Below are 54883 nucleotides of genomic sequence, written 5' to 3' on the forward strand. Positions count from 1 at the left end.
CGGCCGCCTGCAGCCGCTGCTCCAGCGCCTGCAGCCGCGCCTCGTAGGCGCTGCGCAGGGCCAGGATCTCGTCGCGCAGCGCCTGCAGCTCGGCGCCGGAAGAGGAAGACGAAGAGGCCGCCGGGGCGGCGGTCTGGGCGGCCGCGGGCACGGCCAGGGCGGCCAGGAGCGCCGCCGGCAGGAGGGATCGGTTCAAGGGAAGGGTCCTTCACGCAATGACGGGAGGCCGCGCCCGGCGGCGCCTGGGAAACAGGGACGCCGGGTGCGGTAGCAACGACGATGGTCAGTGCGTGAGAGCGGGCGGGGCGCGGCTGTCGTAGGGCCGCGCCGGGGCAGCGGTCCAGGGGCGCAGGCCCGGCAGCGCCGGCACGGGCTGCGCGACCTCGGCCAGGGCCAGGGTGGGCACTGGCGGCGGCGGCGCGGCGCCGGTGACGTCGGCGGCCGTGGCGCACAGCGCGCAGTGCGCGGCATGCAGCGCGTGCTTGTGCGGGGCGCCGCCCTCCTCGCCGCCCAGGTGCGACGCCGCGTGTCCCGCGGCCACCGCCTGCGCCAGCGGCAGCAGCAGCACGAGCAGCAGCCACGCCAGGGCGCGCTGCGGCAGGTGCAGGTGGAGACGGGCGGCGGGTCGCATCGGGCCGCGATCTTAGACGGCGCGCCTCTGGCAAAGACGAGGGGCGCGCTGCCGGCGCCGCGGCGCGGGCCGCGTCAGGGCCGGGCTGGTTGCGTGCGCTTCCAGTTCTCGACGGCCTTGAGCATGGCGCCGACGTGGCCGTCGGGATTGAGGCTGGAGTACACCGCCAGCACCTTGCCCTGCGGGCTGATGGCGTAGGAGACGCGGTCGGCCATGTCGCGCTTGACCCACATCGTGGCGTCGTAGGCCTTCATGACGCGCGCGCCGGCGTCGGCGGCCACGGCGAAGCGGTTGCGGCAGGCCTCGACGGAGAACTTCTGCAGCGTGGCGATGTCGTCGTTGGACATGCCGATGACGGTGGCGCCCAGCGCCTCGAACACCGGCGTGGCCTCGGCGAAGGCGTGGGCCTCGACGGTGCAGCCGCTGGTGAAGGCGCGGGGATAGAAATAGAGCACCACCGGTCCCTTCTTCAGGGATTCGGCCAGGCTGAACGTGAAAGTCTTGCCGGCCAGGGCGGCCTCGGCCGTGAAATCGGGGGCGCTGGCGCCCACGGGCAGCGCGGCGTGCGCACCCGGCAGGGCCAGGACGGCCGGCAGCGCCAGCACGGCGGCCGCGGCGCGGCGACGGGAAACATTCATCGGCATCTCCGGGACTTCCTGTGCGGGCACTGTAGCGCCGGCGGCTGCACCACAATCCGGCCCCTCACCGCAACCCTGACAGACCGTCAAGAGAAGGAACGCCCACGTGGACTATCCGCAGTACGACCCCTCGCTCCCCGACCGGCCGCTGAGCGACGCCGAGCTGGCCAAGCTCGACGAGACGCTGCTGGCGCTGCCGTCGGAGGCCGCCATGAACGTGGAAGCGCTCGACGGCTACCTCACCGCGCTGCTGCTGTCGCCCTCGTCCGTGACGGCGCGGCCCACCGCGCAGTGGCTGCCGGTGGTCTGGGGCGGCGACGGCGAGGAACACCAGCCGTTTCCCAGCAACCGCAAGCGCAAGGACACCGCCGTGCTGGTGCTGCGCCACCTGCACAACATCGCCACGCGGCTGCGCGAGTCGCCCGACGACTGGGAGCCGGTGGTGAGCGTGGCCGAGTCCAAGGACGAGGAGCTCGTCGATGCCGAGGACTGGTGCATCGGCTTCCTGCAGGGCGCGGCGCAGGACCCCGAAGGCTACGAGCCGCTCTTCGACGATCCCGAGCTCGGCGACGTGCTCGCGCCCATCGTGCTGCTGGGCGGCGACGAGGCCGGGCTGGAAGAGTCCGAGCGCGAGCACCTGCAGGACCCGCATGCGCGCGACGAGCTCAGCCGCGCCGCGATCGAGGCGGTGCTGGTGCTGTGGGAGAGGAAGCAGGCCGGCAGCGGCGGCGGCGTCAACGGCGGCGAGCCGGCCGCGGGCTGATCCGGTTGCCCGCGCGCGCGTCAGCCGGCCGGGTCGGCGGCGCGCATGAACACCAGCAGCAGGTTGTTGGCCGGCAGGGCCAGCTGCTCCTGGAAGCGCAGCCCGGCCTCGCGCGCCGCGTCGGAGACGTCGGCCAGGCGGCGCAGGCCCCAGGCCGGGTTGCGCGCGCGCAGGTCGGCGTCGAAGGCCAGGTTGCTCGCGGCGGTGGGCACCCCGTCCTGCACGAAGGGGCCGTAGAGCAGCAGCGGCGCGCCCGGGCGCAGGTGCCGTCCGGCCCCGCGCAGCAGCGCCAGGCCATCCTGCCAGGGTGCGATGTGCAGCAGGTTGGCGCAGTAGAGCGCGTCCAGTGCCGGCGGCACGCCCGCCCAGGTTTCGGCCGCAACGTCCAGGTGCAGCGGCGCGAGCACGTTGGGTTGGTTGGCGCACCAGGCGGCGATGGAAGGCAGCACGCGCGCGTCGGCGTCGCTGGGCAGCCAGCGCCAGTGCGGCAGTGCGGCGCTCATCCAGGCCGCGTGCTGGCCGCTGCCGCTGGCGACTTCCAGCAGCGTGCCGCCTTCGGACGGCAGCAGGCGCTGCAGCTCGCGCAGGATGGGTTCGCGGTTGCGCTCGGCGGCGGCACTGTGCAGGCGGGCATCGTTCATGGCGGACATGCTAGGCGCCGCGCGCGAAGGCCGGCCCGCGGCGACGGGCTTTCATGCGCCGGGACGGGTGGGCACTGCCGTTGCCCGAGGCGCGCCTGCCATTGCCTGGAGCCTTCCGCCATGTCCTACGTTCCCGCCTCCCAACGAGAGACGTCCTCGCCCGGCGCCGCGGCCCAGGCCCTGCTGGGCCGCGCCGGCGAAGTGCTGGGACAGATAAAGCGTTTCGACGACCAGCGCCCGGGCGTGCCCGGCGAGCACTGGTTCGCCTTCGGCACCGGCGCGGCGCTGCTGCTGCGCGGACGCCGCGCCACCAGCCCGGCATGGCGCGCCGCCGCCACGGTGGGCGGCGCGCTGTTCCTGCTGCGCGCCGTCAGCGGCCGCGACGGGCTGCTGGCCCGGCTCAAGCGCCGCTGAGCCCGGCGCGCCCGGGACACCCGCAAGTGGTGTGAGCGGTGTCCGACACGCCACGCCGGCGGCGTCCGATGGCGGCGCCCCGGCGCGGCGGGCACGCTGTCTGCATGGCCGAGTTACCGGCCCCACAAACGGAGACCACCATGCGCAAGACACCTCAACGCCGCCGCTACGGCCTCATCGCCGCCACGCTGACCACCGTGCTGCTCGCCAGCGGTTGCGCCAGCATGGACAGCTGCTCGAAGAACACCGCCGTGGGCGCCGCCGTCGGCGGCGTGGCCGGCTCGGTGCTGACCGACCAGAGCACGCTGGGCACCGTGGGCGGCGCCGTCGCCGGCGGGCTGCTCGGCCGCGGCCGCGGCTGCTGATCCGCCCCCCTGAACGCTCGCCGGGCGCGGGCGGCGGCCGGGCTCAACCGCCCTGCTTCGCCCGCCAGCCCGCGAAGCGCCGGTGCCACTCGTGCATCAGCGTGCCGGGGCGGTGCTGCTGCGTGGCCGCGAGGCGCTCGATCAGCACTTCCTGCTCGGCCGTGAACTGCGTCGGGAAGATCGGCTTCACGTCCACGATGTAGTGCGCCCGCGCGCCGCCGCGCGCTTTGGGAAAGCCCTGGCCGCGCAGCCGGTAGCGCAGGTGGCGGCGGTCCAGGCGCAGCTGCTGCGTGCCGGTGAGGGTCGGCACGTCGATCCAGCGGTTGGCGACCCACAGGAAGCCGTCCACCGGCATCTCGCAGCGCACCGTGCCGTCGGCCTCCAGCTGGAACAGCGGGTGCTCGCGCAGCGCCACGTGCAGCTTGAGCCGGTCGCCGTGCGTGCCGCCGGCGGCCAGGTCGAGTTCCTCGCCATGGCGCAGGCCCGGCGGCAGGTCCACCGCGATCTCGTAGCGGCAGCGGCCCAGCTCGCCCAGGCTCTTGCAGTGCTCGCATTCGAGCCGCGCCAGGCCGTCGCCATGGCAGGTCTCGCAGGTGTCGAAGCCGGCGATCCAGCCGAACCAGTTGCGCCGCCCGACGCGCCCGGCGCCGTGGCAGGGCTCGCACGGCCGCGGGCTGTGCCGGAAGCCCTTGCCCTCGCACGCCAGGCAGCGCTCGACGTGGCGCCCGCGCAGCACCATGCGCCCGCCCGCGGCCGCCTGCTCCAGCGTCAGTTTCACCTTGCGTTCGATGTGCCAGGGCGGGCGCGGCGGGGGCGGTGGCGGCTTGGGTGCGGCAGCCTTGGGCGGGCGCGCCGGCTTCTCGGGCTTCGGCTCGGCCGGCGGGGGACCGCCGTGCGCCTCCACTTCCACGCCCTGGCGCAGCAGCTCGAAGGCGTGGTTGATGCGCTGCATGCGCACCACGGCCTGCGGGCTGGGATTGCGGTCCGGGTGCCATTGCGACACCAGCCGTCGCCACGCGGCCTTGATCTCGTGGTCGGTCGCGCCGGCGGCCAGCCCCAGCTCGGCATAAGCGTCGTCGGTCCCCATGTTCCCCTCGTGCACCGCGCCGTCATCCTGCGACGGGTCGGTTCTGCGAGGCATGGTAGCCCAGCGCCCGCGGCGCCCCGCCGCGGCGCCAGCCCTCCTGTTGCGGGCCGGCGCCGCAGCGCCGCCACCGCGCCGCTCAGGCCGGCTTCCTGTCCAGCGTGAACAGCTCGTCGAGCTGCTGCGGCGCCACCGGCTTGGTGAGGTGGCGGTCGAAGCCGGCGTCCAGCGCGGCCTGCCGGTCCTGGGGCTGGCCCCAGCCGGTGAGCGCCACCAGCACCATGCCGGCGCCGCCGGGCTGGGCCCGGATGCGCCGCGCCACCTCGTGGCCGCTGAGGCCCGGCAGCCCGATGTCCACGATGGCCAGCGCCGGCACGAACGCCAGCGCCAGCGCCACCGCGCCCGGGCCGTCGTGCGCGGTGCGCACCTCGTGGCCCTGCAGTTCCAGCAGCAGCGCCAGGCTCTCGGCGGCGTCGGGGTTGTCGTCCACCACCATCACGCGCCGCGCCGCCGGCGCGGTGCGCCCGTCCTGGAACGCGTGCGGTTCGGCATCGTCGCGCCGGCGCTGCAGCGCCAGGGGGCCTGCCTGGGAAAGCTCGGTCATGTCGGCCTTTCCGGGGACGGCACGCCGGCACCGCTGCGGCTCCGGGCCGCCAGCGCTGCCACCCGGGCGGGCTGCGCCGTCCTCCGGGCCGGGCAGGCGGCAATCCCCGTGCCGCCAGGGCGCCGCCGCCCCCGGCTGCGCAGGCCGCGGCGCGCGCTCCGGCTCGCCCGCACGCGGGGGAAGGCGGTCCGCTGCGGCCTTCAGGCCGTGGCTTCCTCGTGCACCGCCGCCAGCGCCTCGACCTCGCGCCGGGCCTGCGCCAGCGCCGCCGCGCGCGCCTCGGCGCCCAGGGCCACGCCCTCGGTGCGCACCACCTCGACGTCGGTGATGCCCAGGAAGCCGAACACCGCGCGCAGGTAGGCTTCCTGGTGGTCCAGCGCCTGCTCGAAGGCGGTGCCGGCGTAGCGGCCGCCGCGCGAGGACACGATCACGACCTTGCGCCCGCCGGCCAGGCCCTGCGGGCCTTCGGGCGTGTAGCGGAAGGTGCGCCCAGCCTGCGCGATGCGGTCGATCCAGGCCTTGAGCTGGGTCGGCACCGAGAAGTTGTACATGGGCGCGCCCACCACCACCACGTCGGCGGCCAGGAACTCGGCCAGCAGTGCCTCGGTCAGCGCCAGCTCGCGCGCCACCGCCTCCCCTTCGGGCCGGGCCGCGCCCGGTGCCGGGCGCAGCGCCTGCAGCAACTCGCCGCCCAGGTGCGCCACCGGCTGCGCCGCCAGGTCGCGGTAGGTCACCCCCGCGCCTGCGGCCCGGTATGCCGCGGCCAGCGCCGCCGTGACTTCGCGCGTCACCGACGCGCCACCGAGCGGGCTCGAATCCAGGTGCAGAACGTTCATGGCTTACTCCGTTGAAATCCGTTGAAGCAGCGGCTGCTGCATGGACTCAAGAGTAGGCCCGTCTGCCGGCTTGTCCCAGCAGGAACGCCGCAACGCGGCATGCGGATTTTTTGAATTCAGGCGGCTTGCCGCTGCCGGCGCGGCGCCAGCCGCACCGTGTCGCGGCCGTCGCGCTTGGCGCTGTAGAGCGCGGCGTCGGCATCGGCGAGCCAGTGCGCGGCGCCGTCGTGCCAGTTGCCCGGCGAGGCGATGCCGATGCTCACCGTGACGTGCAGCCCGTCACCGACGGGCGCGGGCAGCAGGGCCAGCTGGCGGCGCAGGCGGTGCGCCAGCTGGTGCGCGGTCTCGGGGCCGGCGTCGTGGACGATCACGCCGAACTCCTCGCCGCCGATGCGCCCGGCCACGTCCACCTCGCGCACCAGACCGCGCAGCAGCTGCGTGAAATGGCGCAGCACCGCGTCGCCGGCCGGGTGGCCGTGGGTGTCGTTGACGCGCTTGAAGTGGTCCAGGTCCAGCACCATCAGCGCCACCGGGCGGCCGCTGCGGCGCCAGCGCGCGAACTCCGCCTCCAGCTGCGCGTGCCAGTGGCTCTTGTTGAGCAGGCCGGTGAGCGCGTCGAACTGCACCAGCTCGCGCAGCTGCGCCTTCTGCTGTGCCAGCCGGCGCGACAGGCGGAAGGTGACGATGCCGATGACCAGCGGATAGCTCACCAGGAACGGGATGCAGGCCGCCACCGTCACCAGCGTGGACTCGGGCTCCAGCCGCCAGCCCAGCAGCGCCCCGCCGGTGATGGTGCCCAGCGCCATGGCCATGAGCCCGCGCGCGAACAGCCGCACGCCGCCCACGGCGATGTTGTTCATGCTCAGCATGGTGGCGATGAGCACGCACGGCAGCAGGTTGAAGGCCATGGCCGAGAGCCAGAAGCCGCCGCCGAAGGCGTCGGCCAGCAGGTTGCGGAACTCGGCGCGGCGCGGCTGCGCGGCGCGGCGGGCCCAGCGGTAGGCCAGGTGCGGCCACAGCAGCGCGTGGAAGGCCAGCACCGGCCACAGCAGCGCCAGCAGCCCGTGCTGCGCCAGCGCCGCGCCCACGGCCAGCCCGCCCAGGCCCAGGCCGAGCAGGCGCGGCACGTAGACGCGCCGCACCAGCCCCAGGCCCGGACGGTGCGCGGACGCGGCGGCAGGCGATGCGGTCGTCACTGCATGAACCCCCGGCACGACATGCGCCGGTCAATGCGGCTGCGTCGCAAGCCACTGCTCCAGCGCCGGCGCGGCCATCGGGCGCGCGAACCAGTAGCCCTGCAGCACGTCGCAGCCCAGCGCGGTGAGCGCCTGCGCATGTGGCTGCGTCTCCACGCCCTCGGCCACGGTGCGCACGCCGAAGGCGCCGGCCAGGCCGACGACGGCGCGCACGATGTGCATGTCGCCCTCGTCGGTGAGCATGCGCCGCACGAAGCCCTGGTCGATCTTGAGCGACTTCACCGGCAGCTGGCGCAGGTAGTGCAGCGAGGAGTAGCCGGTGCCGAAGTCGTCGAGCGCGAAGCACACGCCCACGCGGGCGCAGGCCTCCATGGTCTGCACCACCGCCGACAGGTCGGCCAGCGCTGCCGTCTCCAGCACCTCCAGCTCCAGCCGCCCGGGCGGCACGCCGTGCTCGCGCGCGAGCTGCGCCACGCGCGTGGCCAGCTGCGGGTGCAGCAGCGTCGCGGCCGAGAGGTTGATGCTCAGCGTCATGTCGTGGCCCTGGCGCATCCAGCGGCCCAGCTGCGCCATGCCGTGCTCCAGCACGCGCCAGTCGATCTCGCACTCCAGCTCGGTGCCGTGGATCTGCGGCAGGAACTCGCCCGGCAGCACCAGCCCGCGTTCGGGATGCACCCAGCGCAGCAGCGCCTCCGCGCCCACCGGGCGCAGCGTGCGCGCGTCCACCTTGGGCTGGTAGTGCAGGCTCAGCTCGCCCTGGTGCAGCGCGCGGCGCAGCGCCTGCGCATGCTGCTCGCGCTCGGACACCTGCACGTCGTCGTCGGCGACGAAGCACGCGTGGTTCTTGCCCTGGCGCTTGGCGCGCAGCATGGCCTGGTCGGCGTTGCGCAGCAGCTGGTCGGGCGTGCGCCCGTGCTGCGGGTACAGCGCGATGCCCAGGCTGCCGGTCACGCGCGCCGGGCCCGCGTTGAGCGCGAAGGGCGCGGCCAGCGCCTGCAGCACGCGCTCGGCCACCACCGCCACCTCGGCCTCGGACTGCGCCTGGTCGAGCAGCAGCACGAACTCGTCGCCGCCGGGCCGCGCCACGGTGTCGGCGCCGCGCAGCGTCTGGCGCATGCGCTCGGCGGCCTGCACCAGCAGCTCGTCGCCGCTGGCATGGCCCCAGGCGTCGTTGACTTCCTTGAAGCCGTCGAGGTCCAGCGAGCACACGGCGATGTGCTCGCGCCGGCGCGCGGCCTGCGCGATCAGCGTCTCCAGCCGGTCCGACAGCAGCACGCGGTTGGGCAGCCCGGTGAGCGCGTCGTAGTGCGCCAGCCGCTCCAGCGTTTCCTGCTGGCGCTTGAGCCCGGTGATGTCGCTGAAGATGGCGACGTAGTGGGTGTGGCGCCCCTGCGCGTCGCGCACCGCCGAGATGCGCAGCAGCTCGGCCAGCAGCGCGCCGTCGGCGCGGCGGTTCCAGATCTCGCCGCTCCAGGCACCCTTCTCCACCAGGTCCTTCCACATCGCCTGGTAGAAGGCGCGGTCGTGGCGGCCGCTGGACAGCACCGAGGGATTGCGGCCCAGCACCTGCTCGCGCCGGTAGCCGGTGATCTCCTCGAAGGCGGCGTTGACGTCGATGATGCGGCCCTGCGGGTCGGTGATGGCGATGCCCTCGCGCGCGCCGTCGAAGACGCTGGCGGCCAGGCGCAGCCGCTCCTCGGTGCGCAGCCGCTCGCTCACGTCGGTGAGCGTGCCGGTGCTGCCGTGCACCCGCTGCGCGGCATCGCGCGACGGCCGCGCCCACACCTCCACCCAGCGCAGGCGGCCGTCGCCCGCCAGCAGCCGCACCGTGTGGCGCACTTCCTCGCGGCCGTTGAGCAGCTCGGTGAACAGCTGCGCCGCGCAATCGCGGTCCAGGGGGTGGACATGCGCCTGGAACGGCTCGCCCAGCGAGTCCGCCACCGCGTGGCCGGTGAGCTCGGTCCAGGCCCGGTTGAGGAAGACCCAGCGGCCCTGCGCGTCGGTGCGGAACACGACTTCGCGCAGGTCGTGGACGACGTCCCGCAGCTCGGCGGCCGTGGTTTCGGGGCAGGGAACTGCGGTTGGATTCATGCCTGAGGGCGGCCGCCAAGGCGGCGGACGCAGTAATGCTTATCGGCGATCAAGCCCGGGCATGCAGCACCGGTTGCGTGAACCAGGTCACGCGGCAGGCCGCTACGGGCGGCGCCGGGCACGGCACCCCTCAATGGGGGATGCCGCCCGGCGCGGCGCGCAGTGTCTCACGCTGTAACGGCGCGGCGCCTTGAGCTTGCTCAGCCCGGTGGCCGCAAAAGCGGGCCGCGCGTCCGTTGCCCGCGGCGGGAAACCACTCCCCGGGGCTCAGGCCCCGCCCTCCTCCAGTGCCGATTCCTGGCCGCCGCGGCGCAGCCGCTTGGCGAAGGGCGGCAGCCCGGCCAGAAGCTGGCGGCCGAAGGGCGTGCCGGCCAGGCGCGGGTCGTAGCACACCAGCGTGGCGCGGTCCATCTCGCTGCGAATGCCGCGCCCGGCCCACTGGTTCAGGCGCACGCCGGTGGCCGGCACGGTGAGCTCGACGAAGCTGTTGCGGCCCTTGGCCTCCAGCCACTCGCTGCGCGCCTCCGACACCGGGTCGCTCGGATTGGCGAAGGGCACCTTGGGCATGAACACCCACTCGCACTGCGTGCCGGGCAGGTCCAGCCCTTCGCCGAAGCTCTGCAGCCCGGCCAGCACCGAGCGCTGGCCGCGCGCCACGGCCTCGCGATGCCGGCGCAGCAGCTGCTCGCGCGAGGCGCTGCCCTGCACCAGCAGATCGTTGCGGATCTCCGGCGGCATGGCGTCCACGATCGCGCGCAACTGCACCCACGACGAGCACAGCAGCAGCGCGCCGTGCTGGACTTCGCGCAGGTCCTGCGCGATGAGCCGGCCGCACTCGCGGTTGTGTGCCGCCGGGTCCTTGGGGCTGGACTGCGTGGCCACGACGATGAAGCGGCCCTGGCGCCCGTAGTCGAAAGGGCTGGCCACCTCCAGGGCGCGCGCGCCCTCGACGTACTCGAGCCCGGCGTCGCGCAGGAAGAAGTCGAACTTCCCCAGCGCGCGCAGCGTGGCCGAGGTCACCACCGCGCCGCGCAGCCGGCTCCAGAGGTTGCGCTGCAGCAGCGCGCCGGCGAACAGCGGGCAGGCCTTGGCGTCCAGCCGCACCACGCCCCCTTCGGCGCGGAAGTCGAACCACTTGGCCGGCGGCATCGCGCCCTCGTCGAGCATGAGCTCGGCGGTCTCGGCCAGCTCGGTCAGGCGCCGCGCCTGCGGCCCGATGGCCAGCAGGTGCGGGTTGATCTCCGCCGCGCGCTCGCCCTCGTCGCTGCGCTTGCGCCGCATCCAGTTGGAGAAGTCGGCCAGCTTCGACTCCGCCGTGGCCGCCACCTGCTGCAGCTCTTCCCAGAAGCCGCGCAGCTCCCCGGACAGCCGCCCCTGCGGCAGCCGCACGCGCAGCGGCTCGCTGCTGCCGGCCGCGGCATGGGCCTGGATGCGCTCGCCGTAGGCGTCCAGCAGCGCGCGGGCGAGCTGGCCCAGCTTCTCGCGCAGCACGTCCAGGCCGTCGGGCAGGCTCTCGGCGGGGTAGTCCAGCTCGGAGGCGGCGGCGGACAGCGCCCGCTCCAGCCGCGTGGCCCAGGCGGTGCTGGTGAGCTCGGTCTCGCTGGCGCCGTGCGCCAGCGCGATGGCGGGCAGGTGGTGGCCCTCGTCGAAGACGTAGATGGCGCGCTCGCCCGACGGCAGCGCCGACTTGTCGCTGCGCAGCGAGGCCAGTACCAGGTCATGGTTGGCCACCAGCACGTCGGCGGACGCCGCCACGCGCTTGGCGCCGTAGTAGAGGCAGTCCTGGTACTGCTCGCAGGCCGGGCCGGTGCAGGCATGGCGGTCGGCGGCGATGCGGCCCCAGCCGGCCAGCGCCTCGCCATCGAGGCTGTCGCGCTCGCCGTCCCAGGCGCCGGACTGGAGCTTCCTTTGCAGCTTCTGGAACACGGCGGCGTCGGCCTCGGCCGCGCCCTGCTGCGCGGGCTCGGCCAGCTCGAACTCCGACTGCGCCTGGCCCGAGGCCTGGGCTTCGAGCTTCAGGAGGCAGACGTAGCGGCCGCGGCCCTTGAGCATCGCGTAGCTGAAAGGCTCGCTCGAAGCCTTGGCCAGCTCCGGCAGGTCCTTGTGCATCAGCTGTTCCTGCAGCGCGATCGTGGCCGTCGAGATCAGCAGCTTCACCTTGCGCAGCCGCGCGAGGTGCAGCCCGGCGAGCAGGTACGCGCGGGTCTTGCCCACGCCGGTGCCGGCCTCGATGACGGCGACCTTGGGCGTGGGCGGGTTGGCCGGATCGAAGTCGGCGTCGGCCAGGGTGTCGGCAATGGCATGCAGCATCTGCAATTGCCCCTCGCGCGGCTGGAAGCCGTCGAGCCGCTCGGCCAGGCCGAAATACTGCGCATCCAGCGCGTCGTGCAGCGGCTGCTTGTCCATGTGGTCAGGGGAAAAGAGGGCCCCGCAGGGGGCGGCGCCGTCGCGCCGTATGGATAAAAAGACAGTCTAGTCCGTCAGGCGCTCCGCACGGCAAGCACCTGCATGAGCCCAGAGCCCGGAGCCCGGAGCGCGGGCCCGGCACGGATCAGCGCGGCACAGGCTGCGCGACCAACCTCACGCCCAGCGCGGCGCAGACGCGCAGGATGGTGTCGAAACGCGGCTGGGCATCGGGGCGCAGCGCCTTGTACAGGCTTTCGCGTCCCAGGCCCGAGTCCCTGGCGATCTGCGCCATGCCGCGGGCCTTGGCGATGTGGCCCAGGGCGCGAACGAGCTCAGCGCTGTCGCCATCGGTCAGCACTTGCGTCAGGTACTCGGCCACGGCTTCGTCGCTGTCGAGGTAGTCGGCCATGTCGAACTCGGGAAGGTCGGCGACTTTCATCTTTTCGGACATGGAGCATCACTCCTCAAGGTTGGCAGCCAGCGCCTGAGCCGCGGCAATGTCGGCGGACTGCGCGCTCTTGTCGCCGCCACCCAGCATCACGATCAGCACGTCGCCGCGCCGCACGTAGTACATGCGCCAGCCCGGGCCAAAGAACTCACGCATCTCGAACACGCCCTCGCCTACCGGCTTCACGTCGCCAAGTTGGCCGCGCTGAGCCCGCTCCAGCCGGCGCGCCAGGCGAATGCGCGTCATGCCGTCACGCCACCCCAGGAACCAGTCATCGAACTGCGACGTACGCTTGACCGTGTACATCAACGCATTGTATTCGATCGGATACAACAGGCCGCGCCTGGGAACGCCCATTGCACTGCAGCAAGCCATCACAAGCATTGGCAAAGCGAGGCCCCACATGCGCAGGCTCGGCGGTGTGCCGTTGACACAGTTCCTCAAGGAGCTGTACCAGGAGATCAGCGACGACGACATCTTCAACGGCGCCGCGGCGCTGGGCTTCTACCTGACGCTGGCCATCTTCCCGGCCATGATCTTCGTGATGGCCGTCATCCCGTTCCTGCCCATACCGAACGTGGACCGGGCCATCATGGACCTGCTGCGCCAGGCGCTGCCGGCCAACGCCGCACAGATGTTCGCCGACGTGGTGCAGCAGATCACGGGCCAGCAGCGCGGCGGGCTGCTGTCCTTCGGCTTCCTGGCCACGCTGTGGGCCACCTCCACCGGCATGTACGCGGTGATGCAGGCGCTCAACGTCACCTACGACGTCAAGGAAGGGCGCGGCTTCCTCAAGGCGCGCGTCACCGCCATCGGGCTGAGCGTGCTGTTCGTGGCGCTGATGATTGGCGGCTTCTCGCTGATCGTGCTCGGCGGCGTGATCCAGGACTGGCTGGTGCAGTACGTCACGGCCAACCAGGCCGTGTTGTGGTTCTTTGCCGCGCTGCGCTGGCTCATCATCCTGGGCGGGCTGACGCTGGCCTTCGCGCTCATCTACTACCTGGCGCCGGACGTGAAGCAGAGCTTCCGCTTCATCACCCCGGGCAGCGTGCTGGGCGTGATCACGCTGGTGATCGCCTCGCTGGGCTTCGCCTACTACGCCACCAACTTCGGCAACTACGACGCCACCTACGGCAGCATCGGCGCCGTCATCGTGCTGATGCTGTGGCTCTACATCGTGGGCCTGGTCATCCTGCTGGGCTCGGAGATCAACGCCCTGGTCGAACACCATGCCGACGCTGGCAAGCAAAAGGGCGAGAAGGTCGAGGGTCAGGCCGCGCGCGACCCGGCCACGCGCCGGCGCGTGCAGGCCGTGGCGCCCGAGCACGGCGGGCTGCAGCACAAGCGCGGGGCCTGAGCGGGGGCTCTGGGCGGGGCCTGAAAACCCCCTTCAAATCCTTGAGCCTTCAGCGCCCGCCGGTGCGCAGCGCGCCGCGCAACTGCCGCCGCCGCGAAGCCACGGCCTCGGCGCGGCGGCAGCGCAGGAGTTCCTCGGCAAAGGGCAGCGCCACCAGCAGCACGCCGGCCGCGGCCACGCCCCAGACGTAGGCCGGCGGCAGCGGCACGGCCTTCGCCCGCCAGCCCCAGTCGGGCGTGCCCGCGACACCCAGCAGCGCCGCAGCCTGCCCGTGGTGGATCAGCGCCAGCCCCGCCAGCCCGGCCCAGGGCAGCGACAGCTGCAGCGCATGCACCCACTGCTCGAACCACGGGATGCGCCGCCGCGACTCGGCAAAGCGCAGGTCCCACCAGGTCGTGAGCTCGTGCGCCAGGCACAGCACGAACAGCAGCGCCAGCACCGCGGCCGTCACCTCCAGCAGCAGCGCCGCGGCCAGCGCCGGGCCCATCTCGGCCAGCATCAGCCAGTGCAGCACCGACTCCTGCGTGCCCGCGTCGTGCTCCATGCCTTGCACCCGGTGGCACAGCCAATCGGCAAAGCCCGCCAGCAGCCACAGCGGCAGGAGCCCGTAGAGCAGGAGTTGCTGCAGCAGCACGGCGGTGGTGTCCATGCCGCGACAGCGGCAACGCCCATGCCCCGGCCGCGCCGCCGCGCGCCGCCAGGGAGCGGCCCGGGCCGCATCACGGCGTCTCCTGGGAACGGGGCTTGCACCGCCTTCGATCCCGCCACCGGCATGGCACCCGCATGATCAACACCCCGCTGAAGCGACTTCAACTGGGCTGCGGCCCGCAGCCCGCGCCGGGCTGGATCAACGCCGACTGGACCGCCGCTCCGGGCGTGGACCTGGTCGGCGACCTGCGCCAGGGACTGCCCCTGGACAGCGGCTCCATCGACCACGCCGTGGCCATGCACCTGCTGCAGGACCTATTCTGGCCCGACATTCCCGGCGTGCTGCGCGAGGTGCGCCGCGTGCTGCGCCCGCGCGGCGTGCTGCGCCTGGGCCTGCCCGACATGGAGCGTGCCATCGCCGCCTGGCAGCGCGGCGACGCCGCCTATTTCTACGTGCCCGACAAGCACGCGCGCTCCATCGGCGCCAAGCTGGTGACGCAGCTGATCTGGTACGGCTCGGTGCACACGCCCTTCAACTACGAGTTCGCGCAGGAGCTGCTGCAGGACGCCGGCTTCCACGACATCCGCCGCTGCGCCTTCCACGAGAGCGCCTGCGGCATCCCGGGCATCACCGACCTCGACAACCGCGAGCGCGAGAGCTTCTTCATCGAGGCGCGCGCCTGACGCTTTCCTGCCACGCCTGCCGGCGAACGTTGCGGGCGCGCCGGAACGGAGCCTGCTCCGCCCACCGGCATGACCGTCTGAATGAAGGAGCATTGCATGGGCAACGGGACCAAGGTGGCCGTCATCGGCGCGGGCCGGGTGGGCAGCACCTTCGCCAACACGCTGGCGGCGTCGGGGCTGGCGCACGAGATCGTCGTGATCGACGCCGACGTGGCGCGCGCCGAGGGCGAGGCGATGGACATCGCGCATGCCGTTCCCTTCCACCGGCCCGTGCAGGTGCGCGCCGGCAGCCTGGCCGACGCGGCCGGGGCGGTGGTCAGCGTCATCACTGCCGGCGCCGCGCAGCAGCCCGGCGAGTCGCGCCTGGCGCTGCTGCAGCGCAACGTGCAGGCGCTGCGCGGCATCGTCGCCGGCGTGGTGCAGGCCAATCCGCAAGGGCTGCTGCTGCTGGCCACCAACCCGGTGGACGCCATGACCTTCGCCGCGCTGCGCTTCTCGGGCCTGCCCAGCGGCCGCGTGCTGGGCTCGGGCACGGTGCTGGACTCGGCACGGCTGCGCGCGGAGCTGGCCACGCGCTACGGCGTCGATCCGCGCAACGTCCACGCCTACGTGCTGGGCGAGCATGGCGACAGCGAGCTCGTCGCCTGGTCCACCACGCGGCTGGCCAACATGCGGCTGGAGGACTTCTGCACCCTCACCGGCCAGGGCTGCAGCGCCGACGACCGCGCGGCGGTGGCGGCCAGCGTGCGCGACGCCGCCTACGAGATCATCCGGCGCAAGGGCGCCACCAACTTCGCCATCGCCGCGGCGCTCACGCGCATCGTCGAGGCCATCGTGCGCGACGAGTCCTCGGTGCTGACGGTGTCCACGCTGCTGCAGGGCCCCTACGGCATCCATGACGTCTGCCTGAGCCTGCCGGCGGTGGTCGGGCGCCAGGGCGTGCGCCACGTGCTGCCCGTGCCGCTGGACGAGGACGAGCTGCAGGCGCTGCGGCGCTCGGCCGACGTGATCCGCGGCGCCTTCGACTCGCTGGGCCTGCAGTAGCGCGGCCGCCGCGGCCCTGGCTTTTTCAGCCGTCGCCCAGCTCCGCCGCGATCTCCAGCAGCTGCTGCGGCGTGGGCTGGTCCCAGCCCGGGCCGTGCACGCCCTGCGCATACCAGCGCACCATCTCCGGCAGCACCAGCGGGTGCTGCCAGCCGCTGGTCTGCAGCCGCTTGCGGATGGAGGGGTGCACCTGGCGCGCCTCCATGTCGGCCAGCAGCTGCGCCGACAGCTCGCCCTGCGCCTCGGCCGACAGCGCGGCGATGTCGTCCACCACGCGCTCGCGCCGCCGCCGCAGCCAGACCTCGACCCAGCGCGCCTGGCGCCGCGCCGAGGTTTTCACCAGGCCCTCCCCGGCCCCGGCCTCGAGCTCGACCGGCACGGCGGCCGGCTGCGGCGGGAACGCGGCACGCCCGGCCGCGGGCGCCGACGCCACCGCTTCGGCCGGCGGGGACGTCGGCACCGGCGCCGGCACCGCGGCCGCCTCGCCCGCCAGGATCGCCTTGAGGTAGCGTGCCGGGTCGCGCAGCGGCTCGGGGTAGCTGGAGGCGGCGCGCCGCGCCAGCAGCTCCAGCGCCGACTGCAGCGCCGCCGGACCATGGGTCTGCAGCAGCGCCTCGGTCTTCTCCTCCGCCACGCCCAGCGCCTGCGCGCGCGCCACGAGCTGCAGGTCCACCGGGTGCGCCGCGGCCGCAAGCGGCAGCGCGGCCTGGGGCTTGGGCCGGATCAGGAACTGGATGTCGCCGATGAAGCGCCCTTCCTTGTACTCGGCCAGCTCGACCTCCAGGTCGGTCAGCGCGCACACCTCGGCGATGGCGGGCTTGAGCGTGTCGCGCTTGAAGATGCGGTACTCCAGCTTCGCGGTGCGCTCGCTCTCGGGCTGGCCGCTGAGCACCGGGCGCCACCAGCGCCAGTGCTGGCGCGAGGTGCGGCCTACGTCCTTGTAGCGGGTACAGATCTCGTAGAGCGCGATGCCGGCATGCGAGCGCAGCTGGCTGATGATCTCCAGCTTCAGCCGCGCGAACACGCTGGGCTCCAGCAGCTCCTGCTTCAGGTTCACGGCATAGGACCATTCGATCCAGACCTGCCCGCGCTCCTTGGTCAGCCGCGCGTGCGCCAGCAGGCCGCTGACGTTCCAGGCCGTGCCCTCGCCCGTGGTCGGCGACTGCCACTCGACGGTGGTGGAGACCATGGCGCGCAGGTGCTTCTTGATCAGCGCGTGGTCGTTGGAGTCGAAGTCCACGCCGCGCACGATGCGCTCCAGCGGCGCGCGGAACACGTCCTTGTCCAGCCCTTGCGCCTGCGCCTCGTGCAGCAGCACGTTGTAGCTCTTGCGGCCCAGCGAGGTGATGCGTGCCGACTTCGGGACGATGGCCAGCGTGTTGACGGGCTTGCGCACCGTGACGGCGCGCGGGCTCCCGCCGTCCGCCGCCTTGGCGCGGCGCTTCCGGGCAGGCGGGGGCGGCGGGGACGGGACGTCGTCGCTGGACATGGCGGGCACTGTAGCGCACGCGTGAGAGCTGAAATTCACCTCACGCGGCGGTGCCAACGCCATGGCCGGTACGGCCAGGACACCGCCAGGTGCCGCTCCCGAAAAGCCTCACCTCATCGGCGGCGGCCGGGTCCAGGGTTCGGACGGTTGCCCTTCCCGAATACCCTCACGCGGCGTTCCAGGCCGGCACGCGCAGCCGGCCCGAAAAGGCCCCTGAAAACTCTCACGCCGCGCCGCGGCGGCCGCAGGTTCCAGGCCGGGCAGCGCTCCCGAACACGCTCACGTGACGTGCCAGGGGCCATTACCGCACCGGCTGCGCTGCCCGATGCTGCGGTGCAGCGACATTGCGGGCACGGACACCCGGCAGGGCGGGCTGGCCTCCCGAAAATCCTCACCTGCCTGCCACGGGAGCGCGCTTGCTTGTGCACAGGACGGCGCACGGACGGTCCCCGAATCCGCTCACGTGTCTTCCTGGAAAAGCTCCGCGGCGTCCCGTTTCCCTGCATGCGGCCTCCTGAAAATGCTCCGGCGCGTCCCGCATCCACTCACGTGGAATAGCCCAAGTGACTGTCGTGCAACGGTTTTTCGGGCCCTAAAGGGATTGAAGGTTTTGAAGGTTCTTAACTCTCCAAAACCGCGGAGTTCATGCTGACAAGCTCGAACCCCGTTTGCTGTGGTACCGATGGCACGATTCAACCGCCCCGCTTTGCAACAAATCGTCCGGTTGACACAATCGCGGCCATTCCAGTGGCTGGCGTCAAGCCGGCTCCGATGCACCAGAAGCGAGGGTTCCCCGTTGGACAAGATCGAGTTGAAACCGCCGCGCCCGATCGGGCTGCAGGACATCGCCGACCAGGCCGAGCGCGCGGTCACGATGATGGGCCAGATCCGCAGCGCCATGCTCGCGCCTACCGCGCGCAAGACGGCGCCGGTATTCAATCTGAGCCAACTCGCGGCGCTGTGCGGCATCGAGAAGGGGTCCCTGAGCCACCGCATGACGCGCGGCGACCTGCCCGGCGGCAAGCTCAACGAGTCGGGCTCGCGGCGCGAGTTCAGCCTGGCCGAGGCGCGGGCGTGGATCCGCGAGTACCGCAAGGAGCAGTTGCGCCCGGCCGGCGCGGAAGCCGTGACGCTGTCCATCGGCAACTTCAAGGGCGGCGTCAGCAAGACCACCACCGCCGTCACACTGGCGCAGGGCCTGTCGCTGCTGGGGCACCGGGTGCTGGTCATCGACACCGACCCGCAGGGCTCGCTGACCACGCTCTTCGGCATCCTGCCCGACACCGAGGTGGTCGAGAGCAACACCATCCTGCCGCTGTGCATGGGCAGCGAGACGTCGATCCGCTACGCCATCCAGCCGACCTACTGGGACGGCATCGACCTGGTGGCGGCGGCGCCGGTGCTCTTCGGCGCCGAGTTCGCGCTGCCGGCGCGCCAGACCCAGGAGCCGGGCTTCGAGTTCTGGCGCGTGCTGGACCTGGGTATCGACGACGTGCGCGCCGACTACGACGTGATCGTCATCGACACCCCGCCGGCGCTGTCCTACACCACCATCAACGCCTTCATGGCCAGCAACGGCATCATCATGCCGCTGCCGCCCAACGCGCTGGACTTCGCCTCCGCGGCGCAGTTCTGGAGCCTCTTCTCCGACCTCACCACCGAGCTGCTGGGCCGCCGGGGCCTGAGCAAGGAGTTCGACTTCATCCACGTGCTGCTGGCCCGGGTCGATTCCACCGACGCCGCCAGCACCATCGTGCGGCAGTGGATCGGCCAGACCTATGCCGAGAAGGTGTTGCCGGTCGAGATCCCCAAGACCGCCGTCACCGGCGTCACCGCGGCCGAGTTCGGCACCGTCTACGACGTGGCGCGCTACGACGGCAGCGCGCGCACCTTCAAGCGCGCACGCGATGCCTACGACTCCTTCGTCGGCCATGTCGAGGGCTCGATCCGCTCGGTCTGGGCGCAGCAGCACAGGGCCGGGGCCGGGGGCGGGAGTGCGCCGGCGCCGGGTGCCGCCGCGGGCAAGGGTGTTGAACCGTTCAACACCCGCAAGGCGAGGGCACGCGCATGAGCAAGAAGCTGGCGGCCAAGGCGGGCCTGATCCAGATGCCGCCCGTGCCCGGGGCGGCGGGGCAGGGGACGGGGGCGGGCCCGGCCGCTGCGGTGTCGGAGGACTCCCGCGCCAAGACCGCGCCGGGCTCGATGCTGCAGTTCCTCTCCACGCAGTCCGCCGCCATCAAGGAGGCAGAGGACCTGCGCGAGCGGTTGCGCGACTTCGACGGCGCCGTGCCGGTGCGCAGCCTGGAGGCGTCGTCGATCCGGCCCTCGCGCTGGGCGAACCGGCACGAGGCCAGCTATGCCGACGCTGAGTTCCGCGAGCTCAAGGCGGAGATCGAGTCGGCTGGCGGCAACGTGCAGCCGGTGAAGGTGCGGCCTCTGTCGCCCGCGGAGCTGCGCGCGGCCGGGCCCGGCGTGCGCTACGAGCTGGTGTTCGGGCATCGTCGCCACCGCGCCTGCCTGGAGCTGGGGCTGCCGGTGCGCGCGCTGATCGAGGACGTGAGCGACCAGCAGCTGTTCGAGGCGATGGAGCGCGAGAACCGTGGCCGCAAGAACCTGAGCCCGTGGGAGCAGGGCTGCATGTACCGACGCGCGCTCGACGAGGGCCTGTACCCGTCGCTTCGCAAGCTCGCGGAGAGCGTGCAGGTGGACGTGTCGCTGGTGTCCAAGAGCCTGGCGCTGGCGCGGCTGCCGGCCGCGGTGGTGGAGGCCTTCGCGTCGCCGCTGGAGATCCAGTTCCGCTGGGCACAGCCGCTGTCGGAGCTGTTGCAGAAGGACCCGGACGCGGTGCTGGCGCGCGCGCGCGACCTGAAGGGGCAGGGCGCCGCGCTGCCGGCCCAGGCCGTCTTCAATGCCCTCACCGGCCAGGCCGCACCCGCGGCTGCCGCACCGGCTGCCGCGCACCTGCGCCGCGACGGCCGCAAGCTCGCCACGCTCACGCGCGACGCTCGCGGCCGTGCCTCGCTGCGCTTCGAAGCCGGCGTGCTGGCGCCCGAGCGCGAGGCCGCCCTGCTGGAGCTGGTCGAGGACTTCATCCGGCGCCAGCCGGACTGACGCCGGACACGGCGCGCCGGGAGGCGCTCCCGGTCTGGGGTGTTGAACGGTTCAACACCCCCGGCACCCCGGCGCCGACGTGCCGGGTTCAATGGGCAGCCGGGCCACCGGTGTTGAACGGTTCAACAGCCGGCGACGGCCTGCCGCGCCGTCCTAGCCCCGCGGGCCCGGGCCGCTTGTTCCGGCAGCGCCGGGTGTTGAACCGTTCAACACCCGGCTTCGTTCCCGAAAACACTCACATGGGCCCGGTCCGGTGGCTCGTGCGCGGCGCGGCGGGCTGGTGGGTTCGCAGCGAGGCCATAGCGGACGGCGGCAGGCCGCATGTTGAACCGTACAACAAGGCCAACCGCCGCGGCGGCAAGCGAGTGCCGGGCCGTTGGAAGGGCTGGCAGCGGGCCCTGCCGCAGGTTCAGCCGGTCACGACGCGGCCGTGCCGGGCAGGGCACGGACAGCGCCTTGGTGTCCCGAAAACCCTCACCTGCGCCGCCCCGCCGTTGTGGCCGGCGGCCCGGGGTCGGTTCCGGCGATGGGTGGCGCGCGAACTGACGGCGGCGCGGATGCCGGAGGGGCACGCCGCCACGGTGCGGCGGGGCAGGGCAGGGCAGGGCGGCAGGTCGCCCGCATGCCTGGAGCCTGGGCCATCGGATGCGGCCGCCTGCCCGCATCGGCCGCGAGCCCCCATGCCGGCCGGCCGTGTTGAACCGTTCAACAGGCGGCGCCGGGAGGCGAGGGCGCCGTGCTCCCCAAAACCCTCACCTGTCCAGGGCACGCGTTCAGGACGTGCCGCGGCGCCGCACCTTGGCCAGCTCGCGCACCATCAGTTGCTGCTCGGGGCGCGTGTAGAGCGAGGTGGTCTTGAGGTCGGCATGGCCCATCGCGCCCATCAGCGCCACCGGCAGCACGCCGTCGGCGGCGGCGTTGTTGGCAAAGAAGTGGCGCAACCAGTGCGTCGAGGCCGAGCGGAAGGCCGCCGCATCCAGCGCCGGCCCGGCCTCGTGCGCGCGCTCGGCCGCGCGCTTCAGCAGCCGCTTGAGCGACTGGTACAGCGCCGACGGCTCCAGCGCGCCCCAGCGGTCGGCCTGGCGTGCCGGCTCCAGCACCGGCACGCCCAGCGCGTCCAGGCGCCAGCGCGGCACGGCCGGGCGCAGGGCGCCGATCAGCGGGCGGGCGTCGCCCTCACCGTCGATGGCCCCTCCGGGAACCTGCGCATCCACCGCCCCCGCGCCCGCCGGCGTCAGCAGAGTGCGCAGCGGCGCGCCCGGCTCATGGCCGATGCCCGCGGCCGCCATGTCGGCCTGGTGCCGGTCAATCAGCGCCTTGACGTCGTCGTAGATCGGCACGCTGCGGCGCCGATGTCCCTTGCCCAGCACCTCCAGCATCCACAGCGCCTCGCCTTCGAACACCTCGCGCCGCAGCCCGGACAGGCGCGCGGTGCAGAGTTCGATCAGCCTCAACCCGGTGGTCGCGCCCAGCTCCAGCACCAGGCGCAGCCGGCGCAGGCTGCGCGCGCGTGCCGGCTGCGCGTCCGGCCCCGCGTCCGCCAGGCCGCCCGGCGCGCCGGCGCTGCGGTACTCGTCGTCCCAGCAGCGCATCAGCCAGCGCCATTGCGCCTCGTCGAAGCTGCGCCGCACGTCGATGCCCGGGCGCGGCAGCTTCAGATGCGGCGTCACGCCGGCGGCGGCGTTGGCACCCAGGTAGCCGGCCTTGAGCAGGGCGCCCAGCATCGAGGCGATCACGGTCAGAGCGTGGCGCTGCGACAGTGCGCTCAAGGGGCCGCGGAATGGGCGCCAGTGCTCGCTGGCGCGCGCCTCCGCCCGAGGCTGCAGCCAGTCGCCCGGCGGGCTGGCGATGAAGCGCCGGTAGGCATGCAGATCCTCCTCGTCCACCGAGGACAGCGGCTTGCGCCGCGCGCACAGGCACCAGAGGTAGAAGCGCTCGGCCTCGCGCGCGTAAGAGGCATGCGTGCGCGGCGACATGGCATAGCGCCGCAGCCAGGCCTCGATGGCCTGCAGGTCGGTGTGCGCGCCCAGCACGTTGGGCGTGGCCAGGCGGAAGGTGCCGTTGCGGCCGTCGAGGTCGGGCGGCACCGCCAGCCGTTCCAGCGGCACGATCCCGAAGCGCCGGTCCTGCACCTGCGCCAGTGCCAGCTCGCGCGCCAGCGCCAGCTGCCGCGCCGGGCGCAGCGCCGTGTCCTGCAGCGGATGGCCCAGGCCCGCCGCCGCCGGGCGCAGCCAGTCGAGCAGCCGGCGCGCGCGCACCGCGCCCAGTCCGGGCACGAGCCGGAACCAGCGCGCACCGTGCAGGTTGGCAAAGTCCACCAGGTCGCGCAGCGACAGCAGCCCCGCGCCGCGCAGCGCCGCGGCCAGCGCTGGCGTGAACCACTGCGCCAGGGCGTCGTCGAGAGCGGGTGGCGTGGACAGCGCGGCGGCGAGCCGGTTGAGCGCCGCCAGCCGCGCGGCGCGCGGCGACGCCGCGGCGCCGGCCGCGTCGGCGGGCAGCGGCGCCGGCGTGGCGTCCAGCCCGAATTCGTCCTGCCAAGCCTGCCGCCATGCGTCCGCGTCGCGGTCCTCCGGGTCCAGGCCGTCTTCGGCGCAGCACTGCGCGATCCAGTCGGCCAGCGGCGGCACGGCGGCCGCCGCGTCGCCGGCGGGCCCGGCCACCGGCTCGGCCAGCGCCGTGGCCGCGTCGTCCTCCAGGCCCTGGGCGCGTGCCGCCTGTGCAACCTGCCGCCGCAGCCGCCGCAGCTGCGCCGCGAAATGGCGCTCGTCGTCCGGACCGCCCGCGAAGGCCATGTAGCGCTCCCACGCGCTGCGCAGGCTCACGCCCTCGGCCAGCGCGCGCAGGAAGCTGAAGTGGTGCGGACGCAGCAGCGCGTGCGGCGCCGCCACTTCGGCCGTGCGGCCGGCCGGCCGGCCGCGACGGCGCCTTGTCTCGGCGGCCGTCATGACCAGCGCACCTGACCAACGGCGGCCACGCCCTGGAGTACGGCACTTGCCGCCCGTTTCGCACCCCGGCCGATCCCGACATGGCGCCCGCGCGTGGCCGCCCCACTCCGTACCTGCAATTCTTGTGTCACCCGCATAACGGGAATTATCAGGGTGACATTTAAGCAGCGCATAGTCCGTTGTTCTGTCGCACCGCCATGCCGCCCCGCGCCATGGCGGACAGGTTGGATGCCAAACCATGCCGCGCGGGGCGCCACCGCGGCGGCCTACCATCGGGACCATGTCTCCCTTGCTGCAAGCCGCCCTGGCCGAAGTCGAACCCCTCCTGGCCGCACGCGGCTGGACCCCGCCCGGCGCCGCCGTGCTGCGCGAGGCACAAGCGCTGCTGGACGCCACCGCCATGGCCTGGCCCGCGCCGGCCGTGGCCGTGGAGCCCGACGGCGCCGTGGCGCTGGAATGGGAAGCCGCCGGCCGCGGCTGGCTCAAGCTCAGCGTGCGCGGCCGCGGCGAGCTCGCGCACGAGGCCGTCATCGGCGGCGACGAGTTCGAGCAGGCCGAGCCGTGGACCGCCGCGCCCGACGCCGCGGCGTTGCCGGGCTGGGCGCACGAGCTGCTGCGCCGGCTCTGGCCCTGTGACGCCTAGCGTTCCGGGTGCGGGCGTCCTGCCCTACAGCTCGCTGACGATCTCGTGCGGACTCGGCCGCGGGCGCATCGGCTTGCGCCTGGTCACCGAGCCCAGGCTGACGAAGCACACCGCGTCCTCGTCCGGCGCCAGCCCGAACAGCGCGCGCAGCCGCGGCGAGCCCATGGCCTGGCCGCTGGTGAGCCCGCCACCGAAGCCCATGGCATGCGCCAGCAGCAGCAGGTTCTGCAGCGCGGCGCCCAGCGACACCAGCCGCTCCGCCGCCGGCGTGGGCGGCTCCACCGGCCCCAGCTTCACGACCGCCAGCATCAGCAGCGGCGCGCGGTGCGCCTTCTCGCGCGCGGACTCGCGCTGCTCGGCGGTGGCCTGCGCGTCGCGGTCCAGCAGCGCCGACTCGAACGCCTCGGCCAGCAGCGCGCGCTTGCCTTCGGGCACGATCACCAGCCGCCATGGCCGCAGCTCGTGGTGGTCCGGCGCGGCGGCGGCGGCCTGCAGCAGCCGCTCCAGTTGCGCCGCGTCAGGCCCTGGCGCCGTCAACCGCTTGGGCAGCACGTTCTGGCGTGAGGCGATTAGCCCCGCCGCCAGCGCCACCAGGTCGTCTTCGGCCCCGGCGGCAGGCATGGGGGTGTCGTTCGGTAAATCGGACATGGGCGTCATGGCAGGAACTGCGGCAGGCGGGCGGCGGCCCGGACCGCGGATTGTCCCGGATCGGTTCCGGCCGGGCGCCCGGCCTGCGTCAAGGCACTCGGCGCCCGCACGGCCCGAGCCGGAGCGCCGGCCGCCGTGCCGAGTCTTTTTTTTCGGCGGCTCGGGTTCCGGCCACCCATCCCGTCCTTTCGGCAGTTTTTGCCTGCCCTCCACTGCAGCCTCGGATGCGGCGCTGCAACATGCAGCCAACGAATTAGGGTTAACGATAGGTTACAGCTTCCCGGGTCTGGGCACGGGAGCGGTTGATTCGGGCGGCGGCGTGAGTGCCGCACGGCGGACACTCGGCACGGTGAGGGGACCGGGCGGTTCGGCGCCGCGGCGCCGATGCCGCGTCCAGCCGGGTGCAGCGCAGCCCTTCGGGACCGTGCCGGATCGCACACCGAGGCCGGGTACCGGCGAAGTCCCGGGCCGCTTGCGCCGTTGCCGATGCGCTGCCGCGCCGCCGGGCGGCGTGTTCGGGGCGCGAGAGCGGCCCGCGGCGGGCATTCGCCAGCCTCGGCGCATGCCATGGCGGCCCCGGCCACCGTTGCCGCTGCTGACTTCATTGCCGCGGCGGCGCAAACGGCAACGGGCCGGCAATGCCGGCCCGTGACGGGGGGAGTAATGCGCGGCCGCTCGATGCGGCCGGCATTGATGTCAGCTTCAGCTCGGCAGCTTCGAGGCGCAGTTGCCGAATTTGGCCGGGCAGGCGCTGTCGAGCCCGCCGGTGCCGCCGGTCGGGAAGGCCTCGCCGCGGAACATGTTCAGCACGTTGCCCCAGGGGCGGCGCGGCTGGGAAATGTCGCGATACCAGAAGACGTAATTGCTGTAGAGCCGGTCGCGCGCGTAACGGTAAATCTCGCGCACGTTGGGCGGGTCGATCGGGCCGCCGTGATATTGACGCGCATAGCAGTCCGATTCCACCTTCATGCCGATCGGCACGCGGCCCTTGGCCTGCACGTTCCAGACATAAGCCGACCTTTCCAGCGCCGGGTCATTCACGAACACGTCCGGGCCGCCCATGCCCACACCCTTGTCCAACATGTTGGTGAACAGGGCCGGCACGAGCTTGGCCGGGTAATTAACGAACTGCAGCACCACGGTATTCGGGAAGGCCTGGCGCGCCGCGGTATTGATCTTGGCGAGGTTGGAGAACATTTTCTCCTTCTGCGCGTCGGTCAGCGGCCGCACGGTCTGGCCGAACGCCGTCTCAGTGAAGGTGATGCCCTCGAAATAGTTGTGGCGGTTGTAGCGCTTGCCCAGTTCCTGGATCAGCGCGATGAGGCGGTCACGCACGTCGTCGTCGTAGAGCGCCGCGTTCTCGCCGGAGCCGCCGTAGGCCGTGGTGATCTTGAAGGCGCCGCCGCTGAACCAGGGCTGGCGCAGGTAGTCGGGCACGGCCTTGGCGCCGCCGAAGTTCTTGGTGCCCAGCGTCAGGAAGAAGCGCTCGCCCTTGGCCGCGGCCTTGTTCAGGTAGCGGTCGATGCGCGAGAAGTCGTATTCGCCGCGGCCCTTTTCAAGCTGCGCCCAGTCGGCGCGCACCATGATGCCCTTGACGAACGGGAATTGCCGGGCTTCCTCGATGCCGGCCTCGATCATGAAATCGCCGGCATTGGAGCCGAACTCGATGTAATGGCCCGGGTTCCATTTCATGGTCCGGCCCGCATTGAGGCTGGCCCCGACCAGGCCGGTCGAGTTTTGCTCACGCACGAAAGCCAGCGGGTCCAGCACCGTGCCGTCGTCGAGCAGGTCATCGGCGCCGATGCGGGAATCCCAGCTCGAAATCGGCTCGCCCGCCGTCGCCGTAGCGGTCGCCACGCTCATGGATTTCTCGGTGGCGGTTTCAACGGCGGCCGCGGTGCCGGCAAATGCCGCCGCGGATTCATTCTGGGTAGAAATCTGAGCGGCGGTTTCGGACGAAACGTCCTCACCACCTCCGCAAGCTCCAAGAACGGCGGAGCTTGCAATGGCAATGGCCAAAAGTTTCCTTCGGGTCGCGAGTTTCATTTGATGGTCAACAGCAGGCCCAGGCCTGCACACGCACGGCGTGCAGTCCAGGGTCGTTCACAAGCGGGTCCCGGCGTGGCGCTCTTGCGGGCGTCTCGTCGCTCAGGGTCGGTCAGGATGGCGCAGCACGTTGCTTCGTGGCGCGGACCGAACAATGCCATGGCAGGCAGGCGCCCGCGTTACGGCATCTTTGGAGGCGTAAGTGGATGCAGTTGAGCCCCGGCCGCGATGCGGACGGGGCTCACGTGAGGTTTGTCACACAGGCAACAGTCGTGCCGCCGTCACCTTGAAGCCCGGGATCTTGGCCACGGCGTCGAGCGCGTCGCCGGTGAGCGTGTTGGCCGCGGCCTCCCAGAACGCGAACGGGATGAAGATCTGGCCGCGCTGCACCTGCTCCGTCACGCTTGCACGCGCAACCACTTCGCCGTGGTGGGTCCGCACCCGCACCATCTGCCCATCGAGCACGCCCTGCGCCGCCGCGTCCATCGGGTGCACGCTCACCAGCGCCTCGGGCGCGATGGCGTCGAGCATGCTGGCGTGGCGCGTCATGGCCCCGGTGTGCCAGTGCTCCAGCACGCGCCCGGTGGTCAGCACGAACGGATAGTCACGGTCCGGCTGCTCCGCGCCCGGGCGGAAGGTGGTGGGCACGAGCGTGGCGCAGCCGTCGGCCGTGGGGAAGCTGTCCACGAACACCACGCCCTGGCCCGGCTGGTCCTCGGCCGGCGCGGGCGTGACCACCGCCTCCTCGCGCTGCAGCCGCGCCCAGGGCACGCCCGCCAGCGGCGCCATGACGCGGCGCATCTCCTCGTACACGCGCGCCACCGGCGCCTCGGCCGCGGCATGGCCGTCGCCGTCCTCGGCGCGCCAGTAGTCCCAGGGCGCGCCCAGGCGGCGGCCGAGCTGCTCGATGGCCCACAGGTCCTGCATCGCCTGCCCCGGCGGCGCCACGGCCGGGCGCCCGACCTGGATGAGCCGGTCGGTGTTGGTGTAGGTGCCCCACTTCTCGGGCTGTGCCGAGGCCGGCAGCACCACGTCGGCCAGCAGCGCGGTCTCGGTGGCGAAGATGTCCTGCACCACCAGGTGCTGCAGCCCGGCCAGCGCCTGGCGCGCGAAGTTCAGGTCCGGGTCGCTCATGGCCGGGTTCTCGCCCTCCACGAACAGGCCGCGGATCTGGCCGTCGTGCGCCGCGTGCATGATCTCCACCACCGTCATGCCGGGCCGCGCGTCCAGGGCCGTGCCGCCCCACAGCGCCTCGAACTGCTGGCGCACCGCCGCCTCGCTCACGCGCTGGTAGTTGGGCAGCATCATCGGGATCAGCCCCGCGTCGCTGGCGCCCTGCACGTTGTTCTGCCCGCGCAGCGGGTGCAGCCCGGTGCCGGGCCGGCCGATCTGCCCGGTGATCAGCGCCAGCGCGATCAGCCCGCGCGCGTTGTCGGTGCCGTGCACGTGCTGGCTCACGCCCATGCCCCACAGGATCATGGCGCTGCGCGCGCGGGCGTAGCTGCGCGCCACCTCGCGGATGGTCTCGGCCGGGATGCCGCAGATCTCGGCCATGCGCTCCGGCGTGGACTCGGCCACCGAGGCCTTCAGCTGCTCGTAGCCGTTGACGCGCGCGGCGATGAAGGCCTCGTCCGTCAGCCCTTCCGCGATGATCACGTGCAGCAGCCCGTTGAGCAGCGCCACGTCGGTGTCGGGGCGGAACTGCAGGTGCCACTTCGCGCGGCGCGAGAGCTGCTGCCGGCGCGGGTCGGCAATGATCAGCGTGGTTGTGCCCGCATCCACCGCGTTCTTGATGAAGGTGGCCGCCACCGGGTGGTTCACCGTCGGGTTCGCGCCGATGAGCAGCACCACCTCGGCCTGCGCCACGTCGGCCACCGGGTTGCTCACCGCGCCGGAGCCGATGCCCTCCAGCAGCGCCGCCACCGAGCTGGCATGGCACAGCCGCGTGCAGTGGTCCACGTGCGCGCTCCTGAACACCTGGCGCACCAGCTTCTGGAACAGGTAGGCCTCCTCGTTGCTGCCCTTGGCCGAGCCGAAGCCCGCCAGCGGCGAGTCGAAGCCGGGCTGCGCCGCGTCGCGGATGCGGGCGAAGCCCTGCGCGGCAAGGTCCAGCGCCTCGTCCCAGGTCGCCTCGCGGAACAGCTCGTCCAGGCGCTTCGCGCCGGACTTCACCGCCTCGATGTCGGCCGGGGTCTTGGCCACGCCCTCGCGGCGCACCAGCGGCACCGTCAGGCGGCGCGGGTTGTGGATGTAGTCGAAGCCGAAGCGGCCCTTGACGCAGAGCCGCCCGCGGTTGGCCGGGCCGTCGCGGCCGGTGACGGTGTGGATGCGCTCGCCGCCGGCGCCGTCGGGGCCGACGTTCCAGGTCAGCTGGCAGCCCACGCCGCAGTACGGGCACACCGAATCGACCTGCTTCGTGACCTCGGCCAGGCCCGCGCCGCGCGCGGGCATGAGCGCGCCGGTCGGGCAGGCCTGCACGCACTCGCCGCAGGCCACGCAGCTGGACTGGCCCAGCGGGTCGCCCGCGTCGAAGACGATGCGCTCGGCGGCACCCCGCAGCGCCAGCCCGATCACGTCGTTGCCCTGCTCCTCGCGGCAGGCGCGCACGCAGCGGGTGCACTGGATGCAGGCATCGAGGTTGACGGCGATGGCGGCGTGGCTGAGATCGGGCGCGGCGTAGCTGCGCGGCCGCTCGGGCAGGCGTCCGCGCGGCACGGCCAGCGCGTCGGCCCACTGCGTCAGCTCGGACTCGCGCGTGTACTGGTCGCTGCTGCCGGCGTCGCTGACCAGCAGCTCCAGCACCATGGCGCGCGCCTTGGCGGCGCGCGGGCTGTCGATGCTGACCTTCATGCCCGGCGCCGCGGCGCGGCAGCACGAGGCGGCCAGCGTGCGCTCGCCCTCGACCTCGACCATGCACGCGCGGCAGTTGCCCACCGGGCGCAGGCCGTCGGTGTGGCACAGGTGCGGAATCTCGACGCCCTCGCGCAGCGCGACCTGCCACAGCGTCTCGCCGGGCACGGCCTTGACGTTGCGGCCGTCCAGCGTCAGCTCGATGGGCTCCATGGCCTGCAAGGCCTGAACAGAGGTGGGTGCGTTCACGGCTGCAGCTCCTGCGGGAAGTAGTTGACGACGCAGTCGACGGGGTTCGGCGCGGCCTGGCCCAGGCCGCAGATGGAGGCGTCGCGCATGACCTGCGACAGCTCGGCCAGCAGCGCGGTGTTCCAGCGGTCGGTGGCGATGAGCTCGCTGATCTTGGCCGTGCCGCTGCGGCACGGCGTGCACTGGCCGCAGCTCTCGTCGGCGAAGAAGTGCATCAGGTTGCGCGCGGCGTCCGTGGCGCGGTCGTGCTGCGACAGCACCATGACGGCCGCGGAGCCGATGAAGCAGCCGTGCGGCTGCAGCGTGTCGAAGTCCAGCGGCACGTCGGCCAGCCGCGCCGGCAGGATGCCGCCCGACGCCCCGCCGGGCAGGTAGGCGTAGAGCTCGTGGCCGGGCAGCATGCCGCCGCAGTACTCGTCGATGAGCTCGCGCAGCGTGATGCCCGCCGGCGCCAGGTGCACGCCGGGCTTCATCACGCGCCCCGACACCGAGAAGCTGCGCAGCCCCTTGCGGCCGTTGCGGCCCTGGCTGCTGAACCACTGCGGGCCGCGCTCCAGCAGGTCGCGCACCCAGTACAGCGTCTCGAAGTTGTGCTCCAGCGTGGGCCGGCCGAAGAGGCCGACCTGCGCCACGTAGGGCGGGCGCAGCCGCGGCATGCCGCGCTTGCCCTCGATCGACTCGATCATCGCCGACTCCTCGCCGCAGATGTAGGCGCCGGCGCCGCGGCGCAGCTCGATCAGCGGCAGCCCGCCTTCGGGCGGATGGGCCTGCAGCCGCGCCAGCTCGGTCTCCAGGATCGCGCGGCAGGCGTGGTACTCGTCGCGCAGATAGATGTAGACGGCGCTGATGCCCACGGCCCAGGCCGCGACCAGCATGCCCTCGAGGAAGCGGTGCGGGTCGCGCTCCAGGTAGTGGCGGTCCTTGAAGGTGCCGGGCTCGCCCTCGTCGATGTTCACCGCCATCAGCCGCGGCGCCGGCTCCTGGCTCACCAGGCGCCACTTGCGCCCCGTGGGGAAGCCCGCGCCGCCCAGGCCGCGCAACCCCGCGTCGGACAGCGTGGTGAAGACCTCTTCCACCGTGCGCTCGCCGCGCCGGCAGGCCTCCAGCAGCCGGTAGCCGCCGGCGGCGCGGTAGTCGGGCAGCGTCGCGTAGGGCTCGGGATCGTGGCGCGTGAGGTCCTGCTCGACGGCTTGAACCACCCGCTCCACGGTCGCCTGGCGCACCGGGTGCTGGTGCACCACCGCCACCGGCGCCTGCTCGCAGCGGCCCACGCAGGGCGCGGCCACCACGCGCACGTCGGTGCCCAGCAGCGCGGGCAGCTTCTCCAGCAGCGCTTCGGAGCCGGCCAGGCTGCAGCTCAGGCTCTCGCACACGCGCACCGTCAGGCGCGGCGGCGCGGGATAAGTGCCGTCGGCGTTCTCGCGCACCACGTCGAAGTGGTGATAGAAGCTCGCGACCTCGTAGACCTCGGTCTGCGCCAGCTTCAGGCGCTGCGCCAGCGCCGCCAGGTGGTCGGTACGCAGCTGGCCGAAGCGGTCGTTGATCGCGTGCAGGTGCTCGATCAGCAGGTCGCGCCGCGGTTCCAGGTGCGCGGTGGTGGTGGCCACCTCCGACAGTGCCGTGGCCGTCACGGGCCGCTCACGCTGGGTGCGCTGGCCTTTCCGGCGCGGTTCGTCCGCCAGTACCGGGCGGATCGGGATCACGCTGCTCATGGCTTGGTCTCCTTCGCGGGGCCCCAGGAACGGGCCGCCATATGTTCGAATTGACCGGAACTCCGTCCGGGCATGCAGGCATGATGGCCCGCAGCGCCCAACCAAATATGCAAGGTCTTGCCAGATGTTCCGAATCCGCATCACGCCGCGCTGGGAGCTGGGCCGCCGCGACGGCGCCGCGCCCGAAGCGCCGGCCGACACCACGGCGCTGATCGCGCTGCTGGGCGCCATCGCCGAGACCGGCGCCATTGCCGAGGGCGCGCGCGTGCTGGGGCTGAGCTACCGCAACGCCTGGGGGCAGATCAAGGCGGCCGAAGGGCTGTTCGGCCAGCCGCTGCTGGTGGCGGGGCGCGGGCGCGGCTCCACGCTCACGCCGCTGGCCGAGAAGCTGATCTGGGCCGACAAGCGCATCGCGGCGCGGCTGTCGCCGCTGCTGCAGTCGCTGGCTTCGGAGCTGGAGGGCGAGCTGGACCGCACCCTGCCCGTGCCACCGCGCGCGCTGCGGCTGCATGCCAGCCACGGCTTCGCGGTGGCGGCGCTGCTGGAGCAGCTGCAGGCGGCCGATCAGCCGCTGGAGCTGCGCTACCGCAACAGCTTCGAGTCGGTGGCATCGCTCGCGCACGGCGAGTGCGAGCTGGCGGGCTTTCACGTGCCCATCGGTGAGTTCGAAGCGCCCGCCGCCGAGCGCTACCGCCCGTGGCTGCGCAATGTGAAGCACCGGCTGGTGCACCTGGCGGTGCGGACGCAGGGGCTGTTCGCCGCGCCCGGCAACCCGCGCCGGGTGGCGGGCATCGAGGACCTGAAGCGCCCGGACCTGCGCTTCGTGAACCGCCCCGCCGGCTCCGGCACGCGGCTGCTGACGGAGCTGCTGCTGGCGCGCCACGGCATCGTCCCGGCGCAGGTCAGCGGCTGGGACAACGCCGAGTTCACGCACGCGGCGGTGGCGGCCTTCATCGCCAGCGGCATGGCCGACGTGGGCGTGGGCGTGCAGACCGCCGCGCAGCGCTTCGGCCTGACCTTCGTCCCGCTGCTGCGCGAGCGCTACTTCCTGGCCTTCAATGCCGCCGACGAAGGGCGGCCGGACCTGCAGGCGCTGCTGGCGCTGATGCGCTCGCCGGCCTACCGCGCCGCGGTGGCGGCGCTGCCGGGCTACGAGGCGGCGCGCACGGGCGAGGTGTGCGGGGTGCGGGAGGCGGGGTTCACAAGCTGACGCCCGCCGCCGCAGTCGTCGCCATCCCCTGTAAGGTGCCGCGCATGCCGGATCTCACTACCCTCGAAGCCCCCGCCGCCCTGGCCTGGGTCCAGGAGCACCCCTGGGCCTACCCGGCGCTGGAGACGCTGCACATCACGGGCATCGCGCTGCTGCTGGGCAGCCTGGTGGTGTTCGAGCTGCGCGCCTGGGGCGCGGCGCGCGAGCTGCCGGCCGCCGCGCTGGCTCGGCTGGCGCTGCGAGTTTCGCTCGCCGGCTTCGCGCTGGTGGCGGTGAGCGGGCTGCTGATGTTCGGCAGCCAGCCCGGCGAGCTGTTTGCCAACCGCTTCTTCGTCGCCAAGCTGGCGCTGCTGGCCGCGGCCGGCCTGAACGCCGTGCTGTTCCACGCGCGCGGCGGCGTGGCGCGGCTCGACGCCGTGGCGCGCGCGCAGACCGCGCTGTCGCTGGGGCTGTGGCTGCTGGTCATCATTTGCGGACGCTGGATTGCCTACGCCTGACACCCCGGGCGGATTCACCCAAGGAGCCTTGCATGGACCTCACGAGACGACTGCTGCTGGCCTCCGGCGCCGTGGCGCTGCTGCCCACGGCCGCCCGCGCGCACCACGGCTGGAGCAGCTTCGACCAGAGCCGGCCGATCTACCTGGAGGGCGCCGCGCGCGAGGTGCGCTGGCGCAACCCGCACGCCGAGCTGGTGCTGGAGCTGCCGGCGACGCCGACGCTGCCGCCCGACCTGCGCCAGCGCCAGGTCCCGGCGCAGAGCGCGAACGTGGACGGCGTGGCGCTGCTGGCCAACGCCAAGCTGCCCAGCCGCACGGACCGGCGCTGGACGGTGGAGCTGGCGCCGCTGACGCGCATGCAGGCCTGGGGCGTGCAGCCCATCAAGCCCGACACGAACGTGGGCGTGCTCGGCTTCACCTTCGCCGAGGAGAAGGGCGATGCGGTGCTGCGCGCCGAATACCTGTTCGTGGACGGGAAGGTGTACGGGCTGAGGTCGTCGCCGGCGTAAGTCAGTGCGCCGACCACGGGTTGAGCAGCCGCACGCCCGTGTTCTCGAAGTCCGCCACGTTGCGTGTCACGACCGTCATGTCGTGCTCCAGGGCCGTGGCGGCAATCAGGGTGTCCCGGTGAGAACGCGGATCGGGCACATGCAGCTGGGCACAGCGCAGCGCTACGGCGGCATCTATGGGCAGTACACGGTCCTGGAACGCAGGCAGCACCTGGCTGTTCAGCCAGGTGCGCAGCAAGGCACCCTGCGTCGCATCGCGGCGCTCCATCAGCAACACGCCTTGCTCCAGTTCCAACAGCGTGATGGCGGACAGGAACAGGCTGCTGCGGCGCACGTTCGCAGCCCAGGCCACGACGCCTGGATCGGCCTTGCCCTTGCCTGCCTTGCGCAGCTCCGAAACGACGTTGGTGTCCAGGACGAACATCAGGACAGGTCCGCAGGGCGGATGTCGAGATCCATGCGGGGCGCTTCGAATTCGACGTGCTGATCGGCCGGCATTGCCAGCGCATCGACGATGCTGCCCGCGCTGCCGGTGAGGCGCTCGTAGTCCTCGATGGACAGCAGAACGTGCGAAGGACGACCTCGGTCCGTGATGAAAACCGGGCCCTCGTTGGCTGCCTGCTTGGCTTTGCCACTGTCCTGGTTGAACTCGCGGCTGCTCAGGACGCGTATGGTCATTCCGGTTTCTCCTGCAATGTAGAAACGTTGCTACAGAATACGCCGTTTTCAATCGGCTCAGCGACTTGACGTCCACGGCGTCTTGTGACCCCTCCCACCGAAGCTGGAAAGCAGGTCTTCGGGAGCAGATTCGTATGGGTTATTGCTGCGGTCAGCAGCGTGGCTGGCCATTGATTCAAGGAATTTCATTCCAGCGCAGTGAAACAGGCCGGTTTCGTCAAGCCAACGTTTTATCCTGCACTATCGTCTGCTGCCGAATCCCCATCATCTTCTCCGCATGACTGCGGCTGTATGGAAACCCCAGCGTCCTGGCCGACCCTTCGTTCCAGCCTTCGAACCAGTTGCGCGCCTCGGGCGTGTCCTGGGTATAGGGACACTGCCTGATGAAAGCCTGGCCCGCGATGAAGTCTATTTCCAGGCGATGTCCAAAAAAGATTCAGCCATGTGATTGCTTCTCCTGCCCACTCCGGCGGCCGGTGGCGCCCGCTCGTCCTTGACCTGAATCAGCGCTGAAAGAAAACTCACCAAGCCAATGGCAGTAAGTCCGCTCGCGGGCCGATATGGCGGCCGCCGCGGCGTTGTTCGTGCGGCCTACCGCCTGTTGTTTCAAGGGCTGGAGCAAATTGGAATCAGTCCAGCGCGACGCTGAAAGTCCCTTCGAATTTCTCCCCGGATTGCAACGTCACCGGCCGCGTCACCCGCACCGGCTCGATGCAGACGAAATGCCGCCAATCGTCGTCGGGCAAATCCTTCAGGCCCTTGGCGCCCTCGCGCCCCGGGTTCCACACCATCCACTGGTCGAACCCGGTGGCGCGCAGTGAAATGCGCCGGCCGCGGTTCGATAGCACCAGCGCCGGGCAGCCGTCATAAAGCCGCTCGAAAATCTCGTCGGTGAATTGCAGCAGCGGCGCTTCCTGGCGGGAAAAATCAGGCCGGTACCGGTCGGCGGCCGCCAACCCCCGCAGCCCTTCGACCTGCGCCGACAATAAATCGTCGAGCAGGAAATAAGGGTGCAGCCCGCCGGTGAAGCTGAAGGCGTCGGCGCCGGTATTGAGCACGGATAGCGCGAAATCGACGCCCTGGGCCTGCGCGGTGACGTCCAGTTCCAGCCGGGCGGCAAAAGGCCAGTAATCCACGTCTGCGGGCGCGATGTCCAGCACGTATTTGACGTGCTCCTCGTCCATGTCGGCACCCTGCTCCAGCAGCGTCCAGTCGCGCTCGCGCGCGAAACCGTGCTTGGGCAGCGGGCCGGCCTCGGCAAACTGCGGGAACAGCACCGGCATGCCACCGCGCGCAGGGCCGGGAAACTGGCTGGTCAGCGGGCTGCAATAGAACAGCTCCAGGCCGCCTTCGAGGCGGGCGTTCAAAACCTGGGCGCCTTGCGCGCGGTGGGTGAGGATGGGCATAGCGGGGATGATTGAAAGGAGATCCAAAAAAGCAAGGAGGGCATGGCGTCGTCGTGCTGGTGCTTGACGTGCCGCTTCCAGGGCTTCGTGTCAACGAATCAACAACTACGAGCTGAATAAGGTGGCACGAGCAGCACGGGCTGCGGCGCGCAAGCCGTTGTCATGGGTGGCGATGCGCGCACCTGTTTGCAAAGCGAGCGCGAGATACAGGGCGTCGTAACCTTGTACATGGCGATGCAAGGCAAACCGCACCTGCTCCGCAATGTTCTGCTCGATTTGGTAAAGCTCGATCCTGAACAGGTCAATGATTTCAGCGCATTCCGCAGTCTTGACCGCTCCCCACCTGTTTTGCCGGCCTTTTTTCAGCAGTACGTAGCTGCATTCGGCTGGAAAAACCACCGGAGCAATCAATGCTTCACCGGCCATTCCGGCTGCTGCCACGTCTGCGCTGAAAAGATGCCGCTCCTCGGTATCGGGCAACACCCATGACAGCGCAACGTTGGCGTCAACGACGATCACGCGCTTCCTTCACCAGTTCGACGCTCCCAGGCTGGCCTTTGCGGAGCGTGCGCCGCGATTCCGGATACTTGGCGTAAAACGCTTCGAGTCGCTGCTGCAGATCGGGCACCGGATGCCCATCGCTCTGGCCCACCTTGACAAAACGCGGGATCGGTTGGCCCGCCGTTTCCGACCGGGCTGATGGGGCGGCGGGCTTGGTATGAAACGCGCTTTTCATGCCGGGCAGTGTAGGCCGCGAAGCTCAAGCCCAGCCCAGCCCTTCCTTCAACACCCACAGCCACCCCGTGATGGTCACGAAGGACAGCACCATCGCCAGCAGCAGCACGGCCGCGGTGAAGCTCTCCTCGCCGTGGCGCTGCGCCAGGATCGGGTAGATGCTGAGCATGGGCATGGCGGCAAAGGCCACCGCCGCGGCGCGCAGCGGGCCGTCGATGGGCAGCAGCCACAGCAGCGCCAGCACCGCCAGCGGATGCAGCAGCAGCTTGCCCAGCGCCACGGTGGCGATGTCGGCCAGGCGCCCGCGCAGCTGCAGCCCCACCAGCGAGCCGCCGATCACGAACAGCGCCACCGCGCTGGACGCGTTGGCCAGCAACCCCACCGCGCGCGCCACCGGATCGGGCAGCGCCAGCCCGGCCAGCGACACGCCCAGCCCCGCCACGATGGACAGGATCAGCGGATTCAAGGCCAGCCGCTTGAGCGTGCGCCACAGCGTCGCCGACCACACCTTGGAGCTGTTGTCGCCGTCGGCCAGCGCCACGGCGAAGGGGATCATCACCAGGTTCTCCACCAGCATCGTCAGCGCCATGGCGACGGCCGCCACCGGCCCCAGGAACTGCACCACGATCGGGTAGCCGACGAAGCCGCTGTTCGACGCGCTCATGCCCAGCCCGAAATAGGCGCTGGGCGCGATGCCGCGCCGTTTCACGCGCCAGGCCAGCAGGAAGCCGAACAGCATCAGCGCCAGCGAGCCCAGCGCGTAGGCCAGCAGGAAGCCGCCGTTGAGGATCTCGCCCACGCGGCGCGAGCTCAGCGCCTGGAACATCAGCGCCGGCAGCGCCAGCTGGATCACGAAGCGGCCCAGCACCCGCGTCTCGGCCTTGGTGAACCAGCCGCGCTGCCCGGCCAGGTAGCCCAGCCCCATGAGCAGGTAGATGGGCACGGTGATGGAGAGGATGTGCAGCATGGGTGGGCGCCCGCCGGGCGCGTCGCGGGCAGCCGGCGAACATAAGGGTTTACCCGTGGCCTGTCGAGGCCGGGACTTTCACGCAGCCCAGATCATGGAACGGCGCCGGTTGTCGCTGCGGGGCTGGCGCGCCGTTCGCTGGTTGCGATGGTGGCGCCGGGCGCCACGGTTAAGCTGCCGGGCCTTTTTTCATTCCAACCTGAGACGACGAGCCTTTCCCATGAAGATCCTGACGCTGCACGGCATCAACCTGAACATGTTCGGCAAGCGCGACCCCAAGCAGTACGGCACGGCCACGCTGGCGCAGATCGACGACAGCCTGCGCGCGCTGGGCCGGGAGCTGGGCGCGGAGGTGGAGTGCTTCCAGACCAATTTCGAAGGCGAGATGGCCGAGCGCATCCACCGCGCCCACACCGACGGCACCGAGGCCGTGATCATCAATGCCGGCGCCTGGACGCACTACAGCTACGGCATCCGTGATGCGCTGGCCATCCTCAAGTGCCCGATCATCGAGGTGCACATGTCCAACATCCACGCGCGCGAGGCCTTCCGTCACACCAGCGTGATCGCCGAGATCGCGCGCGGCCAGATCGCCGGCTTCGGCGTGGACAGCTACCTGCTCGGGCTGCGCGCCGCGGTGTCGGCGGTGCAGCAGCAGGCCGCGGGCTGAGGCAGGTGCCGCCCGGCGCCGGTTCCCCGTCCTGGCGCAACGAGCGCCTGGGGCTGGCGCTGATCCTGGCCGCCACGGCCTGCTTCGCCGGCCTGGACAGCAGCGCCAAGGTCGCCGGCGCGGCCGTGCCGGTGCTGGTGGCGATGTGGTGCCGCTACCTGCTGCAGGCCTCGGTCACGGGCGCGCTGGTGGTGGCGCGCAAGGGCCGCGGCGCCTTCGCCACGCGCCGCCCCGGGCTACACGCGCTGCGCGGCCTGCTCTTCGCCAGCGCCGGCGCGATGGCCTTCATCAGCTTGCGGCTGCTGCCGATCGCCGAGTTCACGGCGCTGCAGATGCTCACGCCGCTGCTGGTCACGCTGCTGGCCGCGACGCAATTGCGCGAGCGCGTCACGCCGCTGCGCTGGGCGCTGGTGGCCGGCAGTTTCATGGGCGCGCTGCTCGTGATCCGGCCGAACGCTGGCGACTTCCGCTGGGCGATGCTGCTGCCGCTGGCGCTGGTGGGCGTCAACGCCGCCTACCAGCTCGTCACCAGCGCGCTGGTGCGCGAGGACGACCCGGCCACGCTGCAGCTGTGGACCGGCGCCGTGGCGGTGGGCCTGACCACGCTGGCGCTGCCCTGGGCCGGGCCGTTCCCGACGCAACCGGGTCTGTGGGCGCTGCTGGCGCTGATGGCCGTGTTCAGCACCGTGGGCCACACGCTGCTGACCATGGCTTTCAGCCACGCCGGCGCCGCCACGCTGCAGCCCTTCCTCTACACGCAGGTCGGCTTCGCGACGCTGGCGGGCTGGTGGGTGTTCGGCCACGCGCCGGACACGCTGACGCTGCTGGGGATTGCCGTGATTGCCGGCTGCGGGGCGGGGGGGACGTGGCTGGCGGGGCGGGGAAATCCGCGCTGACCGTTGCTCTGGCCTGGCGTCCAACCAGATCCGTTCGCCCTGACCCTTCGATACCTCAGGACAGGGTGCCCTACGCGCATCGAAGGCCGAATCCGACAGGCTCGGATGCCCGCACACCGTGCGGGCCGTCCACCCTTCGATACCTCAGGGTGAACGGGATTCCTCACTCGCAGGTGCTAACGGGTATCAGCGCACCTTCCCCGCCTTCCACGCATCCAGCAGCGTCTGGTAGGCGATGGTCTCGCCCTTGGGCTTCTCGTTGGCGAGCTTGGCCCAGGGCGCGCCCTTGTCGGAGAGCCACTTCTTCGAGTCCTCCTTCTTGTTGAGCTTGGGTGGGCACTGCGCCATGCCGGCGCGCTCCAGGCGCGCCATCACGTCGTCCATCTCCCGGGCCAGGTTGTCCATGGCGGCCTGCGGCGTCTTCTCGCCCGTCACGGCCTGCGCCACGTTCTTCCACCACAGCTGCGCCAGCTTCGGGTAGTCGGGCACGTTGGTGCCGGTGGGCGTCCAGGCCACGCGCGCGGGCGAGCGGTAGAACTCGACCAGGCCGCCGAGCTTCGGGGCCATGTCGGTCATGGCCTTGCTCTGGATGTCGGACTCGCGGATCGGCGTCAGCCCCACCAGCGTCTTCTTCAGCGACGTCGTCTTGGCCGTCACGAACTGCGCGTACAGCCAGGCCGCGGCGGTGCGGTTGGCGTCGTGGCCCTTGAAGAAGGTCCAGGAGCCCACGTCCTGGTAGCCGTTCTGCATGCCCTGCTTCCAGTACGGGCCGTTGGGGCCGGGCGCCATGCGCCACTTCGGGCTGCCGTCGGCGTTGACCACCGGCAGGCCCTTCTTGGTCATGTCCGCGGTGAAGGCGGTGTACCAGAAGATCTGCTGCGCGATCTGCCCCTGCGCCGGCACCGGGCCGGCCTCGCCGAAGGTCATGCCCGTGGCTTCCTTCGGGGCGTACTTCTTCATCCAGTCCACGTACTTGGTCAGCGCGTACACGGCCGCGGGCGAATTCGTGGCGCCACCGCGCTCCACCGAGGCGCCCACCGGCGTGCACTTGTCGTCGGCCACGCGGATGCCCCACTCGTCCACCGGCTGGCCGTTGGGTATGCCCCGGTCGGCCGTGCCGGCCATGGACAGCCAGGCGTCGGTGAAGCGCCAGCCCAAGCTGGGGTCCTTCTTGCCGTAGTCCATGTGGCCGTAGATCGGCTTGCCGTCCACGGTCTTCACGTCGTTGGTGAAGAACTCGGCGATGTCCTCGTAGGCGCTCCAGTTCAGCGGCACGCCCAGGTCATAGCCGTACTTGGCCTTGAACCGGTCCTTGAGGTCCTTGCGCTCGAACAGGTCGGCGCGGAACCAATACAGGTTGGCGAACTGCTGGTCGGGCAGCTGGTACAGCTTGCCGTCCGGCGCGGTGGTGAAGCTCGTGCCGATGAAGTCCTTGAGGTCCAGCCCCGGGTTCGTGAACTCCTTGCCCGCGCCGGCCATGTAGTCGGTCAGGCTCATGATCTTGCCGTAGCGGTAGTGCGTGCCGATGAGGTCGGAGTCGGAGATCCAGCCGTCGTAGATGCTCTTGCCCGACTGCATCGAGGTCTGCAGCTTCTCGACCACGTCGCCTTCCTGGATCAGGTCGTGCTTGACGGTGATGCCGGTGATCTCGGTGAAGGCCTTGGCCAGGGTTTTGGATTCGTACTCGTGCGTGGTGATGGTCTCGGACACCACCGAGATCTCCTTGACGCCCCTGGCCTTGAGCTTGTTGGCCGCCTCGATGAACCACTTCATCTCGGCCATCTGCTGCTCCTTGTTCAGCGTCGAGGGCTGGAACTCGGCGTCGATCCACTTCTTCGCGGCGGCCTCGTCGGCCCACGCGGCATGGCTGCCCAGCGCGGCGGCGGCCAGGGCCAGGGCGGTATGGCGCATCTTCATGTGCAGTCTCCTTCGGTGATGGTTGTCTTTGCTGTCGGTTGCGGTGCTGCCCCGCGGTGGCGGTCTGGCCTGCGGCCCCGGGGCAGCACCGGGCCGTGAAGCCCGGGGTTCATCCCTTGCGCATGATGAGCGCCAGCAGCGCCATCGACAGCGCGAAGCCGATCCACACGCTCGGCTCCGCGTCCAGCGAGAACCATTGCATGAGCTTCTCGCCCAGGCCGACGAAGGCCAGGTTGACGTAGGCGGCGCTGAGCAGCCCGATGAAGAGCCGGTCGCCGCGCGTCGTGGCGATGGGCAGGAAGCCCTTGCGCAGCACGGTGGGCGAGCGGATTTCCCACAGCGTCATGCCCACGAGCATCAGCGCGATGCAGCTGAAGAACACGGCCACCGGCGTGGTCCAGACCATCCAGTCGAACATGGCGGTCCTCCTTTCCTTTTCAGGCGTTCAGACGCGGCCCATCGCGAAGCCCTTCGCGATGTAGTGGCGCACGAACCAGATCACCACCGCGCCGGGCACGATGGTCAGCACCCCGGCGGCGGCGAGCGTGGCCCAGTCCATGCCGCTGGCGCTGACGGTGCGCGTCATCGTGGCGACGATGGGCTTGGCATTGACGCTGGTGAGCGTGCGCGCCAGCAGCAGCTCCACCCACGAGAACATGAAGCAGAAGAACGCCGCCACGCCCACGCCGGCCTTGATCAGCGGCAGGAACACGGTCAAAAAGAAGCGCGGGAAGCTGTAGCCGTCGATGTACGCCGTCTCGTCGAGCTCGCGCGGTATGCCGCTCATGAAGCCTTCGAGAATCCACACCGCCAGCGGCACGTTGAACAGCAGGTGCGCCAGCGCCACGGCAACGTGCGTGTCCATCAGCCCGACGGTGGTGTAGAGCTGGAAGAAGGGCAGCAGGAACACCGCCGGCGGCGTCATGCGGTTGGTCAGCAGCCAGAAGAAGACATGCTTGTCGCCCAGGAAGCTGTAGCGGCTGAAGGCATAGGCCGCGGGCAGCGCCACCGTGATCGAGATCACCGTGTTGATCGCCACGTAGATCAGGCTGTTGACGTAGCCCGAGTACCAGGACGGGTCGGTGAAGATGGTGGCGTAGTTGGCCCAGGTGAACTGCTGCGGCAGCAAGCTGAAGCTGGAGAGGATCTCCTCGTTGGTCTTGAAGCTCATGTTGAGCATCCAGTAGATCGGCAGCAGCGCGAACACCAGGTACAGCCAGAGGAAGAGCGTGCGCTTGGCGAAGCGGCGTTCAGTCATGGGACACCTCGCTGCCGTGCTGGCCCAGGCGCTGCATCCAGTTGTAGAGCACGAAGCAGAACAGCAGGATGATCAGGAAGTAGATCAGCGAGAACGCCGCCGCCGGCCCCAGGTCGAACTGGCCCACGGCCTTCTGCGTCAGGTACTGGCTCAGGAAGGTGGTGGCGTTGCCCGGGCCGCCGCCGGTGAGCACGAAGGGCTCGGTGTAGATCATGAAGCTGTCCATGAAGCGCAGCAGCACGGCGATCATGAGCACGCCGCGCATCTTGGGCAGCTGGATGTAGCGCAGCACCGCGAGCTTGCTGGCGCCGTCGATGCGCGCGGCCTGGTAGTAGGCGTCGGGAATCGAGCGCAGCCCGGCGTAGGCCAGCAGCGCCACCAGCGGCGTCCAGTGCCACACGTCCATCAGCAGCACCGTGAACCACGCGTCGCCGGCATTGCCGGTGTAGTTGTAGTCGAGCCCCAGGCGCTGCAGCGCCGCGCCCATGAGCCCGATGTCGGCGCGGCCGAAGATCTGCCAGATGGTGCCCACCACGTTCCACGGGATCAGCAGCGACAGCGCCACGATCACCAGCGTGGCCGAGGCCTTCCAGCCGCTGGCGGGCATGGCCAGCGCCAGCGCGATGCCCAGCGGCAGCTCCACCGCCAGCACCGCCATCGAGAACCGCAGCTGGTTCCACAGCGCGGCGTGCAGCTCCTCGTCGCGCATCACCGCCGCGAACCATTCCGTGCCGACGAACACCCTTCTCTCGGGCGAGATGATGTCCTGCACCGAGTAGTTCACCACCGTCATCAGCGGCAGCACCGCCGAGAAGGCGACGCAGATGATGACGGGCAGGATCAGCAGCCAGGCCTTCTGGTTGACGGGTTTCACCACCGTGCTCATTGGTGCACCCTCGCGCTGCGCGCGGTCCCGCCAAGCGGGACGGATCGCCCCCTTCGGAGCGGCCGTGCGGGGTCGATCATGGCAGCAACTCCTCGTTGCGGTAGAAACAGGTGTGCCGGCCCAGGACGCGCAGGCCCACGCGCTCGCCCGGCGCCGGCGGCGCGGTGTCGGGCGACAGCCGCGCCTTGAGCCGCTGCGCGCCGGCCTCGCAGCTCACCAGCACGTAGGTGCCGATGTCCTGCACCTGGCGCACGGTGGCGTCCAGGCAGCCCTCGCTGCCCGCCGGCGCCAGCGCCAGGTACTCGGGCCGGATGCCCAGCGTCAGCGCGCCGTCGGGCAGCGCGCGCGGCACGGGCAGCGCCGCGCCGCCATCGAGCCGCAACTGCCCGCCTTGCACCTGGGCCGAGATGAAATTCATGCCGGGCGAGCCGATGAAGTGGCCGACGAAGGTGTGCGCCGGGCGCTCGAACAGCGCGTCGGGCGTGCCCAGCTGCACCACCCGGCCGCGCGTCATCACCACCACCTGCTCCGCGAAGGTCAGCGCTTCGACCTGGTCGTGCGTGACGTAGATCAGCGTGAGCTTCAACTCGCGGTGGATCTGCTTGAGCTTGCGCCGCAGCTGCCACTTCAGGTGCGGGTCGATCACGGTCAGCGGCTCGTCGAACAGCACCGCCGACACGTCCGGGCGCACCAGGCCGCGGCCCAGGGAGATCTTCTGCTTCTGGTCGGCGCTGAGGTTGGCCGCGCGCTGGTCCAGCTGGTGGCTGAGCTCCAGCATCTCGGCGATCTGCCCGACGCGCTGACCCACCTGCGCCGCGGGCACCTTGCGGTTGCGCAGCGGGAAGGCCAGGTTCTCGGCCACGGTCATGGTGTCGTAGATGACCGGGAACTGGAACACCTGCGCGATGTTGCGCTGCTGCGGCGTGGCGCGCGTCATGTCCTGCCCGTCGAAGCGCACGCTGCCCTGCGAGGGGATCAAGAGGCCCGACATGATGTTGAGCATGGTCGTCTTGCCGCAGCCCGAGGGGCCCAGCAGCGCGTAGGCGCCGCCGTCCTCGAACGTCATCTTCAGCGGCAGCAGCGCGTAGTCGGCGTCTTCCTTCGGATTGGGCCGGTACGAATGCGCGAGGTCGAGGTCGATGCGGCTCATTCGGCGACCCCCCGCCGCTGCGCCGCGCGCAGCAGCGCGCCGTCCGGGCCGAACACGTGCACCTGCGCGGGATGCAGGTGCAGCGTCAACGGGCTGCCGAGCTCGAACTCGTGCACGCCGGTGAGCTGCGCCACGAGCTCGCCCACGGCGGTGGCGACGTGCACGAAGGTGTCCGAGCCCGAGATCTCGGCCAGCTCCACGCTGCCGGGCAGCGCCACGTCGCCCGGGCGCGGCGCCGGCCGCAGCGCGCTGGCGCGCACGCCCAGCGTCAGCTCGCGCGCCGGCACGTCGGCCAGCGCCAGTGCCAGCACCGGGCCGCCGCGCAGCCGCACGCCGCCCTCCGCGCCTTCGGCGGCTAGCAGGTTCATGGGCGGGTCGCTGAAGGCGCGCGCCACGCGCACCGAGGCCGGCGCGTGGAACACCTCGGCCGTGGGGCCGTACTGCAGCACCTCGCCGGCGTCCATCACGGCCGTCCAGCCGCCCAGCAGCAGCGCCTCGCCGGGCTCGGTGGTGGCGTACACCACGGTGGAGCCGCCGACGGCGAAGAGCTGCGACAGCTCCTCGCGCAGCTCCTCCCGCAGCTTGTAGTCGAGGTTGACCAGCGGCTCGTCGAGCAGCATCAGCGGCGCGTCCTTGGCCAGGGCGCGCGCCAGCGCCACGCGCTGCTGCTGGCCGCCGGAGAGCTCGGCGGGCAGCCGCTGCAGGAAGGGCTCGATGTGCAGCTTGCGCGCCAGCGCCTGCACGCGCGCGGCCACGTCGGGGCGCTTGCCGCCGCGCAGTTTCAGCGGCGAGGCGATGTTGTCGAACACCGTCATCGACGGGTAGTTGATGAACTGCTGGTAGACCATAGAGATGTTGCGCTCGCGCACGGGCACGCCGGTGACGTCGCGGCCGTCCACCAGCACCCGGCCGCTGCTGGGCCGGTCCAGCCCGGCCATGAGCCGCATCAGGCTGGTCTTGCCGGCCTGCGTGGCGCCCAGCAGCACCGTCACGGCGCCGGGGCGCGGCGCCAGGCTGGTTTCATACAGCCAGTCCTGCGCGCCGACCTTCTTGGTGATGCGGTCGAGGCTCAGCTGCATGCGCCTCCCGCCGGGAATGCGTTGCGGTTCACGTCCTTGTCCATTTCCATGTCCATGGGCACCTGCGTCCAGCCCGCCCAGCGGGCCACGTCCTCGCGTTGCCTGTCGTCGTAGTGCAGGCCGAGCTTGCTGCGCCGCCACAGCACGTCCTGCGCGTCGCAGGCCCATTCCTCGCGCCGCAGGTAGCGCAGCTCGGCTTCGAAGAGTCCCGGCGCCACCTCGGCGCCGAGCTCGTAGGGGTACTGCGCGCCATCCAGCACGCGGTCGATGCGCGTGCCGTAGGCGCGCGCCAGGCGCCGGCCCAGCGCCGTGGGCAGCCAGGGCCAGCGCTGGTGCACGGCCGCGACGAAGCGCTCGAAATCCACGTCCGGGCGCAGCGGCTCGCCGATCCAGGCGCGCAGGTCGCCGCCGGGCAGAAACGCGCCCTCGGTCCACGGCTTGCGCGCCTGGCCCAGCAGGCGGCCGATCTCGCCGGCGGCGTCCTCGGCCAGCTTGCGGAAGGTGGTGATCTTGCCGCCCCACACGCTCAGCAGCGGCGCGGCGCCGCCGGCGTGGGCTTCGAGCACGTAGTCGCGCGTGACGGCTGCCGGGTTGCCCGCGGCATCGTCGAGCAGCGGGCGCACGCCGGCGTAGGTCCAGACCACGTCGGCGGGCGTGATGCGCGCGCGCAGGTAGCGGCTGGCCTGCGCGCACAGATAGGCGACCTCGTCGTCACCGATGCGCGCCTCGCGCGGGTCGCCGCTGATCTCCTGGTCGGTGGTGCCGATGAGCGTGAACTCGCCTTCGTAAGGGATGGCGAAGATGATGCGCTTGTCCGGGTTCTGGAAGATGTACGCGCAGTCATGGTCCCAGCCCGGCGTGGCGCTGCGCCGCACCACGATGTGGCTGCCCTTGACCAGGCGCAGGCTGCGCGTGGCGAGCACTTCGGCGCCCGCGGGCTGCGCGCTGTTGCGCAGGAAACTCTCGGCCCAGGGGCCGGCGGCGTTGACCAGGGCGCGCGCGCGCACGCCGCGCACGCTGCCGTCGCGTCCCTGCAGCGTGGCGGTCCAGCCCTGCGCGTCGCGCTGCGCGCGGGTGCAGCGCGTGCGCGTGAGCACGGTGGCGCCGTGCTGCGCGGCGTCGAGCGCGTTGAGCAGCACCAGCCGCGCGTCGTCCACCCAGCCGTCGGAATAGGCGAAGCCGCGGCTGAACTCGGGCTTGAGCACCGCGCCGGCAGGGTGCGTGCGCAGGTCGATCCCTTCGGAGCCGGGCAGCACCTCGCGCCGCGCCAGGTGGTCGTAGAGGAACAGGCCCAGCCGGATCAGCCAGGCCGGGCGCATGGCCGGGTCGTGCGGCATCACGAAGCGCAGCGGCCACATGATGTGCGGGGCGCTCTTGAGCAGCACCTCGCGCTCCTGCAGCGCCTTTCGCACCAGGCCGAACTCGTGGTACTCCAGGTAGCGCAGCCCGCCGTGGATGAGCTTGGTCGAGGACGAGGAGGTGTGCGCCGCCAGGTCGTCGGCCTCCACCAGCAGCACGCGCCAGCCGCGCCCGGCCAGGTCGCGCGCGATGCCGCAGCCGTTGATGCCGCCGCCGACGACGAGGACGTCCACCGGGTTGGCATCGGCAGGGAGGGCAGCGGACGGCGCAGCGGCAGGCACGGGACACGGGCTCCGAAAGAAAAGCACCCGCGGGTGCTTTCGTTGGTGGTTCGGTTGAGTTCCTTTTTTTCGTTATAGCCCGTATTTCCCCCAAAAGTGGTTCGCGTATACCCGCGAAATGCTTCGTTTTGGGTTCGCTTATGCTCGCTGCGCCATGAATCCGAACCCGCGCCAAACCGAGCTGCTGGCTGAAGTGCGTGCCCGCGGTGCCGCCACCGTCGAGGAGCTGGCCGAGCGTTTCGGCGTCACGCTGCAGACGGTGCGGCGCGACGTGAAGCTGCTGGCCGCGGCCGGGCTGGTGTCGCGCTACCACGGCGGCGTGCGCGTGCCGAGCTCGACCACGGAGAACCTGGCCTACCGCCAGCGCGAGGCGCTCAATGCCGAGGGCAAGGCCCGCATCGCGCGCGCCGTGGCGCAGGCGGTGCCGCACGGCAGCTCGCTGCTGATGAACATCGGCACCACGGTGGAGGCGGTGGCCAGGGCGCTGCTGCAGCACCGGGGGCTGCGCGTGATCACGAACAACCTCAACGTCGCGGCGATCCTGGCCGACAACCCGGAGTGCGAGGTCATCGTCGCGGGCGGGCTGGTGCGCCACCGCGACCGGGGCATCATCGGCGCGGCGGCGGTGGAGCTGATCCGGCAGTTCAAGGTGGACATCGGCCTCATCGGCATCTCCGCCATCGAGGACGACGGCAGCCTGCGCGACTTCGACGTGCGCGAGGTGCAGGTGGCGCGGGCCATCATCGAGCAGAGCCGCGAGGTCTGGCTGGTGGCCGACCACAGCAAGTTCAACCGCCCGGCGATGGTCGAGCTCGCACGCATCGACCAGATCAGCATGCTCTTCACCGACGCCCCGCCGCCGGAGCCCTTTCCGGCGCTGCTGTCCGAGGCGGGCGTGCCGGTGGAGGTGGCGCGGTGATTGGCCCGTTCGCCCTGAGGTATCGAAGGGTGAATCCGTGAGGCTGGTGCGGAAGCTGGAGGCTGTTGGTTCTTCGGGCCGTTCGGACTGAGGTATCGAAGGCCGAATCCGCCAGGCTTGGATGGCAGCCTTGCAGCGCAGGCCGTCCATCCTTCGATACCTCAGGACGAACGGAATACACGACTACAACGACAAGGAGCACCCCTCATGAGCTACCTGCTGGCCCTGGACCAGGGAACGTCGAGCTCGCGCAGCATCGTCTTCGACGCCGAAGGGCGCATCGTGGCCATGGCGCAGCGCGAGTTCCGGCAGATCTACCCGCAGCCGGGCTGGGTCGAGCACGACCCGATGGAGCTGTGGCAGACGCAGCTCGACACCGCGCGCGAGGCGCTGGCGCGCGCCGGCATCGCCGCCGCGCAGCTCAAGGCCGTGGGCATCACCAACCAGCGCGAGACCACCGTGGTGTGGAACCGGCGCACGGGCGCGCCCATCTACAACGCCATCGTCTGGCAGGACCGGCGCGCCGAGCCGCTGTGCGCGCAGCTGCGCGAGCAGGGCCATGCCGAGCGCGTGCGCGAGTCCACCGGGCTGATCATCGACGCCTACTTCTCCGGCACCAAGATCCACTGGATCCTGCAGCACGTCCCCGGCGCGCGCGAGGCCGCGCAGCGCGGCGAGCTGGCCTTCGGCACCGTGGACAGCTGGCTGCTGTGGCAGCTCACGGGCGGGCGCGTGCACGCCACCGACGTGAGCAACGCCGCGCGCACCATGCTCTTCGACATCCGCCGCAACGAATGGGACGCGGACCTGCTGGCGCTGCTCGGCGTGCCGGAGGGCCTGCTGCCGGCGGTGCATCCGAGCAGCCACGTCTATGGCGAGACCGACGGCGCGCTGCTGGGCGCGCCCGTGCCCGTGGGCGGCATGGCCGGCGACCAGCAGAGCGCCCTGTTCGGGCAGGCCTGCTTCGAGGCCGGCATGGCCAAGAACACCTACGGCACGGGCTGCTTCATGCTCATGCACACCGGCGGCGCCTTCCAGCCCAGCGCCAACGGGCTGGTGGCCACCAGCGCCGCGCAGACGGACGGCGCGGCCCGGCAGTACGCGCTCGAAGGCAGCGTGTTCATCGGCGGCGCGGTGGTGCAGTGGCTGCGCGACGGGCTCAAGGCCATCCAGGCCAGCGCCGAGGTGCAGGCGCTCGCGCAGAGCGTGCCGGACTCGGGCGGCGTCATGTTCGTGCCGGCCTTCACCGGGCTGGGTGCGCCGTACTGGAACGCGTCCGCGCAGGGCGCCATCGTGGGACTCACGCGCGGCAGCACGGTGGCGCACATCGCGCGCGCGGCGCTGGAGTCGATCGCGTTCCAGAGCGCCGCGCTGCTGCAGGCCATGGACCGCGACGCCGCGGCCGCGGGCGCCGTGCCCGTGAGCGAGCTGCGCGTGGACGGCGGCGCCTGCGTCAACGATCTGCTGATGCAGTTCCAGTCGGATCTGCTGGGCATCCCGGTGGTGCGCCCGCGCGTGATCGAGACCACCGCGCTGGGCGCGGCCTACCTGGCCGGCCTCGCCACCGGGGTGTGGAAGGGCACCGGGGAGCTGTCGGCGCAATGGCAGGCCGAGCGCCGCTTCCTGCCCACGCTGTCGCGCGCCGAGGCGCTGGAGCGCATGGCGCGCTGGGAGCACGCCGTGCGGCAGACGGTGGCGGCCTGAGCCGTTCGATTACAGCGGCTTCTCGCGGCGGGTTTCCAGGTAGGCCTTGATCGACCAGATCGCCTCCTGGTTGAGCATGCCCTCGAAGGGCGGCATGTACACCGCGCCGTTGCGCGTGCGGCCGTTGCGCACGGTGGTCAGGTAGTAGTCGTCGATTTCCTTGGCGCAGGCCTTCTTCTTGGCCTCGGCCTTCTGGTTGGCGCACTCATTGTCGAGCTTGCGCAGGTCGGGCGCGATGCCGCCGGAGATGGCCTCCAGGCCGTGGCAGCGGGCGCAGTTCTGGTTGTAGGCCGAGGAGCCGATCTTGATGGCCTTGTCGTTGCCGCTGAACGGGTTCTGGTCGCGCCAGCCTTCGCCCAGCGAAGGCAGCTCCTTGGTGTCCACTGCCTGCGGCGTGACGTCACCGTGGGCCAGGGCGGCACCGGCCACCAGCACACCGGCCAGCAGCGCCATCAGTCGCGAAGGGAAACGGGCGTTGGAACGCTTGGGCATGGGAGTGTCTCCTCGGTCATGTCGATCAAAACGAACGTCCAGACCGCAAGGCCCGTGCCACCGGCCGCGCAGCCTGCCCAAAAAGTGCCGGTATTCGGGTTGATACGGTGCCCGCCCTGCTTCGCCGCCCCCGGCGGTCAGGCCACCGGGCCGGGAAAGTGCTGAAAGATGAGACAGCGTGACAGGGGTGGAGCAGCCCCTGCCCGCCTTCAGTGGCGCGGCCTCAACCGCGGCCGGCTCAGAGCCAGCCCTTGACCTGCCGCCCCATCGCCTCGGTCGAGATGCCGTAGCGGTCGTGCAGCGTGGGCAGCGCGCCGGCGTCGAGGAACTCGTCAGGCAGCGCCACCTGGCGGAAGGCCTTGGGGATCGTGCCCGAGCGCAGCAGCAGCGACGCCACCGCCTCGCCCAGCCCGCCGATGACGGAGTGGTTCTCGGCCACCACCACCAGCCGGCCCGGGCGCGCCACCTCGGCCAGGATCGTCGCCTCGTCCAGCGGCTTGATGGTGGGCACGTGCAGCACCGACACGTCCACGCTGTCGGCCTCCAGCGCCTTGGCCACTTCCAGCGCGCGCATGGTCATGAAGCCGCTGGAGATCACCAGCACGTCGCGACCGCCGCGCAGCACCTTGGCCTTGCCGAGTTCAAACTTGTAGTCATACTCGTCGAGTACCAGCGGCACGTTGCCGCGCAGCAGCCGCATGTACACCGGGCCCTTGTGGTCGGCGATCTGCGGCACGGCCTGCGTGATGTCCAGGGCGTCGCAAGGATCGACGATGGTCAGGCCGGGGATGCCGCGCATCAGCGCCAGGTCCTCGGTAGCCTGATGGCTTGGTCCGTAGCCGGTGGTCAGACCGGGCAGCGCGCAGCACATCTTGACGTTGAGGTTCTCCTCGGCGATGACCTGGTGCACGAAGTCGTAGGCGCGGCGCGTGCCGAACACGGCGTAGGTCGTGGCAAACGGCACGAAACCCTCTTTGGCCATGCCGCCGGCCGCGGCCATGAGCAGCTGCTCGGCCATGCCCATCTGGAAGTAGCGCTCGGGGTACTGTTGCGCGAAAAGGTGCAGGTCGGTGTACTTGCCCAGGTCGGCAGTCATGCCGACGATGTCGGGGCGGCTTGCGGCCAGCTCGACCAGCGCCTTGCCGAACGGCGCGGCCTGCACGCGCTGGCCCTCGCCGGCGATGGAGGCGATCATGGCCGAGGTGGTCAGGCGCGGCTTCTTGGCTTCGGTGGTGTTGCTCATGGGGTGTCTCCTTCAGTTCACGCTTGCGACTGGTCCAGGATGGCGAGGGCCTCCTGCCACTCCGGCGGATCGACACGGATGAAATGGTTCTTGTCGCGCGTCTCCAGGAAGGGCACGCCCTTGCCCATGAGCGTGTCGCACAGGATCACGCGCGGCTTGGCTTCCTTCAGGTTGCGTGCGGCGTCGAACGCGGCGACCACGGCCGGCAGATCGTTGCCGTCCACGCGCTCGACGTGCCAGCCGAAGGCGGCCCACTTGTCGGCCAGCGGCTCGAAGCCCATGACCTTGCCCGACGGGCCGTCGGCCTGCTGGTTGTTGATGTCAACGATGCAGATCAGGTTGGACAGGCCGTGGTGCGCCGCGCCCAGGGCCGCTTCCCAGGTCGAGCCCTCGTCGAGCTCGCCGTCGGACATGGAGTTGTAGACGAAGGCCTGGTTGCCCTTTAGGCGCAGGCCCAGCGCCATGCCCACCGCGATCGGCAGGCCCTGGCCCAGCGAGCCGCCCGACATCTCCATCCCCGGCGTGTAGGTCGCCATGCCGGACATGGGCAGGCGGCTGTCGTCGCTGCCGTAGGTCTCCAGCTCCTCTTCCGGAATGATCCTGGCCTCGACCAGCGCGGCGTAGAAGGCGATGGCGTAGTGGCCGTGCGAGAGCAGGAAGCGGTCACGGCCTTCCCACTTGGGGTCCTCGGGGCGGTAGCTCATGGCGTGGCCGTAGGCCACGGCCAGCACGTCGGCATAGCCCAGGGCCTGGCCGATGTAGCCCTGGCCCTGCACCTCGCCCATGCGCAGGGCGTAGCGGCGGATGCGGTAGGCGCGTTCGGAAAGCTCGGACAGCTTGTTGTCAGTGGACATGAGGATGCTCCAGGAAAGGAAGGGGCGTGGTCGGGCCGGATGCGGGCCCCTGGAAGAGGCGACCGCATGCCTGAGACCGCAGTGACGTGGGAAGGAAGGCCGCCGCTCAGCGCAGGATGCTGGCGGGGAAGTAGGAGACGATCGCCAGCACGGCCAAGGCCACCAGGTAGAACGGGCCCATGGCGCGCACGGTCTCGCCGACCTTCACGCGGGCCAGCGCGCTGGTGATGAACAGCGTCGTGCCCACCGGCGGCGTGTACAGGCCGATGGCCAGGTTCACGACCATCATGATCCCGAGCTGCACAGGGTCCATGCCGATGCTCTGCGCCATGGGCAGGAACACCGGGGTGAGCAGCAGCACGGCGGCGGGCAGGTCGATGAACATGCCGATGAACAGCATCATCAGGTTCATCAGCAAGATCACGAGCCACTTGGCCTCGATGTTCTGCTGCACCCACTGCGCGATGTTCTGCGGCATCTGGTCAAAGGTCAGCAGCCAGCCGATCGCGGCCGAGGCCATGATCACCAGCAGCACCACCCCGGTGGCCAGACCGGCCTCGATCACCGCCTCGTGCAGCCGCTTGAGCGTGAGATCGCGGTACATCAGCGCTGAGATGGCGCCGGCGTACAGCGTGGACAGGATCGCCACCTCGGTGGGCGTGGCCAGGCCGAAACGCAGGAACACGACGATCAGCACCGGCAGCGCGATGGCCGGGATCGAGTGCAGCAGGTTGCGGCGGAACGCGGTGCGATCGGCGGGGCCGGTCTCGCGCGGCAGGTTGCGCCGCTTGCCCACCCACCAGCAGGCGAACATGAAGCCGCCGCACAGCAGCAGCCCCGGCAGCACGCCGGCGTAGAACAGCGACGCGATCGATGCGTTGGCACTCAGCGCGAACAGGATCAGCGGGATCGACGGCGGGATGATGATGTCGATCGTCGCGGCGGAAGCCAGCGCCGCGGCCGAGAACGGCATCGGGTAGCCGAGCTTGCGGTGCCAGGGCATCAGCAGCGAGCCGATGGCGGAGGCGTCGGCCACGGCCGAGCCCGAGACGCCGCCGAACAGCGTGGACGACAGCACGCTGACCTGGGCCGGCCCGCCGTGCCAGCGCCCGACCGTGGCCGACAGGATGCCGACGATGGCCTGGCCCAGACGCCCGCCCATCATCAGCGCGCCGGTGAGCATGAAGAAGGGAATGGCGATCAGCGGGAAGCTCTGCACCTGCGCCACCATCTGCTGCACCAGCAGGTCCAGCGGGACACGGTCGCTGGTGGCCGCCGCGGCCATCGCGGCAATCAGCAGGGCGTGCGCGATCGGCACCGCCGCGACGGCGCCGAAGAGAAAGACAACAAGAATGAGTGCGCTCATGAGGGGCTCCTGGCGGTTCTCACCAGTGGGGGGCCTGGATTTCCGGGACGGCGCCCGGTTCCGGAATTGGCGCCGGGAGTGCGCGCCACGCGCGCCAGGCCGACTGCAGCGCCAGCAGCGCGAGCAGCGCCATGCCAGCCATCACGCAGCCGTAGGTGACTGAACCGGGCACCTGCAGGATCGGCGACTTCTCGTCGTGGACGATCTCCAGCATCGCCAGCGTGGCCCAGGCCAGCGTCGCGTACAGGCCGGCCACGAGCAGCCAGCCCACCACGCCGATGGCCCGCCGCGCCGCGTGCGGCACCGACTCCACCAGGAACACGGTGGCGATGTGCGCGCCGCGCTCGGCCGCCAGCACCACGCCGGCCATCACCAGCCATGGGAACAGCAGCTCGGGCAGCTCGTTGGCCCACTGCAGGCTGGATCCGCTGACGTAGCGCAGCACGGTGTTGACCGTGAGGATCACGAAGATCACGCCCGAGGTCAGCCACAGCACGATGCTGCAGACCGCCACGATGGCGCGTTCGAGGGCATTGCGTTGAACCGCATGCATGGCTTGTCTCCTTCGCGTCAGCCCGGGCACCGCGCGCGGGCCGGGCCGACGGCTGTCTTGTGGGACCGGTCGGGCGCCGTCACTGCGCGCGGGCGGCCGCGATCACCTTCTTGACGTACGGGCCGATGGGCAGCGCGGTCCACTTGTCCTGCACCGGCTGGGTGGCCTTGGCGAAGGCGGCCTTGTCGACCGTGGTGACCTGCACGCCCTTGGACTTGATGTCGGCGAGCAGCTTCTCGTCGGCCTCGGCCGAGAGCTTGCGCTGCAGCGTGGTGGCTTCGGCCGCGGCCTCCGTCACCGCCTTGCGGTCGGCTTCGGAGAGGCGGTCCCAGCTGCGCTTGCTCATCACCAGGGGCGTCATCTGGAACATGTGGCTGGTCAGCGCCAGGTGCTTCTGCACTTCGTAGAGCTTGCTGGCGTGGAAGTTGGCCAGCGGGTTCTCCTGGCCATCGACCACGCCCTGTTGCAGCGCCACGTAGAGCTCGGCGAACTTGATCTGCTGCGCCTCGGCGCCCAGCGCCTGCATGATGTCCACCAGCACCGCGTCGGGCGGGGTGCGCATCTTCAGGCCCTTCATGTCCTCGACCTTGGCGATCGGGCGCTTGCCGTTGGTCATGTGGCGGATGCCGTTGTCCCAGTAACCAAGCACCACCATGCCCTTGTCGGCCGACTTCTGCGCCAGCTCCTGGCCCAGCGGCCCGTCGAGCAGCT

53 protein-coding genes and 1 pseudogene (1 of these 54 cut by a window edge) are annotated in these 54883 nt (G+C 71.1%); 16 read left to right on the plus strand and 38 right to left on the minus strand.

What is annotated here, in order from left to right:
• The 3 genes and pseudogenes from FJ694_RS17480 to FJ694_RS17490 form a co-directional block, all read right to left on the minus strand.
• Positions 1 to 196 (minus strand): annotated as a pseudogene (locus FJ694_RS17480) (hypothetical protein); the annotation flags it as partial.
• 87 nt (positions 197 to 283) lie between these two features.
• The gene (locus tag FJ694_RS17485) at positions 284 to 631 is read right to left on the minus strand and encodes a DUF2946 family protein (RefSeq protein WP_157268531.1); all 348 of its coding nucleotides are present in this window, start codon (positions 629 to 631) and stop codon (positions 284 to 286) included.
• Positions 632 to 705: 74 nt separating this feature from the next.
• On the minus strand, positions 706 to 1269 hold the full coding sequence (locus FJ694_RS17490; protein ID WP_157268532.1) for a peroxiredoxin: 564 nt from the start codon (positions 1267 to 1269) through the stop codon (positions 706 to 708).
• Between the two features lie 106 nt (positions 1270 to 1375).
• Between FJ694_RS17490 and FJ694_RS17495 the strand changes: the two genes are divergently transcribed.
• Positions 1376 to 2032 carry a UPF0149 family protein gene (locus FJ694_RS17495; RefSeq protein WP_157268533.1) on the plus strand — a complete coding sequence of 219 codons (657 nt, stop codon included), beginning with the start codon at positions 1376 to 1378 and terminating at the stop codon, positions 2030 to 2032.
• 20 nt (positions 2033 to 2052) lie between these two features.
• Here FJ694_RS17495 and FJ694_RS17500 read toward each other — a convergent pair whose 3' ends face one another.
• The gene (locus FJ694_RS17500) at positions 2053 to 2673 is read right to left on the minus strand and encodes a DUF938 domain-containing protein (RefSeq protein ID WP_157268534.1); all 621 of its coding nucleotides are present in this window, start codon (positions 2671 to 2673) and stop codon (positions 2053 to 2055) included.
• A gap of 120 nt (positions 2674 to 2793) precedes the next feature.
• Between FJ694_RS17500 and FJ694_RS17505 the strand changes: the two genes are divergently transcribed.
• Both FJ694_RS17505 and FJ694_RS17510 read left to right on the plus strand, forming a co-directional pair.
• Positions 2794 to 3087 (plus strand): hypothetical protein, encoded by a 294-nt coding sequence (locus FJ694_RS17505; RefSeq protein ID WP_157268535.1) that lies wholly within the window; start codon positions 2794 to 2796, stop codon positions 3085 to 3087.
• Between the two features lie 140 nt (positions 3088 to 3227).
• Positions 3228 to 3452 (plus strand): YMGG-like glycine zipper-containing protein, encoded by a 225-nt coding sequence (locus FJ694_RS17510; RefSeq protein WP_157268536.1) that lies wholly within the window; start codon positions 3228 to 3230, stop codon positions 3450 to 3452.
• Positions 3453 to 3495: 43 nt separating this feature from the next.
• Here the strand turns inward: FJ694_RS17510 and FJ694_RS17515 are convergent, their stop codons facing one another.
• The 8 genes from FJ694_RS17515 to FJ694_RS17550 all read right to left on the minus strand — a co-directional run bounded on the left by FJ694_RS17515 (position 3496) and on the right by FJ694_RS17550 (position 12423).
• Positions 3496 to 4593: a DnaJ domain-containing protein gene (locus FJ694_RS17515; protein WP_157268537.1), complete on the minus strand. Its 1098-nt coding sequence runs from the start codon at positions 4591 to 4593 to the stop codon at positions 3496 to 3498.
• 82 nt (positions 4594 to 4675) lie between these two features.
• Positions 4676 to 5140, minus strand: coding sequence for a response regulator (locus FJ694_RS17520; RefSeq protein WP_157268538.1), 465 nt, complete (start codon positions 5138 to 5140; stop codon positions 4676 to 4678).
• 200 nt (positions 5141 to 5340) lie between these two features.
• Positions 5341 to 5976 (minus strand): FMN-dependent NADH-azoreductase, encoded by a 636-nt coding sequence (locus FJ694_RS17525; RefSeq protein ID WP_157268539.1) that lies wholly within the window; start codon positions 5974 to 5976, stop codon positions 5341 to 5343.
• A 116-nt stretch (positions 5977 to 6092) separates the two neighbouring features.
• Positions 6093 to 7172, minus strand: a complete 1080-nt coding sequence (locus tag FJ694_RS17530; protein WP_198320880.1) for a sensor domain-containing diguanylate cyclase — start codon at positions 7170 to 7172, stop codon at positions 6093 to 6095.
• Positions 7173 to 7202: 30 nt separating this feature from the next.
• Complete coding sequence (locus FJ694_RS37780; protein WP_157268541.1) at positions 7203 to 9263, minus strand: putative bifunctional diguanylate cyclase/phosphodiesterase; 2061 nt, start codon at positions 9261 to 9263, stop codon at positions 7203 to 7205.
• Positions 9264 to 9530: 267 nt separating this feature from the next.
• Positions 9531 to 11669, minus strand: coding sequence for an ATP-dependent DNA helicase DinG (dinG, locus tag FJ694_RS17540; RefSeq protein WP_157268542.1), 2139 nt, complete (start codon positions 11667 to 11669; stop codon positions 9531 to 9533).
• 145 nt (positions 11670 to 11814) lie between these two features.
• A complete protein-coding gene (locus tag FJ694_RS17545) occupies positions 11815 to 12120 on the minus strand; it encodes an addiction module antidote protein (RefSeq protein ID WP_157268543.1) in 306 nt (101 codons plus the stop codon).
• A gap of 6 nt (positions 12121 to 12126) precedes the next feature.
• The gene (locus tag FJ694_RS17550) at positions 12127 to 12423 is read right to left on the minus strand and encodes a type II toxin-antitoxin system RelE/ParE family toxin (protein ID WP_157268598.1); all 297 of its coding nucleotides are present in this window, start codon (positions 12421 to 12423) and stop codon (positions 12127 to 12129) included.
• 97 nt (positions 12424 to 12520) lie between these two features.
• On the opposite strand from FJ694_RS17550, the gene FJ694_RS17555 reads away from it, so the two are divergent.
• Positions 12521 to 13474, plus strand: a complete 954-nt coding sequence (locus FJ694_RS17555; RefSeq protein ID WP_157268544.1) for a YihY/virulence factor BrkB family protein — start codon at positions 12521 to 12523, stop codon at positions 13472 to 13474.
• Positions 13475 to 13523: 49 nt separating this feature from the next.
• Here the strand turns inward: FJ694_RS17555 and FJ694_RS17560 are convergent, their stop codons facing one another.
• Entirely contained in the window at positions 13524 to 14123 is a 600-nt protein-coding gene (locus FJ694_RS17560) for a diguanylate cyclase (RefSeq protein ID WP_157268545.1), read from the minus strand.
• A 134-nt stretch (positions 14124 to 14257) separates the two neighbouring features.
• Here FJ694_RS17560 and FJ694_RS17565 point away from each other — a divergent pair, with 134 nt between their 5' ends.
• On the plus strand, positions 14258 to 14806 hold the full coding sequence (locus FJ694_RS17565) for a class I SAM-dependent methyltransferase (protein WP_157268546.1): 549 nt from the start codon (positions 14258 to 14260) through the stop codon (positions 14804 to 14806).
• 96 nt (positions 14807 to 14902) lie between these two features.
• A complete protein-coding gene (locus tag FJ694_RS17570) occupies positions 14903 to 15850 on the plus strand; it encodes an L-lactate dehydrogenase (RefSeq protein WP_157268547.1) in 948 nt (315 codons plus the stop codon).
• Positions 15851 to 15875: 25 nt separating this feature from the next.
• Here the strand turns inward: FJ694_RS17570 and FJ694_RS17575 are convergent, their stop codons facing one another.
• Positions 15876 to 17339, minus strand: coding sequence for a replication initiation protein (locus FJ694_RS17575; protein WP_198320881.1), 1464 nt, complete (start codon positions 17337 to 17339; stop codon positions 15876 to 15878).
• A 796-nt stretch (positions 17340 to 18135) separates the two neighbouring features.
• On the opposite strand from FJ694_RS17575, the gene FJ694_RS17580 reads away from it, so the two are divergent.
• The gene (locus FJ694_RS17580; RefSeq protein WP_232540088.1) at positions 18136 to 19410 is read left to right on the plus strand and encodes an AAA family ATPase; all 1275 of its coding nucleotides are present in this window, start codon (positions 18136 to 18138) and stop codon (positions 19408 to 19410) included.
• The gene (locus FJ694_RS17585) at positions 19407 to 20450 is read left to right on the plus strand and encodes a ParB/RepB/Spo0J family partition protein (RefSeq protein ID WP_157268549.1); all 1044 of its coding nucleotides are present in this window, start codon (positions 19407 to 19409) and stop codon (positions 20448 to 20450) included. Before FJ694_RS17580 ends, FJ694_RS17585 begins: the two co-directional genes overlap by 4 nt.
• Before the next feature lie 773 nt (positions 20451 to 21223).
• On the opposite strand, the gene FJ694_RS17590 is transcribed toward FJ694_RS17585, so the two are convergent.
• Positions 21224 to 23395 carry a site-specific integrase gene (locus FJ694_RS17590; RefSeq protein WP_157268550.1) on the minus strand — a complete coding sequence of 724 codons (2172 nt, stop codon included), beginning with the start codon at positions 23393 to 23395 and terminating at the stop codon, positions 21224 to 21226.
• Positions 23396 to 23675: 280 nt separating this feature from the next.
• Between FJ694_RS17590 and FJ694_RS17595 the strand changes: the two genes are divergently transcribed.
• Positions 23676 to 24038 (plus strand): hypothetical protein, encoded by a 363-nt coding sequence (locus tag FJ694_RS17595; RefSeq protein ID WP_157268551.1) that lies wholly within the window; start codon positions 23676 to 23678, stop codon positions 24036 to 24038.
• Between the two features lie 24 nt (positions 24039 to 24062).
• Here FJ694_RS17595 and FJ694_RS17600 read toward each other — a convergent pair whose 3' ends face one another.
• The 4 genes from FJ694_RS17600 to FJ694_RS17615 form a co-directional block, all read right to left on the minus strand.
• Positions 24063 to 24695: a nitroreductase family protein gene (locus tag FJ694_RS17600; RefSeq protein WP_157268552.1), complete on the minus strand. Its 633-nt coding sequence runs from the start codon at positions 24693 to 24695 to the stop codon at positions 24063 to 24065.
• A 693-nt stretch (positions 24696 to 25388) separates the two neighbouring features.
• Positions 25389 to 26732 carry a hypothetical protein gene (locus tag FJ694_RS17605; RefSeq protein WP_157268553.1) on the minus strand — a complete coding sequence of 448 codons (1344 nt, stop codon included), beginning with the start codon at positions 26730 to 26732 and terminating at the stop codon, positions 25389 to 25391.
• 255 nt (positions 26733 to 26987) lie between these two features.
• Positions 26988 to 29831 carry a formate dehydrogenase subunit alpha gene (gene fdhF, locus FJ694_RS17610; protein WP_375140231.1) on the minus strand — a complete coding sequence of 948 codons (2844 nt, stop codon included), beginning with the start codon at positions 29829 to 29831 and terminating at the stop codon, positions 26988 to 26990.
• Complete coding sequence (locus FJ694_RS17615) at positions 29828 to 31543, minus strand: NADH-ubiquinone oxidoreductase-F iron-sulfur binding region domain-containing protein (protein ID WP_157268554.1); 1716 nt, start codon at positions 31541 to 31543, stop codon at positions 29828 to 29830. The genes fdhF and FJ694_RS17615 overlap by 4 nt, the downstream gene beginning before the upstream one ends.
• A 124-nt stretch (positions 31544 to 31667) precedes the next feature.
• Here FJ694_RS17615 and FJ694_RS17620 point away from each other — a divergent pair, with 124 nt between their 5' ends.
• Genes FJ694_RS17620 through FJ694_RS17630 form a run of 3 tightly spaced genes read left to right on the plus strand, consistent with a single transcriptional unit; the run spans position 31668 to position 33759 of the window.
• The gene (locus FJ694_RS17620) at positions 31668 to 32753 is read left to right on the plus strand and encodes a substrate-binding domain-containing protein (protein ID WP_157268555.1); all 1086 of its coding nucleotides are present in this window, start codon (positions 31668 to 31670) and stop codon (positions 32751 to 32753) included.
• A gap of 44 nt (positions 32754 to 32797) precedes the next feature.
• Positions 32798 to 33250: a hypothetical protein gene (locus FJ694_RS17625; RefSeq protein WP_157268556.1), complete on the plus strand. Its 453-nt coding sequence runs from the start codon at positions 32798 to 32800 to the stop codon at positions 33248 to 33250.
• A gap of 32 nt (positions 33251 to 33282) precedes the next feature.
• The gene (locus FJ694_RS17630; RefSeq protein WP_157268557.1) at positions 33283 to 33759 is read left to right on the plus strand and encodes a DUF6152 family protein; all 477 of its coding nucleotides are present in this window, start codon (positions 33283 to 33285) and stop codon (positions 33757 to 33759) included.
• 1 nt (position 33760) lies between these two features.
• On the opposite strand, the gene FJ694_RS17635 is transcribed toward FJ694_RS17630, so the two are convergent.
• The 6 genes from FJ694_RS17635 to FJ694_RS17660 form a co-directional block, all read right to left on the minus strand.
• Positions 33761 to 34186, minus strand: coding sequence for a type II toxin-antitoxin system VapC family toxin (locus tag FJ694_RS17635; RefSeq protein WP_198320886.1), 426 nt, complete (start codon positions 34184 to 34186; stop codon positions 33761 to 33763).
• A complete protein-coding gene (locus FJ694_RS17640) occupies positions 34183 to 34437 on the minus strand; it encodes a type II toxin-antitoxin system Phd/YefM family antitoxin (RefSeq protein ID WP_157268559.1) in 255 nt (84 codons plus the stop codon). Before FJ694_RS17640 ends, FJ694_RS17635 begins: the two co-directional genes overlap by 4 nt.
• Before the next feature lie 629 nt (positions 34438 to 35066).
• Positions 35067 to 35843 carry an aldose epimerase family protein gene (locus tag FJ694_RS17645; RefSeq protein ID WP_157268560.1) on the minus strand — a complete coding sequence of 259 codons (777 nt, stop codon included), beginning with the start codon at positions 35841 to 35843 and terminating at the stop codon, positions 35067 to 35069.
• A gap of 105 nt (positions 35844 to 35948) precedes the next feature.
• Positions 35949 to 36362, minus strand: coding sequence for a type II toxin-antitoxin system VapC family toxin (locus FJ694_RS17650; protein WP_157268561.1), 414 nt, complete (start codon positions 36360 to 36362; stop codon positions 35949 to 35951).
• Positions 36349 to 36579: a hypothetical protein gene (locus FJ694_RS17655; RefSeq protein WP_157268562.1), complete on the minus strand. Its 231-nt coding sequence runs from the start codon at positions 36577 to 36579 to the stop codon at positions 36349 to 36351. Before FJ694_RS17655 ends, FJ694_RS17650 begins: the two co-directional genes overlap by 14 nt.
• Positions 36580 to 36603: 24 nt before the next feature.
• Positions 36604 to 37545, minus strand: a complete 942-nt coding sequence (locus FJ694_RS17660) for an AEC family transporter (protein WP_157268563.1) — start codon at positions 37543 to 37545, stop codon at positions 36604 to 36606.
• A 220-nt stretch (positions 37546 to 37765) separates the two neighbouring features.
• On the opposite strand from FJ694_RS17660, the gene aroQ reads away from it, so the two are divergent.
• Positions 37766 to 38215, plus strand: coding sequence for a type II 3-dehydroquinate dehydratase (aroQ, locus tag FJ694_RS17665; RefSeq protein ID WP_157268564.1), 450 nt, complete (start codon positions 37766 to 37768; stop codon positions 38213 to 38215).
• A 5-nt stretch (positions 38216 to 38220) separates the two neighbouring features.
• Positions 38221 to 39111, plus strand: a complete 891-nt coding sequence (locus FJ694_RS17670; protein WP_198320883.1) for a DMT family transporter — start codon at positions 38221 to 38223, stop codon at positions 39109 to 39111.
• A gap of 186 nt (positions 39112 to 39297) precedes the next feature.
• Here FJ694_RS17670 and FJ694_RS17675 read toward each other — a convergent pair whose 3' ends face one another.
• From FJ694_RS17675 to glpD, 7 genes are all read right to left on the minus strand, one after another.
• Positions 39298 to 41028: an ABC transporter substrate-binding protein gene (locus FJ694_RS17675; RefSeq protein WP_157268566.1), complete on the minus strand. Its 1731-nt coding sequence runs from the start codon at positions 41026 to 41028 to the stop codon at positions 39298 to 39300.
• A gap of 109 nt (positions 41029 to 41137) precedes the next feature.
• Positions 41138 to 41446 (minus strand): DUF2160 domain-containing protein, encoded by a 309-nt coding sequence (locus tag FJ694_RS17680; protein WP_157268567.1) that lies wholly within the window; start codon positions 41444 to 41446, stop codon positions 41138 to 41140.
• Positions 41447 to 41473: 27 nt separating this feature from the next.
• Positions 41474 to 42286 carry a carbohydrate ABC transporter permease gene (locus tag FJ694_RS17685; protein WP_157268568.1) on the minus strand — a complete coding sequence of 271 codons (813 nt, stop codon included), beginning with the start codon at positions 42284 to 42286 and terminating at the stop codon, positions 41474 to 41476.
• Positions 42279 to 43172, minus strand: coding sequence for a carbohydrate ABC transporter permease (locus FJ694_RS17690; protein WP_157268569.1), 894 nt, complete (start codon positions 43170 to 43172; stop codon positions 42279 to 42281). Before FJ694_RS17690 ends, FJ694_RS17685 begins: the two co-directional genes overlap by 8 nt.
• A 76-nt stretch (positions 43173 to 43248) precedes the next feature.
• Positions 43249 to 44322 (minus strand): ABC transporter ATP-binding protein, encoded by a 1074-nt coding sequence (locus tag FJ694_RS17695; RefSeq protein WP_157268570.1) that lies wholly within the window; start codon positions 44320 to 44322, stop codon positions 43249 to 43251.
• A complete protein-coding gene (locus FJ694_RS17700; protein WP_157268571.1) occupies positions 44319 to 45401 on the minus strand; it encodes an ABC transporter ATP-binding protein in 1083 nt (360 codons plus the stop codon). Before FJ694_RS17700 ends, FJ694_RS17695 begins: the two co-directional genes overlap by 4 nt.
• Positions 45392 to 47041, minus strand: coding sequence for a glycerol-3-phosphate dehydrogenase (gene glpD, locus FJ694_RS17705; protein ID WP_198320884.1), 1650 nt, complete (start codon positions 47039 to 47041; stop codon positions 45392 to 45394). Before glpD ends, FJ694_RS17700 begins: the two co-directional genes overlap by 10 nt.
• A gap of 154 nt (positions 47042 to 47195) precedes the next feature.
• Between glpD and FJ694_RS17710 the strand changes: the two genes are divergently transcribed.
• Together FJ694_RS17710 and glpK are read left to right on the plus strand one after the other, a co-directional pair.
• Positions 47196 to 47960, plus strand: coding sequence for a DeoR/GlpR family DNA-binding transcription regulator (locus FJ694_RS17710; protein ID WP_157268573.1), 765 nt, complete (start codon positions 47196 to 47198; stop codon positions 47958 to 47960).
• A gap of 207 nt (positions 47961 to 48167) precedes the next feature.
• The gene (glpK, locus tag FJ694_RS17715; protein ID WP_157268574.1) at positions 48168 to 49664 is read left to right on the plus strand and encodes a glycerol kinase GlpK; all 1497 of its coding nucleotides are present in this window, start codon (positions 48168 to 48170) and stop codon (positions 49662 to 49664) included.
• Between the two features lie 9 nt (positions 49665 to 49673).
• On the opposite strand, the gene pedF is transcribed toward glpK, so the two are convergent.
• The 6 genes from pedF to FJ694_RS17745 all read right to left on the minus strand — a co-directional run.
• Positions 49674 to 50117, minus strand: coding sequence for a cytochrome c-550 PedF (gene pedF / locus FJ694_RS17720; RefSeq protein WP_375140232.1), 444 nt, complete (start codon positions 50115 to 50117; stop codon positions 49674 to 49676).
• A 277-nt stretch (positions 50118 to 50394) separates the two neighbouring features.
• The gene (locus FJ694_RS17725) at positions 50395 to 51399 is read right to left on the minus strand and encodes a transketolase family protein (RefSeq protein WP_157268576.1); all 1005 of its coding nucleotides are present in this window, start codon (positions 51397 to 51399) and stop codon (positions 50395 to 50397) included.
• A 17-nt stretch (positions 51400 to 51416) separates the two neighbouring features.
• Complete coding sequence (locus FJ694_RS17730; protein ID WP_157268577.1) at positions 51417 to 52253, minus strand: transketolase; 837 nt, start codon at positions 52251 to 52253, stop codon at positions 51417 to 51419.
• A 106-nt stretch (positions 52254 to 52359) separates the two neighbouring features.
• The gene (locus FJ694_RS17735) at positions 52360 to 53619 is read right to left on the minus strand and encodes a TRAP transporter large permease (protein WP_157268578.1); all 1260 of its coding nucleotides are present in this window, start codon (positions 53617 to 53619) and stop codon (positions 52360 to 52362) included.
• 19 nt (positions 53620 to 53638) lie between these two features.
• Entirely contained in the window at positions 53639 to 54172 is a 534-nt protein-coding gene (locus FJ694_RS17740) for a TRAP transporter small permease (RefSeq protein ID WP_157268579.1), read from the minus strand.
• 79 nt (positions 54173 to 54251) lie between these two features.
• A protein-coding gene (locus FJ694_RS17745) for a TRAP transporter substrate-binding protein (RefSeq protein WP_157268580.1) crosses the window boundary here: on the minus strand, positions 54252 to 54883 show its 3' portion. It continues 352 nt past the right edge of the window; 632 of the gene's 984 nt are visible here — the last part of the coding sequence; its start codon lies beyond the right edge, outside the window; the stop codon is at positions 54252 to 54254.

It is taken from the genome of Azohydromonas aeria (assembly GCF_009760915.1).
GTDB lineage: Bacteria > Pseudomonadota > Gammaproteobacteria > Burkholderiales > Burkholderiaceae_C > Azohydromonas > Azohydromonas aeria.

Excerpts from the sequence above, each read along its gene's own strand:
- FJ694_RS17585 (WP_157268549.1), top strand. The coding sequence starts at position 19,407 with ATGAGCAAGAAGCTGGCGGCCAAGGCGGGCCTGATCCAGATGCCGCCC.
- FJ694_RS17620 (WP_157268555.1), top strand. The coding sequence starts at position 31,668 with ATGTTCCGAATCCGCATCACGCCGCGCTGGGAGCTGGGCCGCCGCGAC.
- FJ694_RS17555 (WP_157268544.1), top strand. The coding sequence starts at position 12,521 with ATGCGCAGGCTCGGCGGTGTGCCGTTGACACAGTTCCTCAAGGAGCTG.
- FJ694_RS17490 (WP_157268532.1), bottom strand. The coding sequence starts at position 1,269 with ATGAATGTTTCCCGTCGCCGCGCCGCGGCCGCCGTGCTGGCGCTGCCG.
- FJ694_RS17660 (WP_157268563.1), bottom strand. The coding sequence starts at position 37,545 with ATGCTGCACATCCTCTCCATCACCGTGCCCATCTACCTGCTCATGGGG.
- FJ694_RS17695 (WP_157268570.1), bottom strand. The coding sequence starts at position 44,322 with ATGAGCCGCATCGACCTCGACCTCGCGCATTCGTACCGGCCCAATCCG.
- FJ694_RS17500 (WP_157268534.1), bottom strand. The coding sequence starts at position 2,673 with ATGAACGATGCCCGCCTGCACAGTGCCGCCGCCGAGCGCAACCGCGAA.
- FJ694_RS17735 (WP_157268578.1), bottom strand. The coding sequence starts at position 53,619 with ATGAGCGCACTCATTCTTGTTGTCTTTCTCTTCGGCGCCGTCGCGGCG.
- FJ694_RS17505 (WP_157268535.1), top strand. The coding sequence starts at position 2,794 with ATGTCCTACGTTCCCGCCTCCCAACGAGAGACGTCCTCGCCCGGCGCC.
- FJ694_RS17560 (WP_157268545.1), bottom strand. The coding sequence starts at position 14,123 with ATGGACACCACCGCCGTGCTGCTGCAGCAACTCCTGCTCTACGGGCTC.
- FJ694_RS17685 (WP_157268568.1), bottom strand. The coding sequence starts at position 42,286 with ATGACTGAACGCCGCTTCGCCAAGCGCACGCTCTTCCTCTGGCTGTAC.
- FJ694_RS17740 (WP_157268579.1), bottom strand. The coding sequence starts at position 54,172 with ATGCATGCGGTTCAACGCAATGCCCTCGAACGCGCCATCGTGGCGGTC.
- FJ694_RS17550 (WP_157268598.1), bottom strand. The coding sequence starts at position 12,423 with ATGTACACGGTCAAGCGTACGTCGCAGTTCGATGACTGGTTCCTGGGG.
- FJ694_RS17520 (WP_157268538.1), bottom strand. The coding sequence starts at position 5,140 with ATGACCGAGCTTTCCCAGGCAGGCCCCCTGGCGCTGCAGCGCCGGCGC.
- FJ694_RS17730 (WP_157268577.1), bottom strand. The coding sequence starts at position 52,253 with ATGTCCACTGACAACAAGCTGTCCGAGCTTTCCGAACGCGCCTACCGC.
- FJ694_RS17510 (WP_157268536.1), top strand. The coding sequence starts at position 3,228 with ATGCGCAAGACACCTCAACGCCGCCGCTACGGCCTCATCGCCGCCACG.
- FJ694_RS17605 (WP_157268553.1), bottom strand. The coding sequence starts at position 26,732 with ATGAAACTCGCGACCCGAAGGAAACTTTTGGCCATTGCCATTGCAAGC.
- FJ694_RS37780 (WP_157268541.1), bottom strand. The coding sequence starts at position 9,263 with ATGAATCCAACCGCAGTTCCCTGCCCCGAAACCACGGCCGCCGAGCTG.
- FJ694_RS17590 (WP_157268550.1), bottom strand. The coding sequence starts at position 23,395 with ATGACGGCCGCCGAGACAAGGCGCCGTCGCGGCCGGCCGGCCGGCCGC.
- FJ694_RS17545 (WP_157268543.1), bottom strand. The coding sequence starts at position 12,120 with ATGTCCGAAAAGATGAAAGTCGCCGACCTTCCCGAGTTCGACATGGCC.
- FJ694_RS17690 (WP_157268569.1), bottom strand. The coding sequence starts at position 43,172 with ATGAGCACGGTGGTGAAACCCGTCAACCAGAAGGCCTGGCTGCTGATC.
- FJ694_RS17640 (WP_157268559.1), bottom strand. The coding sequence starts at position 34,437 with ATGACCATACGCGTCCTGAGCAGCCGCGAGTTCAACCAGGACAGTGGC.
- FJ694_RS17615 (WP_157268554.1), bottom strand. The coding sequence starts at position 31,543 with ATGAGCAGCGTGATCCCGATCCGCCCGGTACTGGCGGACGAACCGCGC.
- FJ694_RS17645 (WP_157268560.1), bottom strand. The coding sequence starts at position 35,843 with ATGCCCATCCTCACCCACCGCGCGCAAGGCGCCCAGGTTTTGAACGCC.
- FJ694_RS17630 (WP_157268557.1), top strand. The coding sequence starts at position 33,283 with ATGGACCTCACGAGACGACTGCTGCTGGCCTCCGGCGCCGTGGCGCTG.
- FJ694_RS17515 (WP_157268537.1), bottom strand. The coding sequence starts at position 4,593 with ATGCCTCGCAGAACCGACCCGTCGCAGGATGACGGCGCGGTGCACGAG.
- FJ694_RS17710 (WP_157268573.1), top strand. The coding sequence starts at position 47,196 with ATGAATCCGAACCCGCGCCAAACCGAGCTGCTGGCTGAAGTGCGTGCC.
- glpK (WP_157268574.1), top strand. The coding sequence starts at position 48,168 with ATGAGCTACCTGCTGGCCCTGGACCAGGGAACGTCGAGCTCGCGCAGC.
- FJ694_RS17600 (WP_157268552.1), bottom strand. The coding sequence starts at position 24,695 with ATGACGCCCATGTCCGATTTACCGAACGACACCCCCATGCCTGCCGCC.
- aroQ (WP_157268564.1), top strand. The coding sequence starts at position 37,766 with ATGAAGATCCTGACGCTGCACGGCATCAACCTGAACATGTTCGGCAAG.
- dinG (WP_157268542.1), bottom strand. The coding sequence starts at position 11,669 with ATGGACAAGCAGCCGCTGCACGACGCGCTGGATGCGCAGTATTTCGGC.
- FJ694_RS17565 (WP_157268546.1), top strand. The coding sequence starts at position 14,258 with ATGATCAACACCCCGCTGAAGCGACTTCAACTGGGCTGCGGCCCGCAG.
- FJ694_RS17625 (WP_157268556.1), top strand. The coding sequence starts at position 32,798 with ATGCCGGATCTCACTACCCTCGAAGCCCCCGCCGCCCTGGCCTGGGTC.
- FJ694_RS17595 (WP_157268551.1), top strand. The coding sequence starts at position 23,676 with ATGTCTCCCTTGCTGCAAGCCGCCCTGGCCGAAGTCGAACCCCTCCTG.
- FJ694_RS17570 (WP_157268547.1), top strand. The coding sequence starts at position 14,903 with ATGGGCAACGGGACCAAGGTGGCCGTCATCGGCGCGGGCCGGGTGGGC.
- FJ694_RS17700 (WP_157268571.1), bottom strand. The coding sequence starts at position 45,401 with ATGCAGCTGAGCCTCGACCGCATCACCAAGAAGGTCGGCGCGCAGGAC.
- FJ694_RS17675 (WP_157268566.1), bottom strand. The coding sequence starts at position 41,028 with ATGAAGATGCGCCATACCGCCCTGGCCCTGGCCGCCGCCGCGCTGGGC.
- FJ694_RS17680 (WP_157268567.1), bottom strand. The coding sequence starts at position 41,446 with ATGTTCGACTGGATGGTCTGGACCACGCCGGTGGCCGTGTTCTTCAGC.
- pedF (WP_375140232.1), bottom strand. The coding sequence starts at position 50,117 with ATGGCGCTGCTGGCCGGTGTGCTGGTGGCCGGTGCCGCCCTGGCCCAC.
- FJ694_RS17575 (WP_198320881.1), bottom strand. The coding sequence starts at position 17,339 with ATGTCCAGCGACGACGTCCCGTCCCCGCCGCCCCCGCCTGCCCGGAAG.
- FJ694_RS17725 (WP_157268576.1), bottom strand. The coding sequence starts at position 51,399 with ATGAGCAACACCACCGAAGCCAAGAAGCCGCGCCTGACCACCTCGGCC.
- FJ694_RS17485 (WP_157268531.1), bottom strand. The coding sequence starts at position 631 with ATGCGACCCGCCGCCCGTCTCCACCTGCACCTGCCGCAGCGCGCCCTG.
- FJ694_RS17655 (WP_157268562.1), bottom strand. The coding sequence starts at position 36,579 with ATGAAAAGCGCGTTTCATACCAAGCCCGCCGCCCCATCAGCCCGGTCG.
- FJ694_RS17525 (WP_157268539.1), bottom strand. The coding sequence starts at position 5,976 with ATGAACGTTCTGCACCTGGATTCGAGCCCGCTCGGTGGCGCGTCGGTG.